The organism is Streptomyces sp. NPDC020422 (assembly GCF_044386705.1).
Lineage (GTDB): Bacteria > Actinomycetota > Actinomycetes > Streptomycetales > Streptomycetaceae > Streptomyces.
This window is the reverse complement of record NZ_JBIRVJ010000003.1, coordinates 57,672-102,580: the sequence shown is the minus strand read 5'-3', so window position 1 is coordinate 102,580 and position 44,909 is coordinate 57,672. Positions and strand designations below refer to the sequence as shown.

Annotated in this window: 48 protein-coding genes (1 of these 48 only partly in view); 19 read left to right on the top strand and 29 right to left on the bottom strand. The window is 73.0% G+C overall.

Annotated features, from left to right (window positions below):
- Together ACH414_RS08000 and ACH414_RS07995 are read left to right on the top strand one after the other, a co-directional pair.
- Positions 1–209, top strand: a 209-nt coding sequence (locus tag ACH414_RS08000) for a hypothetical protein (RefSeq protein ID WP_398941205.1), incomplete at its 5' end; no start/stop codon positions are given.
- A gap of 79 nt (positions 210–288) precedes the next feature.
- The gene (locus tag ACH414_RS07995; RefSeq protein WP_382547613.1) at positions 289–1,233 is read left to right on the top strand and encodes an alpha/beta hydrolase; all 945 of its coding nucleotides are present in this window, start codon (positions 289–291) and stop codon (positions 1,231–1,233) included.
- Here ACH414_RS07995 and ACH414_RS07990 read toward each other — a convergent pair.
- Positions 1,151–2,068 (bottom strand): NYN domain-containing protein, encoded by a 918-nt coding sequence (locus tag ACH414_RS07990; protein WP_382547615.1) that lies wholly within the window; start codon positions 2,066–2,068, stop codon positions 1,151–1,153. The genes ACH414_RS07995 and ACH414_RS07990 overlap by 83 nt on opposite strands.
- Positions 2,069–2,176: 108 nt before the next feature.
- Between ACH414_RS07990 and ACH414_RS07985 the strand changes: the two genes are divergently transcribed.
- The gene (locus tag ACH414_RS07985; protein ID WP_382547617.1) at positions 2,177–2,329 is read left to right on the top strand and encodes a hypothetical protein; all 153 of its coding nucleotides are present in this window, start codon (positions 2,177–2,179) and stop codon (positions 2,327–2,329) included.
- 80 nt (positions 2,330–2,409) lie between these two features.
- Here ACH414_RS07985 and ACH414_RS07980 read toward each other — a convergent pair whose 3' ends face one another.
- The 4 genes from ACH414_RS07980 to ACH414_RS07965 form a co-directional block, all read right to left on the bottom strand.
- Positions 2,410–3,015 carry a MarC family protein gene (locus tag ACH414_RS07980; protein WP_382547619.1) on the bottom strand — a complete coding sequence of 202 codons (606 nt, stop codon included), beginning with the start codon at positions 3,013–3,015 and terminating at the stop codon, positions 2,410–2,412.
- 169 nt (positions 3,016–3,184) lie between these two features.
- Positions 3,185–4,045, bottom strand: coding sequence for a PHP domain-containing protein (locus tag ACH414_RS07975; protein WP_398941203.1), 861 nt, complete (start codon positions 4,043–4,045; stop codon positions 3,185–3,187).
- Positions 4,046–4,144: 99 nt separating this feature from the next.
- Positions 4,145–4,783 (bottom strand): DUF6758 family protein, encoded by a 639-nt coding sequence (locus ACH414_RS07970; RefSeq protein ID WP_382547623.1) that lies wholly within the window; start codon positions 4,781–4,783, stop codon positions 4,145–4,147.
- Positions 4,784–4,891: 108 nt separating this feature from the next.
- Positions 4,892–5,482, bottom strand: a complete 591-nt coding sequence (locus ACH414_RS07965; protein WP_382547625.1) for a suppressor of fused domain protein — start codon at positions 5,480–5,482, stop codon at positions 4,892–4,894.
- 415 nt (positions 5,483–5,897) lie between these two features.
- Here ACH414_RS07965 and ACH414_RS07960 point away from each other — a divergent pair, with 415 nt between their 5' ends.
- Positions 5,898–7,043, top strand: coding sequence for a magnesium and cobalt transport protein CorA (locus ACH414_RS07960; RefSeq protein ID WP_382547627.1), 1,146 nt, complete (start codon positions 5,898–5,900; stop codon positions 7,041–7,043).
- A gap of 47 nt (positions 7,044–7,090) precedes the next feature.
- Positions 7,091–7,606, top strand: a complete 516-nt coding sequence (locus tag ACH414_RS07955) for a hypothetical protein (protein ID WP_382547629.1) — start codon at positions 7,091–7,093, stop codon at positions 7,604–7,606.
- 39 nt (positions 7,607–7,645) lie between these two features.
- Here the strand turns inward: ACH414_RS07955 and ACH414_RS07950 are convergent, their stop codons facing one another.
- Positions 7,646–8,404 carry a hypothetical protein gene (locus tag ACH414_RS07950; RefSeq protein WP_382547631.1) on the bottom strand — a complete coding sequence of 253 codons (759 nt, stop codon included), beginning with the start codon at positions 8,402–8,404 and terminating at the stop codon, positions 7,646–7,648.
- A gap of 209 nt (positions 8,405–8,613) precedes the next feature.
- Between ACH414_RS07950 and ACH414_RS07945 the strand changes: the two genes are divergently transcribed.
- From ACH414_RS07945 to ACH414_RS07935, 3 genes are read left to right on the top strand one after another with little or no spacing between them, the layout of a single operon-like run.
- Positions 8,614–9,894 carry a magnesium transporter MgtE N-terminal domain-containing protein gene (locus ACH414_RS07945; protein ID WP_382547633.1) on the top strand — a complete coding sequence of 427 codons (1,281 nt, stop codon included), beginning with the start codon at positions 8,614–8,616 and terminating at the stop codon, positions 9,892–9,894.
- Entirely contained in the window at positions 9,887–10,447 is a 561-nt protein-coding gene (locus ACH414_RS07940; RefSeq protein WP_382547635.1) for a DUF1003 domain-containing protein, read from the top strand. Before ACH414_RS07945 ends, ACH414_RS07940 begins: the two co-directional genes overlap by 8 nt.
- A 43-nt stretch (positions 10,448–10,490) precedes the next feature.
- Positions 10,491–11,624 carry an Mrp/NBP35 family ATP-binding protein gene (locus tag ACH414_RS07935; RefSeq protein ID WP_382547637.1) on the top strand — a complete coding sequence of 378 codons (1,134 nt, stop codon included), beginning with the start codon at positions 10,491–10,493 and terminating at the stop codon, positions 11,622–11,624.
- 69 nt (positions 11,625–11,693) lie between these two features.
- Here ACH414_RS07935 and ACH414_RS07930 read toward each other — a convergent pair whose 3' ends face one another.
- The 5 genes from ACH414_RS07930 to sigE form a co-directional block, all read right to left on the bottom strand.
- Entirely contained in the window at positions 11,694–12,296 is a 603-nt protein-coding gene (locus ACH414_RS07930; RefSeq protein WP_382547639.1) for a hypothetical protein, read from the bottom strand.
- A gap of 74 nt (positions 12,297–12,370) precedes the next feature.
- A complete protein-coding gene (locus ACH414_RS07925) occupies positions 12,371–12,814 on the bottom strand; it encodes a sec-independent translocase (RefSeq protein WP_382547641.1) in 444 nt (147 codons plus the stop codon).
- Between the two features lie 91 nt (positions 12,815–12,905).
- Complete coding sequence (locus ACH414_RS07920) at positions 12,906–14,771, bottom strand: S1C family serine protease (RefSeq protein ID WP_398941199.1); 1,866 nt, start codon at positions 14,769–14,771, stop codon at positions 12,906–12,908.
- 79 nt (positions 14,772–14,850) lie between these two features.
- A complete protein-coding gene (locus ACH414_RS07915) occupies positions 14,851–15,555 on the bottom strand; it encodes an anti-sigma factor family protein (protein WP_382547645.1) in 705 nt (234 codons plus the stop codon).
- On the bottom strand, positions 15,552–16,310 hold the full coding sequence (sigE, locus tag ACH414_RS07910) for an RNA polymerase sigma factor SigE (protein WP_382547647.1): 759 nt from the start codon (positions 16,308–16,310) through the stop codon (positions 15,552–15,554). Before sigE ends, ACH414_RS07915 begins: the two co-directional genes overlap by 4 nt.
- A gap of 165 nt (positions 16,311–16,475) precedes the next feature.
- On the opposite strand from sigE, the gene ACH414_RS07905 reads away from it, so the two are divergent.
- Positions 16,476–17,144 (top strand): O-methyltransferase, encoded by a 669-nt coding sequence (locus ACH414_RS07905; protein WP_382547800.1) that lies wholly within the window; start codon positions 16,476–16,478, stop codon positions 17,142–17,144.
- Between the two features lie 97 nt (positions 17,145–17,241).
- On the opposite strand, the gene ACH414_RS07900 is transcribed toward ACH414_RS07905, so the two are convergent.
- Complete coding sequence (locus tag ACH414_RS07900) at positions 17,242–17,409, bottom strand: DUF3117 domain-containing protein (RefSeq protein ID WP_205628308.1); 168 nt, start codon at positions 17,407–17,409, stop codon at positions 17,242–17,244.
- A 279-nt stretch (positions 17,410–17,688) separates the two neighbouring features.
- Here ACH414_RS07900 and ACH414_RS07895 point away from each other — a divergent pair, with 279 nt between their 5' ends.
- Positions 17,689–18,492, top strand: a complete 804-nt coding sequence (locus ACH414_RS07895; protein ID WP_382547649.1) for an enoyl-CoA hydratase/isomerase family protein — start codon at positions 17,689–17,691, stop codon at positions 18,490–18,492.
- Positions 18,493–18,519: 27 nt separating this feature from the next.
- Here ACH414_RS07895 and ACH414_RS07890 read toward each other — a convergent pair whose 3' ends face one another.
- Both ACH414_RS07890 and ACH414_RS07885 read right to left on the bottom strand, forming a co-directional pair.
- Positions 18,520–19,110: a DNA-3-methyladenine glycosylase I gene (locus ACH414_RS07890; RefSeq protein ID WP_382547651.1), complete on the bottom strand. Its 591-nt coding sequence runs from the start codon at positions 19,108–19,110 to the stop codon at positions 18,520–18,522.
- Positions 19,107–19,457, bottom strand: a complete 351-nt coding sequence (locus ACH414_RS07885) for a DivIVA domain-containing protein (RefSeq protein ID WP_382547653.1) — start codon at positions 19,455–19,457, stop codon at positions 19,107–19,109. The genes ACH414_RS07890 and ACH414_RS07885 overlap by 4 nt, the downstream gene beginning before the upstream one ends.
- 114 nt (positions 19,458–19,571) lie before the next feature.
- Between ACH414_RS07885 and folP the strand changes: the two genes are divergently transcribed.
- Positions 19,572–20,432 carry a dihydropteroate synthase gene (gene folP / locus ACH414_RS07880; RefSeq protein WP_382547655.1) on the top strand — a complete coding sequence of 287 codons (861 nt, stop codon included), beginning with the start codon at positions 19,572–19,574 and terminating at the stop codon, positions 20,430–20,432.
- Between the two features lie 99 nt (positions 20,433–20,531).
- Here folP and ACH414_RS07875 read toward each other — a convergent pair whose 3' ends face one another.
- Positions 20,532–21,281: a TIGR00730 family Rossman fold protein gene (locus ACH414_RS07875; RefSeq protein WP_382547657.1), complete on the bottom strand. Its 750-nt coding sequence runs from the start codon at positions 21,279–21,281 to the stop codon at positions 20,532–20,534.
- An 84-nt stretch (positions 21,282–21,365) separates the two neighbouring features.
- Positions 21,366–22,460 (bottom strand): succinyl-diaminopimelate desuccinylase, encoded by a 1,095-nt coding sequence (dapE, locus tag ACH414_RS07870; protein ID WP_382547658.1) that lies wholly within the window; start codon positions 22,458–22,460, stop codon positions 21,366–21,368.
- 29 nt (positions 22,461–22,489) lie between these two features.
- On the opposite strand from dapE, the gene ACH414_RS07865 reads away from it, so the two are divergent.
- Both ACH414_RS07865 and ACH414_RS07860 read left to right on the top strand, forming a co-directional pair.
- Complete coding sequence (locus tag ACH414_RS07865; protein WP_386565982.1) at positions 22,490–23,452, top strand: hypothetical protein; 963 nt, start codon at positions 22,490–22,492, stop codon at positions 23,450–23,452.
- Between the two features lie 599 nt (positions 23,453–24,051).
- A complete protein-coding gene (locus tag ACH414_RS07860) occupies positions 24,052–24,522 on the top strand; it encodes an ATP-binding protein (RefSeq protein ID WP_382547662.1) in 471 nt (156 codons plus the stop codon).
- Positions 24,523–24,594: 72 nt separating this feature from the next.
- On the opposite strand, the gene ACH414_RS07855 is transcribed toward ACH414_RS07860, so the two are convergent.
- Positions 24,595–25,689: a bifunctional succinyldiaminopimelate transaminase/glutamate-prephenate aminotransferase gene (locus ACH414_RS07855; protein ID WP_382547664.1), complete on the bottom strand. Its 1,095-nt coding sequence runs from the start codon at positions 25,687–25,689 to the stop codon at positions 24,595–24,597.
- Positions 25,690–25,767: 78 nt separating this feature from the next.
- Positions 25,768–26,088 carry a ferredoxin gene (fdxA, locus tag ACH414_RS07850; protein WP_010474859.1) on the bottom strand — a complete coding sequence of 107 codons (321 nt, stop codon included), beginning with the start codon at positions 26,086–26,088 and terminating at the stop codon, positions 25,768–25,770.
- Between the two features lie 112 nt (positions 26,089–26,200).
- Between fdxA and ACH414_RS07845 the strand changes: the two genes are divergently transcribed.
- The 5 genes from ACH414_RS07845 to ACH414_RS07825 all read left to right on the top strand — a co-directional run bounded on the left by ACH414_RS07845 (position 26,201) and on the right by ACH414_RS07825 (position 31,604).
- Positions 26,201–27,202, top strand: a complete 1,002-nt coding sequence (locus tag ACH414_RS07845; protein WP_398941194.1) for a GNAT family N-acetyltransferase — start codon at positions 26,201–26,203, stop codon at positions 27,200–27,202.
- Positions 27,199–28,032, top strand: a complete 834-nt coding sequence (locus ACH414_RS07840; RefSeq protein ID WP_391769523.1) for a transglutaminase-like domain-containing protein — start codon at positions 27,199–27,201, stop codon at positions 28,030–28,032. Before ACH414_RS07845 ends, ACH414_RS07840 begins: the two co-directional genes overlap by 4 nt.
- A gap of 81 nt (positions 28,033–28,113) precedes the next feature.
- Positions 28,114–29,724 (top strand): serine/threonine-protein kinase, encoded by a 1,611-nt coding sequence (locus ACH414_RS07835; protein WP_382547670.1) that lies wholly within the window; start codon positions 28,114–28,116, stop codon positions 29,722–29,724.
- The gene (locus tag ACH414_RS07830) at positions 29,721–31,292 is read left to right on the top strand and encodes a serine/threonine-protein kinase (protein WP_386565988.1); all 1,572 of its coding nucleotides are present in this window, start codon (positions 29,721–29,723) and stop codon (positions 31,290–31,292) included. The genes ACH414_RS07835 and ACH414_RS07830 overlap by 4 nt, the downstream gene beginning before the upstream one ends.
- An 87-nt stretch (positions 31,293–31,379) precedes the next feature.
- On the top strand, positions 31,380–31,604 hold the full coding sequence (locus ACH414_RS07825; RefSeq protein ID WP_382547674.1) for a hypothetical protein: 225 nt from the start codon (positions 31,380–31,382) through the stop codon (positions 31,602–31,604).
- A 36-nt stretch (positions 31,605–31,640) separates the two neighbouring features.
- Here ACH414_RS07825 and ACH414_RS07820 read toward each other — a convergent pair whose 3' ends face one another.
- The 4 genes from ACH414_RS07820 to ACH414_RS07805 all read right to left on the bottom strand — a co-directional run bounded on the left by ACH414_RS07820 (position 31,641) and on the right by ACH414_RS07805 (position 35,340).
- The gene (locus ACH414_RS07820; RefSeq protein ID WP_398941190.1) at positions 31,641–33,572 is read right to left on the bottom strand and encodes a hypothetical protein; all 1,932 of its coding nucleotides are present in this window, start codon (positions 33,570–33,572) and stop codon (positions 31,641–31,643) included.
- Positions 33,573–33,896: 324 nt separating this feature from the next.
- Complete coding sequence (locus ACH414_RS07815) at positions 33,897–34,241, bottom strand: DUF6113 family protein (protein ID WP_382547678.1); 345 nt, start codon at positions 34,239–34,241, stop codon at positions 33,897–33,899.
- On the bottom strand, positions 34,238–35,128 hold the full coding sequence (mshB, locus tag ACH414_RS07810) for an N-acetyl-1-D-myo-inositol-2-amino-2-deoxy-alpha-D-glucopyranoside deacetylase (protein ID WP_382547680.1): 891 nt from the start codon (positions 35,126–35,128) through the stop codon (positions 34,238–34,240). The genes ACH414_RS07815 and mshB overlap by 4 nt, the downstream gene beginning before the upstream one ends.
- Positions 35,129–35,145: 17 nt before the next feature.
- Complete coding sequence (locus ACH414_RS07805; RefSeq protein WP_046911704.1) at positions 35,146–35,340, bottom strand: hypothetical protein; 195 nt, start codon at positions 35,338–35,340, stop codon at positions 35,146–35,148.
- Between the two features lie 155 nt (positions 35,341–35,495).
- On the opposite strand from ACH414_RS07805, the gene ACH414_RS07800 reads away from it, so the two are divergent.
- On the top strand, positions 35,496–37,652 hold the full coding sequence (locus ACH414_RS07800; RefSeq protein ID WP_398941189.1) for a prolyl oligopeptidase family serine peptidase: 2,157 nt from the start codon (positions 35,496–35,498) through the stop codon (positions 37,650–37,652).
- 107 nt (positions 37,653–37,759) lie between these two features.
- On the opposite strand, the gene ACH414_RS07795 is transcribed toward ACH414_RS07800, so the two are convergent.
- The 7 genes from ACH414_RS07795 to ACH414_RS07765 form a co-directional block, all read right to left on the bottom strand.
- Positions 37,760–38,692, bottom strand: a complete 933-nt coding sequence (locus tag ACH414_RS07795; RefSeq protein WP_391769528.1) for a hypothetical protein — start codon at positions 38,690–38,692, stop codon at positions 37,760–37,762.
- A gap of 201 nt (positions 38,693–38,893) precedes the next feature.
- The gene (locus tag ACH414_RS07790; protein WP_382547686.1) at positions 38,894–40,039 is read right to left on the bottom strand and encodes an ABC transporter ATP-binding protein; all 1,146 of its coding nucleotides are present in this window, start codon (positions 40,037–40,039) and stop codon (positions 38,894–38,896) included.
- Complete coding sequence (locus ACH414_RS07785; RefSeq protein WP_398941188.1) at positions 40,032–41,015, bottom strand: ABC transporter ATP-binding protein; 984 nt, start codon at positions 41,013–41,015, stop codon at positions 40,032–40,034. Before ACH414_RS07785 ends, ACH414_RS07790 begins: the two co-directional genes overlap by 8 nt.
- Positions 41,016–41,021: 6 nt before the next feature.
- The gene (locus tag ACH414_RS07780; protein WP_382547690.1) at positions 41,022–42,029 is read right to left on the bottom strand and encodes an ABC transporter permease; all 1,008 of its coding nucleotides are present in this window, start codon (positions 42,027–42,029) and stop codon (positions 41,022–41,024) included.
- Positions 42,022–42,945 (bottom strand): ABC transporter permease, encoded by a 924-nt coding sequence (locus tag ACH414_RS07775; RefSeq protein ID WP_382547692.1) that lies wholly within the window; start codon positions 42,943–42,945, stop codon positions 42,022–42,024. Before ACH414_RS07775 ends, ACH414_RS07780 begins: the two co-directional genes overlap by 8 nt.
- A 149-nt stretch (positions 42,946–43,094) precedes the next feature.
- On the bottom strand, positions 43,095–44,720 hold the full coding sequence (locus ACH414_RS07770; protein ID WP_382547694.1) for an ABC transporter substrate-binding protein: 1,626 nt from the start codon (positions 44,718–44,720) through the stop codon (positions 43,095–43,097).
- A gap of 165 nt (positions 44,721–44,885) precedes the next feature.
- A protein-coding gene (locus ACH414_RS07765) for an ABC transporter ATP-binding protein (protein ID WP_382547696.1) crosses the window boundary here: on the bottom strand, positions 44,886–44,909 show its 3' portion. 1,062 nt of this gene lie beyond the right edge of the window; only the last 24 of its 1,086 coding nucleotides appear in the window; its start codon lies off the right edge, out of view; the stop codon is at positions 44,886–44,888.

Below are 44,909 nucleotides of genomic sequence, written 5' to 3'. Positions count from 1 at the left end.
AGGCCCCGAAGGCCCCGCGCAAGCGCGTGACCAAGAAGGCCGTGGCCGCCGTGGCGCCGGACGCCTCGGAGCCGCAGGCCCCGAAGGCGCCGCGCAAGCGGGTCGCCAAGAAGGCCGTCGCCGCCGAGGCCCCCGAGGCCGAGGCCGCCGCCCCCAGGGCCCCGCGCAAGCGGGCCGCCAAGAAGGCGGTCGCCGAGCCGGAGGCGTAAGCGCACAGGCGTCACCGCGGCCCGGTCCCTCGTCGAGGGGCCGGGCCGCGGTGCGTGGGGCGGCGGTTACAGTCCCTGTATGAGCAAGCCCCGGTCCCTGGCGCTGCCGCCGCGCACCCGTGCCTATCGGCTCACGACCGCGCGCGGTTCCTTCGCCGTCCTCGACACCGCCCCGGCGGGCGCGCCGCGCGGCACCGCGCTGCTGCTGCCGGGCTACACGGGCAGCAAGGAGGACTTCCTCGCCCTGCTGGGCCCGCTGAGCGAGGCCGGCTACCGGGCGGTGGCGGTCGACGGGCGGGGGCAGCACGAGTCGCCGGGGCCGCGCGGCCGGGCCGCCTACCGGCGCAAGGCGCTGGCGCTGGACGCCGTGGCGCAGGCGGCGGCGCTGGGCGACGGGCCCGTGCATCTGCTGGGTCACTCGTTCGGCGGTCTGGTGGCCCGCGCGGCCGCCGCGCTCGCGCCGGACGCGTTCCGTTCGCTGACGCTGCTGTCCTCGGGGCCCGGCCGGGTCGCCCGCTCCCAGCGGGTGCGGGTCAGGGCCTTGCGCGGCGCGCTCGCGGTGCTGCCGAAGGAGCGGGTGTGGCGGGCCACGCGCTGGCTGGACAGCCGGGGCGAGGAGCCGGGCGCCCAGGATCCGCAGGAGATCGTGGCCTTTCTACGGACGCGCTGGATGCGGACCCGGATCGCCCAGCTCGCCGGGGCGGGCCGGCTGCTGCTCGGTGATCCGGACGGCACGGCCGCCCTGGCGGCGCTGCCGTTGCCGCTGCACCTCGCGTACGGCGACGAGGAGACGGTGTGGCCGGTGCCGGAGCTGGCCGCGGCGGCGGCCCGTACCGGGGCGCACCACACGGTGGTGGTGGGCGCGGGTCACTCGCCGAACGTGTCGCACCCCCAGGAGCTCGCCGACCGGCTGACCGCCTTCTGGGACCTGGCCGCGCAGGTCAGTACTGGGTCTGCAGGTGCTGCCAGAAGCCGTCGCGCAGTGCACGGCGCAGGGCGGCGTGGCCCCGCAGGGAGCGGCTGAGCAGCCGTTCCGCCTCGACCAGGAGCTCCTGGTCGACGGGGCCGGGCAGATAGGGGTGGCCCGGCAGGAGTTCGGCGAGCTGGTCGCGGCCGCGGCCGGCGAGCCAGGAGGCGGCGATCTGGGCGCCGATGAAGCGCACCTCGTCGCGTGAGGGCGGCGGCTCGCCCTCGTTCTCGTACATGGTGACGGGCTTGCGGGTGACGTAGGGGCGGCAGAAGTCGAGCTCGAAGGTGCGCTGGCTGTCGACCTCCCACAGCAGGGGCTCGGCCTGGTTGCGGCCCTCGGCGGCCTCGATGCCCCACAGGTGGACGCGGGCGCCGTAGCCCTGGGCGGCCTCGACGGCGGAGACCAGGTCCTCGTCGCCGCCGACGAGGGCGGCGTCGCTGATGGCGCGGTGGCGGGCGAGGGACTCCAGGTCGGAGCGGATGAGGGAGTCGACGCCCTTCTGCTGGTTGTTGGCGTTGAGGTTGCCGAGGCGGACCTTGACGTCGGGGAGTTCGGCGATGGACTGCTGCTCGGGGGTGTGGATGCGGCGCCGGGCGCCGTCGTACCAGTAGACGCGGAGCAGTCTGCTGTCCGCGAAGATCGTGCGGGCGGTGTCGATGAAGGCGTCGATCAGGCCCTCGGCGTCGAGGTCGAAGGAGCGCCGGTCCTCGGTGCCCGCTACCAGCAATCCGGCCGCAGCATAGACGTAACCTGCGTCGACGAAGATGGCATGGGTCGAGGGGGTCTTCGCCACCTCGGCCAGCATCCGCTGCAGGAGCTCGTTCGTGCGCTCCAGGCGGGCCTCGATCGTGTCCGTCCCGTCCCTCCCTACCGGCACGTAGTTAGTCATCCGAAAAATTTCCTTAGCGTAGGGAATGTTTGCAGGATGCACATCGTTGGACCCGTACGTAAGACAGTTCTCCACCAGGAGGAACACCTCAGACGAAGGGAGAAGCCCGTGCGCTTCGAAATCCTGCGACTCGACGACATCGACGGTACGCCCGTCGACCGGACCGTCGTGGACGCCGCCTCCGTCAACCGGATCGTGCAGCAGGCCGCCGCGGTCGGTCAGCGCATCTGGATCCGCCCGGCCGACAGCACGGCCTCGTAACGCGTAAGAGACGCACCGCGCCCCCGCATGGACTCCGCAGAGCGGAATCCGTACGGGGGCGCAGTGGTGTCCGGGGCCGGTCAGGCGCCCTGGATGACCTGGGTGACGCCGTTGATGATCTGCTGCACGGCGATGGCCGAGAGCATCATGCCGGCGAGCCGGGTCACCAGCACCACGCCGCCGTCCTTGATGACCCGGATGATCAGCAGCGAGTAGCGCATGGTCAGCCAGAGCACCAGGTGCATGGCGGCGATGGCGGTCCAGACGGAGATCTGGGAGGCCACGCTGTCGGCGTTCTGCACCGCGAGGATGACCGAGACGATGGCGCCGGGACCGGCGAGCAGCGGCATGCCCAGCGGTACGAGGGCGACGTTGACGTCCTTGGTCTGCTTGGGCTCGTCGGTCTTGCCGGTGAGCAGGTCGAGCGCGATCAGCAGCAGGAGCAGACCGCCCGCGATCATCAGGGCGGGGACGGAGACGTGCAGATAGGCGAGGATCTGCTGGCCGAGGATGCCGAAGACGGTGATGACACCGAAGGCGACGGCCACGGCCTGCCAGGCCATGCGCCGCTGGACCTTGGCGGCGCGGCCCGAGGTGAGGGCGAGGAAGATCGGGGTGATCCCGGGGGGATCCATGATCACGAAGAGAGTAAGGAACAGCGAGCCGAAGACGGCGACGTCGAACACGGTGTGGCCTTGCGGGAAAGGGGTGTACAAGAACATCCGGAACTGGGGGTTCCGGAGAGCGGGCAGGTCGGTGCCCCGCGGGGGCCGGGGCCCCGAGGAAGGAAGAGCGGACCCGCCGGGCGGGCCCTGACGGGGCCCGGGCCCGCATGGAGGTCCGGTGAGCGGCGGGCTAGCGGCGTCCGCCGGCGCCCGGGACCGGGAAGGCCCCGGTGGCCCGGCGGGTGATCTCGCCGTAGATCTCGGGGTCGGTCGTACAGCCCCCGAGACCGCAGGTCTTGCGGCTGCCGTGGTAGTCGCTGGAGCCCGTGGCCAGCAGACCGAGCTCGTCCGCCAGGCCGCGCAGCCGCGCGCGGGTCGGCAGGTCGTGGTCCATGTGGTCGACCTCGATGCCATCGAGACCGGCCTCGGCCAGCAGGGCTATGGCGGACTCAGGAACGCACTCGCCGCGCTTGACGGCCAGCGGGTGGGCGAAGACGGTGACACCGCCGGCCGCCTTGACCAGACGGATCGCCTCGACCGGGTCCAGCTCGTGCTTCTCGACGTGCGCCCGGCCGCCGTCGGCCAGCCACTCGGGCGTGAAGGCGCCGGAGACGTCCGGCACGACTCCGAGCTCGACCAGCGCCTCCGCGACGTGCGGGCGGCCCACCGAGCCGTCGCCGGCGATCCGGGCGACCTGCTCCCAGGTGACGGGGACGCCGAGCTCCCGGAGCTTGCCGACCATGGCCTGCGCGCGCGGCACCCGGTCGTCGCGCACCAGCTCGCGCTCGGCGGCGAGGGCGGGCTCCTCGGGGTCGAAGAGGTAGGCCAGCATGTGCAGGCTCACCCCGTCGAGGCGGCAGGACAGCTCGGCGCCGGTGACCAGGGTGAGCCCCTCGGGCAGCGCGGCGATCGCCTCCGCGTAGCCGCGCGTGGTGTCGTGGTCGGTCAGCGCGACCACGTCGAGCCCGGCCGCGGCCGCGTTCCGGACCAGCTCGGCCGGGGTGTCCGTACCGTCCGACGCCGTGGAGTGGGTGTGCAGATCGATGCGCACGACGCGTGACTCCGGGAGGCTCGGGGCGGACTGAGGGGACGCTCCAGCATAACGGGCGATTCGAACACTTCCGTACGGACCCGGGAGAGCCGCCGCCCCTTACGTGAGCAGCCTCGGCGTCAGCGCCCCGCAGGGCAGCAGCTCGACCTCGGAGCCGGCGTCGCGCAGATCGGTCAGGACCAGCTCGTCGTACATGAGGAGGCCGGACTGCTCGGGCCACACGATGGCCCACAGCCACAGCCCGCGCGCCTCGCCGGCGAAGACCGCCCGGTCCTGCGGGGCGCCGTTGACGTGCCAGAGCGGGGTCGGACGGCCGGCGGCGAGGACCTTGACCTGGGGCGGTCCGTCGATCGCCATGCCGGGTCCTGGATCGGGCCCGTCGATGCCCGCGTACCGCGCGCCGAGTCCGACGCCGAGCTCCTCCGCGACGAGGAGCAGCTCCCCGATGCCGCCGAGCGGACCGGGTCCGGAGCAGGCGACGGCGGTCGCGCGCCCGCCGCTGCGGTCGTCACCGGCGTACGCGACGCCCGTGAAGAGCCAGCCGACGGGCAGGGGCCACGGCATCCAGACCGGCACGTGCGCTCGGTGCACCACGACACCGAGGGCCTCGACGCTGGGCGGGATCACGGGCTGCAGCGGGTGCACCGAGCCATGCACGTCGCACTGCCAGAAGTCGGCAAAGAGACCGGGCGCCCTGACCCGGCCACCGCACTTCGGGCAACTGGGTTCGCCCCTCATAGGGCTCAACGGTCCTACCACCCGGGCCCCGCGTCAAGGACGATCACCGATGATCACCCGTCCGGCCCGTGCCGTTCACCCCGGGCGGTCCGCCCGGCCAGGCCGGGCTCAGTCCAGCGTCACCGAGCGGCGCCGCGGATCGCGCAGGTCCGTGCCGTTCGCCAGCCAGCGCTCCTCCAGGGCCTGCGCCCCGTGCACCCGCTTCCACGCGGCCTCGTTGGAGGTCATCGGCAGCAGCGGCAGGAAGCGCACCGGGTCCAGCGGCTCGTCCAGCTCCAGGTCCGCCACGAGACCGCCCGACTCGGCGACCAGGACCGAGCTGAAGGGGGCGCCCGGCCACAGCGGCTCGCCCACGTCGAGCGAGGCGCCCGGGGCCACGACGACACCCTCGACCTGCGGGGTGGCGGCGAGCACGGCGAGCGGGCGGAGCACCTTGTCGGTGTCGGCGAGCCCGGCCCGCACCGAGAGGACCAGCTCGGCGCGCGGGCCCTTCACCGGGTCGGCGAGGACGGCCGTCGGGTCGGCCATCGGCTGGGCGGACATGCCGAGGGTCGCGTAGCGCACCAGACCGGCGTCGGCGTCCACGAAGCGCAGCACCTCGATGCGATCGGTGCCGAGGAAGGTCACCGCGGCCCGTGCGTCCGGCTCGCCGAGGGCGGTACGGAGCCGGGCCTCGACCAGAGCGAGAATTTCTGCCATGCGGCGAGCATAAAGCGCGTATCGAACGGGCAAAGTAAGGGATTGACCCTCAGTCGGCTGATAGTCTTTGCCACTGGTCGGGATTCCCGACTGCTCGTCACACGTCATCCCTCACGAGGGACCGGCCGGAGGAGGTGGGACTGCGGTGGATCGAAGTCGATCGGGCAGTACCAAGCGCTCTTCCGCCCCGCACCCCAGCCCGGTGCGTTCCTCCCTCCGGTGACGCAGGCCCCGTTCGGGCCCATCCTCTCCGGCATCTCGCACGACGGAAGAGCACCTCTCTCTTTGCCTGTCTGTAGCGAACGCCGTCACCGCGATCCCGCGGTGCCGCCCGCTTTGTGGACGACGTAGCACCACGTCCCCATTCCGGGCTGCGCCATGCTCGCCGGCGGCCTCTCCGTGAAGGAGCATGCCCATGTCGATGATCCGTGACCTGCGCGCCGCCGTCCGCCCGTCCCTGCGGCACTCCCTTCGGCACCCCCTGCGCAAGCCGAACACCGCCTCCCCGTACGCCAACTACGACGCCACCCGCGACCCCACGGCCGCCACCGCCGTCGTCGACTGCGCCGTCTACCGCGACGGGCGCCGGGTCGACGACCGCGACTGCCTCACGCCGCGCGGCGCGATGCGCCAGGTACGGGAGAGCGGCGGCTTCGCCTGGATCGGGCTGCACGAGCCGACCGAAGCCGAATTCGCCGGTATCGCCGCCGAGTTCGGGCTGCACCCGCTCGCCGTCGAGGACGCCGTCCACGCCCACCAGCGGCCCAAGCTGGAGCGGTACGACGACACCCTCTTCACCGTCTTCAAGACGATCCACTACGTCGAGCACGCCGAACTCACCGCCACCAGCGAGGTCGTCGAGACCGGCGAGGTCATGTGCTTCACCGGCCCCGACTTCGTCATCACCGTCCGGCACGGCGGCCAGGGCTCGCTGCGCAACCTCCGCCACCGCCTCCAGGGCGAGCCCGAGCTGCTCGCCAAGGGCCCCTCGGCCGTGCTGCACGCCATCGCCGACCACGTCGTCGACGGCTACATCGCGGTCGCCGACGCCGTCGAGCTCGACATCGACCAGATCGAGATCGACGTCTTCTCGCCGCCCGCCAAGGGCTCCACGCGCGGCGCCGACACCGGCCGGATCTACCAGCTCAAGCGCGAGGTCCTGGAGTTCAAGCGGGCCGTCACCCCGCTGCTGCGCCCCATGCAGCTGCTGAGCGAGCGGCCGATGCGGCTCGTCGACCCCGACATCCAGAAGTACTTCCGTGACGTCGCCGACCACCTCGCCCGCGTCCAGGAGCAGGTCGTCGGCTTCGACGAGCTGCTGAACTCGATCCTCCAGGCCAACCTGGCGCAGGCGACCGTCGCGCAGAACGAGGACATGCGCAAGATCACCTCGTGGGCGGCCATCGTCGCCGTCCCCACGGCGGTCTGCGGCGTGTACGGCATGAACTTCGACCACATGCCGGAGCTGCACTGGCGCTTCGGCTACCCGATGGTGCTCGGCGGCATCGCCGTCATCTGCTTCGCCATCCACCGCACCCTCAAGCGCAACGGCTGGCTGTAGGACCGGCGGCGGGTGCCCCGTCGGTGCCTGTCGATAGGCTGCGGGGCATGACAGACGCGCTGCTCGGGTCCGCCCTCGTCGAGGAGGCCACCAAGAAGTCCGGCCTCATCTGGGTACGGGGCCAGGCCCCGGCCGCCCGTGCGCTCTGGCACGTCTGGCTCGACGGCGCCGCCCTCGTCGTCGGCGACGGCCCCGGCGAGCAGCCCCTGCCCGGTCTGGTGGACGGCGGCACGGCCGAGGTCACCGTCCGCAGCAAGGACAAGGGCGGCCGGATCGTCGCCTGGACCGCCGCGGTGAGCGAGCTCGCCCCGCGCGGCGAGGCCTGGGAGGCGGCGGTCGCCGAGCTCAAGGGCAAGCGGCTCAACGCGCACGACGGCGAGGCGATGCCGGAGCGCTGGGCGCGCGAGTGCCGGGTGGTGCGCCTGGAACCCCGCTCCTCGACCACGGACCTCCCGGACGGCTCGCTGGCGGCCGTACCGCTGCCCTCGCCGGTGATCACCCGCCGGCCGATCCCGGCGGGCCTGCCGAAGCTGCTCCTGAAGAAGCGCGGCCGCAGGCGCTGAGCGCCGGGCCGTGTCCCGACACGGCCCGGGCCGCGTCCGCTACGCGCGCGGCAGCTGCTTGCCGTAGTCCAGGGTCTGCTCCTTCGACGGCTCGGCGAGCGGGAAGTCCTTGTCCCACTCGGAGAGGATCACCACGCCCGCGCCGCCGCCGCGCGCGAAGCGCAGCGGGAACGGGGTGCCGTCCAGGGCCACGTCGAGCGAGCCGCCCTCGGCGTCCTCGCCGCCCTTGACGTTGACGGTGCGGATGCCGCCGATCTTGTCGCGGTCGCCCTTGACGACCTCGCCGTGCAGCCCGATCAGCCCGTCGAGCAGCAGGTCCATGTCGGTGAAGCCGCGCAGCTGCTTGTACGAGGGGTCGTCCTGCGGGACCTTCACGTACATGTCGTCGAGCTTGTCGGCGGCCTCGGCGCCGGCGTCGGAGGGCTCCTCCGTGGTGGGGTCCTCGTGCGCCCAGAAGCCCGCGTCGGCCTTCATGTAGAGCGCGTCGCCGACCCGCAGCAGTTCAAAGGTGCTGTTCTTCGTGGTCACCGAGCCGCTCGCGCCGTCCTGCTTGAGCCGCATGTTCAGCTTGTACGTGCCGCCCTTGCTGACCAGCGTGCCCGCGAGGCGCACCGCCTTGGCGGCGTCCGCCGCCGACTGGGCCTTCTGCTCGATGGCGTTCGCCGGGAGCCTGCCGACCCCGTTGGTCCCCTCGTCCGGATCGGCGGCGCAGCCGCCCAGCGAGGCCGCCAGGCCCGCGCAGAGCGCCAGGGGCAGGGCGGCCCTGCGGATGCGCGAGGACGGAAGGAGAACGGTCACCAGGGCTGCCTCTCGTGTCGGTGGGGGACGGGCCTGTGGGAGCCGGGTGCCGGTGGGGACGGCAGACCGCAGCGTACCCGGGCCGGGCGAGGGGGCCGCAGGCAGCCGGACGGGCGCTCCCCCGAAGCGCCGTGCAACGGCACGGGCTAGCCTGAACCAGGCAAAGCTGGAAAAGACGCGAATCGTGCGGCACCGAGGAGGCGCGTGGCATGGCGGCAGGCGCCCCCCGGATCTTCGTCTCGCACCTCGCGGGTGTCCCCGTCTTCGATCCCGTCGGCGACCAGGTCGGCCGGGTCAGCGATCTGGTGGCCATGCTGCGGGTGGGCCGGCGCCCGCCCCGGCTGCTCGGCATGGTGGTCGAGGTGCTCTCCCGCCGCCGGGTCTTCGTGCCGATGACCCGCATCACCGGCGTCGAGTCCGGCCAGGTCATCACCACCGGCGTGGTCAACATGCGGCGCTTCGAGCAGCGCCCGACCGAGCGCCTCGTCCTCGGCGAGCTGCTCGACCGGCGGGTCAGGCTCGTCGGACCGCGCGGCGAGGAGGGCGAGGAGGTCACCGTCCTCGACGTCGCCATCCAGCAGCTGCCGGCCCGCCGCGAGTGGGAGATCGACAAGGTCTTCGTACGGCGCGGCAAGGGCGGGGCGCTGCGCCGCAAGGGCGAGACGCTGACCGTGGAGTGGTCCGCCGTCACCGGCTTCTCCCTGGAGGAGCACGGCCAGGGCGCCGAGAACCTGGTCGCCACGTTCGAGAAGCTGCGCCCCGCCGACCTCGCCAACGTGCTGCACCACCTCTCCCCCAAGCGCCGCTCGGAGGTCGCCGCCGCCCTCGACGACGACCGGCTCGCCGACGTCCTGGAGGAGCTGCCGGAGGACGACCAGATCGAGATCCTCGGCAAGCTGAAGGAGGAGCGGGCCGCCGACGTCCTGGAGGCGATGGACCCGGACGACGCGGCCGACCTGCTCTCCGAGCTGCCGGAGGAGGACAAGGAGCGGCTGCTGACGCTGATGCGGCCGGACGAGGCGGCGGACGTGCGGCGGCTGATGGCGTACGAGGAGCGGACCGCGGGCGGTCTGATGACCACCGAGCCGATCGTGCTGCGCCCGGACGCCACGGTCGCCGACGCGCTGGCCCGGGTGCGCCAGCAGGACCTGTCCCCGGCGCTCGCGGCCCAGGTGTACGTGTGCCGGCCGCCGGACGAGACGCCGACCGGCAAGTACCTGGGCACGGTGCACTTCCAGCGGCTGCTGCGGGACCCGCCGTTCACCCTGGTCGGCTCGCTCGTCGACAGCGACCTGCCGCCGCTCGGCCCGGACACCCCGCTGCCGGCCGTCACCAGTTACTTCGCCGCGTACAACCTGGTCGCGGCGCCGGTGGTGGACGAGAGCGGTTCGCTGCTCGGCGCGGTGACCGTCGACGACGTGCTCGACCACCTGCTGCCGGAGGACTGGCGCGAGACGGAGTTCCACGAGGAGGGGGTGCACGGTGGCTGAGCGCACACAGGAGCGCGAGCGGGAGCGGGAGCGGCAGCTGCCCAGGATCCGGCTGGACCAGCCGCGCGTCCGGCGGCCGCGGTTCCTGCCCGAGTACGACCCGGAGGCCTTCGGGCGGCTGTCGGAGCGGATCGCGCGGTTCCTGGGGACGGGGCGGTTCATCGTCTGGATGACGGTGATCATCATCGCCTGGGTGGTCTGGAACGTCTCCGCCCCCGACGCGCTCCGCTTCGACAACTACCCCTTCATCTTCCTGACCCTGATGCTCTCGCTCCAGGCCTCCTACGCGGCCCCGCTGATCCTGCTCGCGCAGAACCGGCAGGACGACCGGGACCGGGTCAACCTGGAACAGGACCGCAAGCAGAACGAGCGCTCGATCGCGGACACCGAGTACCTGACCCGGGAGATCGCGGCGCTGCGGATGGGCCTGGGCGAGGTGGCGACCCGCGACTGGATGCGCTCGGAGCTCCAGGACCTGCTGAAGGAGCTGGAGGAGCGGCGCGATCTATTCCCGGACGGGGGGCCGCAGGGGAGTGACGTACCCGACCGTTGACAGGGCTTTCACCAGCCGGTGGTCGTCGCCGTACCATCTCCCTATGGCTACGGTAGACGCGGTGCGCGAGGCACTGTCGACGGTGAACGACCCCGAGATCAACAAACCGATCACCGAACTCGGCATGGTCAAGTCGGTGGAGATCGGTGACGACGGCAAGGTCGCCGTGACGGTCTACCTCACCGTCTCCGGCTGCCCGATGCGCGACACCATCACCCAGCGCGTGACGGACGCCGTCTCCCGCGTCGAGGGCGTCACGGGCGTGGACGTCACGCTGGACGTGATGAGCGACGAGCAGCGCAAGGAGCTCGCCTCGGCGCTGCGCGGCACCACCGCCGAGCGCGAGGTGCCGTTCGCCAAGCCCGGTTCGCTGACCCGGGTGTACGCGGTGGCCTCCGGCAAGGGCGGCGTCGGCAAGTCCTCGGTGACGGTCAACCTGGCGGCGGCGATGGCGGCCGACGGGCTGAAGGTCGGTGTCGTGGACGCCGACATCTACGGTCACAGCGTGCCGCGGATGCTGGGCGCGGACGGGCGTCCGACCCAGGTCGAGAACATGATCATGCCGCCGTCGGCGAACGGCGTGAAGGTCATCTCCATCGGCATGTTCACCCCGGGCAACGCCCCGGTGGTGTGGCGCGGCCCGATGCTGCACCGGGCGCTCCAGCAGTTCCTCGCCGACGTGTACTGGGGCGACCTGGACGTCCTCCTCCTCGACCTGCCCCCGGGCACCGGCGACATCGCGATCTCGGTGGCGCAGCTCGTCCCGAACGCGGAGATCCTGGTCGTCACCACCCCGCAGCAGGCGGCGGCCGAGGTCGCCGAGCGGGCCGGCTCGATCGCCGTGCAGACCCACCAGAAGATCGTCGGCGTCGTCGAGAACATGTCGGGCCTGCCGTGTCCGCACTGCGACGAGATGGTCGACGTGTTCGGCACGGGCGGCGGCCAGAAGGTCGCCGACGGCCTGACCAAGACCACCGGCGCGACCGTTCCGGTCCTCGGCTCCATCCCGATCGACGTGCGGCTGCGCGAGGGCGGCGACGAGGGCAAGCCGGTCGTCCTGTCCGACCCGGACTCCCCGGCGGGCGCGGCCCTGCGCGCCATCGCCGGCAAGCTGGGCGGCCGCCAGCGCGGTCTGTCGGGCATGAGCCTGGGCATCACGCCGCGGAACAAGTTCTAGCGACCGGCCCGCGCGGGCCGAGCAGCGTGAAGGGCGCCCCCGGGAACGGGGGCGCCCTTCGTCGTACCGTCAGGCGTAGAGCGCCAGGTCCTTCACCGCGGCGAAGCCCAGGCCGTACGCGCTCATCCCCCGCCCGTACGCCCCGATGTGCACCCCGTCCGCCGACCCGGCCAGCACCCACCCGAACTCGGTCTCGCGGTAGTGGAACGGCACCGGGACCCCGTCCACCGGCAGCGAGAGCGTCGACCAGGCCGGCCCTTCGAGGTCGTCGGCGAGTTCGAAGGCCGTCTCGGTCTGCTGGTCCAGCCAGTTGTCGCGCAGCGCGTGGTCGAGGTTGGCGGGCCAGGTGTGGGCGAGCAGGCCCGAGCCGGCCAGCCAGGCCGCGGAGGAGACCGTGGTGGCCTCCAGGACGCCCGTGCCGTCGCCGGTGCGGCGCACCGGGTTGGCGGCGACGGTCACGACGACCGCGAAGCGCTCCTTCTCGGCGCCGCCGGCCTCGGACTTTATCGACGGCTCGTCGCCGTGGCCCATCGAGCCGTACTGGACGGTGCCGTCCGCGGCCGTCCCGATCTGCATCAGCCGGCGCGGGCCGCTGAACGCCTCGTCGAGCCCGTACCAGGCGAAGGGTGCCCGCAGGAACCCCTCGGTCTCCACCCGACTCGTGGTCGTCATCTCGGCCGCCTCCTCTTCAGGTCAACAGAGGGAGGATAGCCACCACGGCGCAGCGGTTCGGTGACAGGACGTCGTCAGGTGGCGTCGGAGTCGTACGGCGGACGCTCGGAGGTGTCCGGCTTGTCCTGCTTCTTCAGGAGGTCCGGGGTGCCGGAGCCGTTGACCGCGGCCGTCGGCGCGGGCGCGGTCTCGCGGCCGTGGACGGCGTCGGCGACCTCGTTCATCTCCTTCTTCAGGTCGAAGCTGGAGCGGAGCTCGTTGAGCTCCTTGAAGTCCTCGTTCTCCGCGAGCTGCTTGCGGATGAAGTTCTTCGGGTTGAGGTCCTCGAACTCGAAGTCCTTGAACTCCGGGCCGAGCTCGCTGCGGATGTCCGCCTTGGCGCTGTCCGAGAACTCCCGGATCTTGCGGATGAAGCGGGAGACGTCCTGGATGACCTTCGGCAGCTTGTCCGGTCCGAAGATGAGCACGGCGAGCACTACGAGCGTCACCAGTTCGAGTGCGCCTATGTCGCTGAACACCCTGTAGCTCCTTCACGCCGGTCCCGGGCCCGGTCCACGGTACCCGCCGAAACTGTCAGGCGGGTACCGCGTGATGTCCTCCACATGGCGGCTAGGCGCCCGTGGAGGAACCGAGCGTCAACGTCTTTGTCTGCTCTTTGCCGTCGCGGGTCAGCGTGAGCTTCAGCCGGTCGCCGGGACGGTGGGCTCGGATCTTCACGATCAGCTCCTCGCCGCTGTGCACGCGCTGGCCGTCGACCTTGGTGATGACGTCGCCCGGCCTGATCCCGGCGCGGGCGGCGGGGCCGTCGGGCGTCACCGAGGAGCTGCCGTCCTTGCCCTTCGCCCCGACGCGGGCGCCGTCGCCGGCGTACTGCATGTCGAGGCTCACGCCGATGACCGGGTGGGCGGCCTTGCCGGTGTTGATCAGCTCCTCGGCGACCCGCTTGCCCTGGTTGACCGGGATGGCGAAGCCGAGGCCGATGGAGCCCGCCTGGCCGCCGCCCTCGCCGGAGCCGTTGCCCGCGGCGCGGATGGCGCTGTTGATGCCGATGACCCGGCCCTTGGAGTCGAGCAGCGGACCGCCGGAGTTGCCGGGGTTTATCGGCGCGTCGGTCTGCAGCGCGTCGACGTAGCTGATGTCGGTGCCGTCGCCCTTCTCGCCGCCGGCGGTGATCGGGCGCTCCTTGGCGCTGATGATGCCGGAGGTGACCGTGTTGGAGAGGTCGAAGGGGGCTCCGATGGCGACGACGGGGTCGCCGACGCGGACGGCGTCGGAGTTGCCGAGCGGCAGCGGCCTGAGGCCGGAGACGCCGGACACCTGGATCACGGCGAGGTCGTAGCCGGTGTCGCGGCCGATGAGCTTGGCGCGGGCGGACTCGCCGTTGCTGAAGGTGACGGAGATCTCGCCGGAGGAGGCGGCCGCGTCCACGACGTGGTTGTTGGTGAGGATGTTGCCGCGGGTGTCGAGCACGAAGCCGGTGCCGGTGCCGGAGGAGCCGCTGCCGCTGACGTGGATGGTGACGACGCCGGGCAGGGCGCCGGCGGCGATGCCGGCGACGCTGTCGGGGGCGCGGCCGGTGTTCTCCGGCCCCGCCTGGGGCAGTTCGACGGTGGTGAGTCCGCCGTTGCGCTCGATGTACGCGCCGACGCCTCCGCCGACGACGCCGGTGACCAGGGCGAAGGCGAGGGCCCCGACGAGCGCGAGGCCGCGCCGCGACTTCTTCGGCTTGGCCACGACGGGCGTGATCACCGGCCCGGCCGCGAGCGGCGCGCTCGCCGCCCACGGGTCGTATGCCGGCGCCACGACCATCGGGCGCTGCACGGGCGGCGCGGGCGCCCAGGGCCCGGGCTCGCCGTAGGGCGGCGTCCGGTACGGGTCGGGTGCGTGCCGGGGCTCCATGGGTGCGGGGGTCGCGTGCGCGGCGTCGACCGGCGCGGGCGCGGCGGCGGGCGCCGGATGCGCGGGCGCAGGTGCGGCGTCGGCCACGGCGGGTGCCGGGAGCGCCGCGGCGGGAGCGACCTCGGCCAGGGCGGTTCCCGCGGGTCCCGCGAGCGGCCGGTCAGGTGCGGCCTCGGCTGCCGGGGCGCCGGCGAGGGCCAGGTGGTCCTGGCTCGGTGCGGGGTCGAAGGACGCGGGGGCCGGGGGCGCGGCCTCGGCCGGCACCGTCCCCGCCGGCTCCGCCTGGCGCGGATCGGCGGACGCCGGCGCCTCCACGGCCGCGGACGTCTCGGGGACGGCCGTTCCCGGGGCGGGGGCCTCCCCCGGCGCGGCGGCCGGTGCCGGGGCCGGGGCCGGGGCCGGGGCCGGTGCCGGGGCCGAGGCCGGGGCCGGGGCCGGGGCCGGTGCCGGGGCCGCGAGGGTGAAGTCCGCGTCCCCGGCCGGGGGTACGGGCGTCTCCGGGGCCGGGGGGTGCTCAGGCGGCGGGATAGGTGTGGTCGACGGACGGCTCCACCATGTCGGCTTCCCGTTCTTCATGCTCTCCCCGCAACAGATGACCTGTCCGCGCCCACCGGTTCGGGCGCGCCCCTGCCCCTGGATTCAACCAGGTCGCCGGTCAGCGATGGGAGGGGCTGGGTGCGGGAGTGACCGTCGGGGCGGTTCCGGGCGCGTAGGAGAGCCGGAGCGCGGGAGCCGCCGGGCGTATGAACGGGGACAGTTCGAGGCGGGCCGGCACCACGGTGGGCGCCACCCCCTCCGGTGCCGCTTCGCGGCGCGAGCCCGAGGCGAAGGTCGCGGGGGCCCGCAGCGGGGTCACATTGCTTCCCGTGCCCTGGCCGCGCGCCCCGTCGAGGGGCAGCGTGCCGCCGAGCGCGATCGCGGCGAAGGAGACCGCGCTCGCCGCCACGAAGGCGAAGCGCCTGCCGCGCCCCGAGGAGCGGTCGCCGACCTCGTGGATGCGGAAGCCCGAGTGCGGGGTGACCGGCGCGGCCGTGGCGAAGCCGTCGGACCTCAGTCCTCCGCCGCGCAGGAGGTCGTCGAAGGGACCCCCCTGGTCATTCGGTCCCCCCGGCAGCCCCTGGAGGCGCGCCAACAGCCCCTCCGAGGGCGGAGGGGGCGCGCTGGTCGCGAAGACGCTCTTCAGGGTGCGCTGGGCGTCCGCCTCGGCCTTGCACTTGGGGCAGGTGGCGAGGTGGGCCAGGACCCGCTCGCGGGCGTCATGGCCGAGCTCGCCGTCGACGAGCGCGGCGAGCCGGTCCCCGAGGTGCTGCTCCGCGAGGTGCTGCCCGGTGGGGATGGGTGACGGACTCGTGCCGCTCACGCTGTTCCGCCCTCCCAGCCGACCGAGGCGAGCGCCCGCCCCGCGCGCGCCTCGGGCGAGCGGTGCTTGAGCGCCTTGCGCAGGTGGGAGCGGCCGCGGTGGATGCGGCTGCGCACGGTGCCGAGCTTCACGCCGAGGGTCGCGGCGATCTCCTCGTACGAGAGGCCCTCGATGTCGCAGAGGACGACGGCCGCGCGGAACTCGGGCGCGAGGGTGTCCAGGGCCTGCTGGACGTCCGCGTCGAAGTGGGTGTCGTTGAACGCCTGCTGCGGGGACGGCTCACGGCTGGGCAGCCGCTCGGCGGCGTCGTCGGCGAGCGCGTCGAACCGGATGCGCTGCTTGCGGCGGACCATGTCCAGGAACAGGTTGGTCGTGATGCGGTGCAGCCAGCCCTCGAAGGTGCCCGGCGTGTAGGACGACAGCGAGCGGAAGACCCGGACGAAGACCTCTTGGGTCAGGTCCTCGGCGTCGTGCTGGTTGCCGGTGAGGCGGTAGGCGAGGCGGTAGACCCGGCCGCTGTGGGTGCTGACGATCTCCTCCCAGCTGGGCGGAGTCCACGCCTGCGATTCCGCATCCGATGCGAAGGTCGCGGTGGTGGGTGCGGAGTCGGCGGTGCGCGAACGGTCAGCGGTGTCAGTCACGGATTTCGGCTCACCCGCTGATCCGAGAAGGCGCCGCAGCACTCCTCTCCGATCCACAGGCGCAGCCGCACCTCCCCTGTCGGCTCTGGTGGTGTCCAGTGGAGCCCCTACCATAGCCACCTCGCCCGTTAGCTCCGGATAAGAATCTTTACGCGAATTTGGGGCCGGCTCATTCCCCCGGACTCCGTCCGGAGGGACCCGTGCCCCGCCTCGCCTTCCGTCTCCAGTAACGCGCGGTCCCATCTGCGGGTTCCCGTGCGCAGCGGATACAGTCGACGCCTGCGTCAACTACGGGGACAGGAGAGGGCCATTACCGCCAACCGGCAGACGAGCTGGGCGTTCGCAGACGCCTTTGTCGCCGAGGACGAAGCGCTGCGCTGGGCTCGGGAGCGGGCCCGGGAGGCAGGGCTGCCCTCGGTGTCGCCCGGCACCGGTGCGGCCCTGCGCCTGCTGGCGGCCACGGCGGACGCCAAGGCGGTGGCGGAGATCGGCACGGGCACGGGCGTGTCGGGGATCTATCTGCTGCTCGGGATGCGCCCGGACGGGGTGCTGACGACCGTGGACATGGACCCGGAGCGGCAGGCGCACGCGAAGGCGGCGTTCCGCGCGGCGGGCTTCGCGGGCAACCGGGCCCGGTTCATCCCGGGCCGCGCCCTGGACGTGCTGCCCCGGCTCGCGGACGGCGGCTACGACCTCGTGTTCTGCGACGGCGACCGCACGGAGTCGCTGGACTATCTCGCTGAATCGTTGCGCCTGCTGCGACCGGGCGGTCTGGTCTGCTTCGAGGGCGTCTTCGCGGACGGCCGCACGGTGGACTCGGCGGCCCAGCCGGCCGAGGTGCTGCGGATACGCGAGCTGCTGCGCACGGTGCGGGAGAGCCCGGCGCTGCTGCCCACGCTGCTGCCGGTGGGCGACGGCCTGCTGTGCGCGGTGCGCAGGGGCGCCTGAGCCCGGTCCGGTGCGCCGGATCCGGCCCCGGTACACCGCTGCCCCGGTGCGGTGGGTACCGTACCGGGGCAGAAGCGGAAATCCTGGCAGGGGCGCGTCAGCCGACGACGTCCTTCAGTGCGTCACCGAGCGCCTTCGCCTCGTCCGGGGTCAGCTCGACGACGAGCCGGCCGCCGCCTTCGAGCGGAACGCGCATGACGATGCCCCGCCCCTCCTTGGTCACCTCGAGCGGGCCGTCACCCGTCCGCGGCTTCATGGCCGCCATGCTCGTTCCCCTTCCTGAAACCAGCTCATCGTCAGCATCGAACACGATTGCTTCCCGGTCATTATCCCGCATCACAGGACCCGATGACCAACATCAGGTGGCATCGCTTCCGCAACGCGCTTTCACAAAACCGCATATTTCGCCGATCCACCTGCGATACTTCGCCGCCACCACTCCGCGCGGGGGCGCCGATTCTTTGACGCAGGTCACATGTGCGGGGCGGGTGATCTCCGCCATGCTGATCAGGTCAATCGACGCAATGAGGCGAAGGGATCCGCGATGGCCGACACGGTGCTGTACGAGGTGAGCGACGGGCTTGCCACCATCACCATCAACCGCCCCGAGGCCATGAACGCGATGAACGTCGCGGCGAAGCTCGCCCTGCGCGACGCGGTGGAGGCGGCCGCCGCCGACCCGGCCGTGCGGGCGGTGCTGCTGACCGCGGCCGGCGACCGGGCGTTCTGCGTGGGCCAGGACCTGAAGGAGCACGTCGGGCTGCTGCTCCAGGACAAGGAGTCGGGCACGCAGGCCACGATGAACACGGTCCGCGACCACTACAACCCGATCGTGCGGGCGCTCACCGGCATGGCGAAGCCGGTGGTCGCGGCCGTCAACGGGGTCGCGGCCGGGGCCGGATTCGGCTTCGCGCTCGCGGCGGACTACCGGGTGGTGGCGGACACGGCCGCCTTCAACACCTCCTTCGCCGGGGTCGCCCTCACCGCCGACTCGGGCATGTCCTGGACGCTGCCGCGCCTCATCGGCCACAGCCGGGCGGCCGACCTGCTGCTCTTCCCGCGCTCGATCAGCGCCCAGGAGGCGTACGAGCTGGGCATCGTCAACCGGCTCGTACCGGCGGACTCGCTGGCCGAGGAGGCCGCGAAGGTGGCCCGCAAGCTGGCCGAGGGCCCGACCGTCGCCTACGCGGCGCTGAAGGAGTCCCTGGCCTACGGGGCGGACCACTCGCTCGCCGAGGCGCTGGAGAAGGAGGACGAGCTCCAGACGAAGGCGGGCGCGTCCGAGGACCACACGATCGCCGTGCAGGCCTTCATCGCCAAGGAGAAGCCCCGGTACCTGGGCCGCTGAGCCCCGGGAGCGGGCGCGGGCGCCGTCTCAGCGGGCGGCGCCGCGTGCCACGCAGTCGGCGACGTGGTCGTCGACCAGGCCGCAGGCCTGCATCAGCGCGTACGCCGTGGTGGGGCCGATGAACCGCAGGCCGCGCTTCTTCAGGGCCTTGGAGAGCGCCGTCGACTCGTCCGTCACGGCCGGCACCTCGCCGACGGTGGCCGGGGCCGGGCGGGTCGCCGGGTCCGGTGCGAACGACCAGATCAGCGTGTCCAGCTCGCCCGGGGCCCAGTCGGCGAGCAGCCGGGCGTTGGCCAGGGTGGCGTCGATCTTGGCGCGGTTGCGGATGATCCCCTCGTCGCCGAGGAGCCGCTCCCGGTCGGCTTCGGTGAACCGGGCCACCTCGGCGATCCGGAAGCCGGAGAAGGCCTTGCGGAAGCCCTCACGGCGGCGCAGGATCGTGATCCACGACAGGCCGGACTGGAAGGCCTCCAGGCACAGGCGCTCGAAGAGCGCGTCGTCGCCGTGGACCGGGCGGCCCCACTCCTCGTCGTGGTACGCCACGTAGTCCTCGGTCGACAGGCCCCACGGGCAGCGCAGCCGGCCGTCGGGACCCGCGATCGCCCCGCCGTCGCTCACGCGCCCCCCTCCTCGTCCCCGGGACGGGCGTCGCGCGGGGCGGGACCCGCGAGCGCGGTCTCCAGCTCCGCGATCCGGGCGTCGCGCTCGGCGAGCTCGGCGCCGAGCCGGCCGAGGACGTCGTCGACGTCCGCCATCCGGTATCCCCGGACGACGACCGGCAGCCGCAGCGCCTCGACGTCGGCCTGGGCGACCGGGCGGGTCGCGGGGAGCGGGTCGATGAGCCCCTCGGGCGCCACGTCGGGCAGCACCGCCTCGGGCCGGGCCTCGCCGTCGCCGTTGCCGACCACCGCCAGGGTGACCGCCGCGACGACCACGACCATCGTGATCAGCAGAAACCAGAACACCAGCGCGCGCCTCTCCCCGTCCGTGGAAAACGTCCGGTGTCGATCGTGCCATGCGGCACCGACAGTTAGGGTCGCAGACGATGCGGCGACCGGTCGCGAGGGAGGACATAAGGGATGCTGCGCTTGGGACCGCGGGAATTCGGGCCGCACGAGCCGGTGATCATGGCGATCGTGAACCGGACCCCGGACTCCTTCTACGACCAGGGGGCGACCTTCCGGGACGAGCCGGCGCTCGCCCGGGTCGAGCAGGCCGTCGCCGAGGGCGCCGCGATCATCGACATCGGCGGGGTCAAGGCCGGCCCCGGCGAGGAGGTCACGGCCGAGGAGGAGGCACGGCGCACGGTGGGCTTCGTGGCCGAGGTGCGGCGGCGCCACCCGGATGTGGTGATCAGCGTGGACACCTGGCGGGCGGACGTCGGCGAGGCGGTGTGCGAGGCCGGGGCGGACGTCCTCAACGACGCCTGGGGCGGGGTCGACCCGCGGCTCGCGGAGGTCGCCGCGAAGTACGGCGCGGGGCTCGTCTGCACCCACGCGGGCGGCGTGGAGCCGCGGACCCGGCCGCACCGGGTGGCGTACGAGGACGTGATGGCCGACATCCTGCGGGTGACGGTCGGACTCGCGGAGCGGGCGGTGGCCCTGGGCGTCCGGCGCGACGGGATCATGATCGATCCGGGTCACGACTTCGGGAAGAACACGCGGCACAGCCTGGAGGCGACGCGGCGGCTCCCGGAGATGGCGGCGACGGGGTGGCCCGTGCTCGTCTCGCTGTCCAACAAGGACTTCGTCGGCGAGACGCTGGACCGGCCGGTCAAGGAACGGGTCCTGGGGACCCTGGCCACGACGGCGGTGTCGGCGTGGCTGGGGGCGCAGGTGTACCGCGTGCACGAGGTGGCCGAGACGCGGCAGGTCCTGGACATGGTGGCGTCCATCGCCGGGCACCGGGCGCCCGCGGTCGCTCGGCGCGGGCTGGCGTAGCGGGGCGGCCGGGGGCCGGGGGCCGGTTGTGCACCCGTTCCGCCCCGAGCGGAACGGATGCCCACAACCGACCGGCGCGCCCGAAGGCCTCGGCGGCCGCTAGCGGCCGACCTCCTTCGTCACCAGGGCCACCGCCTCGTCCACGTCGTCCGTGACGTGGAAGAGGAGGAGGTCGTGCTCGGAGGCCTTGCCGCCGGCGACGACCGAGTCGCGGAGCCAGTCCACGAGGCCCTTCCAGTACTCCGTGCCGAAGAGCACGATCGGGAAGCGGGTGACCTTGCGGGTCTGGACCAGGGTCAGCGCCTCGAAGAGCTCGTCGAGGGTGCCGAGGCCGCCGGGCAGGACGACGAAGCCCTGCGCGTACTTCACGAACATCGTCTTGCGGACGAAGAAGTAGCGGAAGTTGACGCCGATGTCGACGTGCGGGTTGAGGCCCTGCTCGAAGGGGAGCTCGATGCCGAGGCCCACCGAGACGCCCTTGGCCTCCCGGGCGCCCTTGTTGGCCGCCTCCATGGCGCCCGGGCCGCCGCCGGTGATGACCGCGAAGCCCGCCTCGACGAGCGCGCGGCCGATCCGTACGCCGGCCTCGTACTCGGGCGAGTCGGGCTTGGTGCGGGCCGAGCCGAAGACGCTGATCGCGCTCGGCAGTTCGGCCAGCGCGCCGAAGCCCTCCACGAACTCGGACTGGATGCGCATGACCCGCCAGGGGTCGGTGTGCACCCACTCCGAATCGCCCTCGGTGTCGAGCAGGCGCTGGTCCGTGGTGCCGGGCTGGACCTGATCACGGCGCCTGAGCACCGGTCCCAGCCTCTGCTCCTCCGGCTTCCTCGGGTCCGCGGGTACACCCATGGCCTGCTCCTTTCACCGTTCCACTGATCTTCCGGTCCGGTCAGGGTAGGTCCACAGAGGTGACGAATAGCGAAATTCCGGGAATCAGTCCGTGAGCCAGTCGCGGAGCCTCGCCTCGCAGTGGTGGATCCGCTCGACGTGCACGTGCTCGTCGCGCTTGTGCGCGTAGAGCGGGTCGCCGGGCCCGTAGTTGACGGCGGGGACGCCCAGGGCGCTGAAGCGCGCGACGTCGGTCCAGCCGAACTTGGGGTGGGCGCTGCCGCCGACCGCCTTCATGAAGGCCGCGGCGGCGGGGTGGGACAGGCCCGGCAGGGCACCGCCGGCCTCGTCGTCGACCACGAACTCGGCGACGCCGCAGTCCGCGAAGACCTCGCGGACGTGCGCGACGGCCTGCTCCGGGGAGAGGTCGGGGGCGTAGCGGTAGTTGACGGTGACCACACAGGCGTCGGGGATGACGTTGGTGGCGACGCCGCCCTCGATGCCGACGGCGTTGAGGCCCTCGTGGAACTCCAGGCCGTCGATGACCGGCTTGCGCGGCTCGTAGGCGGCGAGGCGGGCGAGGATGGGGGCGGCGGCGTGGATGGCGTTGGAGCCCATCCAGGAGCGCGCGGAGTGGGCCCGCTCGCCCGCCGTGTGCAGCTTGACCCGCAGGGTGCCCTGGCAGCCGCCCTCGACCTGCCCGAAGGAGGGCTCCAGGAGCACGGCGAAGTCGCCCGCGAGCCAGTCGGGGTGGGCCGCGGCGACGTGGCCGAGGCCGTTGAGGTGGGAGGCGACCTCCTCGTTGTCGTAGAAGACGAACGTGAGGTCGCGGTTGGGCGCGGGGACGGTGGCCGCGATCCGCAGCTGGACGGCGACGCCCGACTTCATGTCGGAGGTGCCGCAGCCCCACAGGATGCCGTCCTCGTCGAGACGGGAGGGCACGTTGTCGGCGATGGGCACGGTGTCGATGTGTCCGGCGAGGACGACCCGCTCGTCGCGGCCGAGGTCCGTGCGGGCGACGACGTTGTTGCCGTAGCGGTCCACGGTGAGGTGGGGCAGGGCGCGCAGGGCGTGCTCGATCGCGTCGGCGAGCGGCTTCTCGGTGCCGCTGACGGACGGGAAGTCGACCAGGGCGGCGGTCAGCGCGGCGCCGTCGAGCGTGAGGTCCAGCGGGGTCTCTCCAGGAGCGGTGTCAGCCATGTGCCGACCCTAACGCGGCCTCCAGTACGGTGGGGCGCGTGTCCGAGCCCACCCGCCCCTCCCGCCCCGCCCGTCGCGGTCGCCTCGCCCGGTTCACGGCCGCGTTCGCCGTCCTCCTCGGCCTGGTCGCCTATGTGGCCGTGCATTACGTCACGGGGAGCAAGGGCGCGCCGCGGTGCAGCATCGGAACCGGGGCGAACCAGTACGAGTTCACCCCGGAGCAGGCGTCGAACGCGGCGACGATCGCGGCGGTGGGCTCCACCCGGGGGATGCCGGAGCGGGCGGTGACGATCGCGCTGGCGACGGCACTGCAGGAGTCGGGGCTGCGCAACATCGAGCACGGCGACCGGGACTCGCTCGGACTGTTCCAGCAGCGGCCCTCGCAGGGCTGGGGGACGCCGGCGCAGATCCTCGATCCCGTGTACTCCTCGGGGAAGTTCTACGAAGGCCTGGAGAAGGTCCCGGGGTACTCGCGGCTGCCGCTGACGGTGGCGGCGCAGAAGGTGCAGCGCAGCGGCTACCCGCAGGCGTACGCGAAGCACGAGCCGGACGCCACTCTCCTCTCGGCGGCGCTGACCGGCCGGGCGCCGGGCTCGCTGGCGTGCACGGCGGACGTGACGGAGGGCCGGCCGGGCGACCCGGCGCGGGTCCGGGACGAGCTGGTGCGGGCCTTCGGCGAGCACGCGGCTCCGAAGCGGGCGCCGGGCCGGGCTCCGGCGGGCGGCACCAGCACGCCGCCCGCGGCCGGGGCGAACGGTGCGGCGGCGGCCGTCGAGCTCTCGGTGCCGGTGCGGCCGGTCACGGGGACGCGGGAGCAGCGCGGCTGGGAGCTGGCGCAGTGGGCGGTGGCGCGGGCGGACGAGCTGCGCGTCGCGGAGGTGGCGTACGGGGACCGGGTATGGCGGGCGGACGACTCGTCGGGCGAGTGGGAGCCGGCGCGGGCCGCGAGCGGCACCGACGGCACCTGGGTCCGCCTCCGCCTGTCCCGCTGAGCCCCACGGGCCGCCCACGGACCGCCCACGGACTGCCCGTAGGCGGCCCCCGCAGACCGCCCTTGGACCGCCCGCGCACCGCCCGCGGACTGCCCGCGCACCGCCCACGGACTACCCACGGACCGCCCGCGCACCGCCCGCAGACTGCCCGCGCACCGCCCGCAGACCGCCCTCGGGCCAGCCGCACGCCACCCTTGGACCGGCCCGCACACCACCCGCACCTCGCCGGCAGACCGCCGCACATCGCCCGCAGACCGCCCGCAGACCGCCGTACCCCGCCCGCAGGACGCCCCTACGCCCACGCGGGCAGCCGTACGGACTGTCACTCGGACGTGTCATCCGGCGCGCGCGCCGCAGAGCTCTCCGGGAAGCTTTCCCGCACCGTGTCATGTCTCCGCAATCCCCTTGCGGCACAAGGGAAGTGACGGTTCGGCAAGCGGCGGCGCATTGACGCGTTCGTCCGCTTTCCTCCCCACCCGACAATACGACGCATTGCCCAGTCTTTACCTTCGGCGTCCGCAACCTCCCCCTCCCCGGGGCCGGTTGTCACAGCGTCCGAACGCCGGACAGCACCACGTCCCCTCCGTCGAAGGAGCACCATGTCCCTCCCCCTGACCCGTCGGATCGCCCGCGCCGCCCTGCTCGTCGCGGCCGGCGCAGCGCCCGTGGTCGGTGCGGCCGGGTCCGCGAGCGCCGTGGACCAGTCCCTCGCGCCGACCGGCGCCCTTTCGGGTCTGACCCAGCTCGACGGCGCCGCCACCGGCGCCACCCTCGACACCGCCGCGCAGACCGCGACCGGCGTCGTGGGCGAGACCGGCAGCTCGGCCGTCGGCACGGGCGTCCCCGCGGCCGGCAAGACCCTCGGCACGGCGGGCAAGACCGCCACCCCGGCCGCCCAGCAGGTCGCCGGCGACGCCGCGGGCAGCGCGGGCGAGGTCCTCGGCAAGACCGCGGGCGCGGCCGCCGAGAGCGCCGAGGGCCCCACCGGCGGCTCGCTGGGCGGCCTGCCCACGCAGGGCGTGCCCGCCCCGTCCCTGCCGCTCGGCGGCGGGCTGCCGCTCGGCGGCTGACCTCCGCCGCACACACGTGAGGGCCCGGGGAGCACCGTCCCCCGGGCCCTCACTCATGCGGCGGGGCCTGGCTCAGCCCAGGCGCTTGACGGCGGCCTCGACCCGCTCGTCGGTCGCCGTGAAGGCCACCCGCACGAAGCGCTCGCCCGCCTCGCCGTAGAAGTCGCCGGGCGCCACGAGGACGCCCTTCTCCGCCAGGTAGGCCACCGTGTCCCAGCACGGCTCGTCGCGGGTCGCCCACAGGTAGAGGCTGGCCTCGCTGTGCTCGATGCGGAAGCCGTGCGCCTCCAGGGCCGCGCGCAGGGCGGCGCGCCGGGCCGCGTACCGCTCGCGCTGCTCCGCCACGTGGGCGTCGTCGCCGAGCGCGGCGACCGTGGCCGCCTGGACCGGGGCGGCCGTCATCATGCCGCCGTGCTTGCGGATCGCGAGCAGCTCGCCGAGGACTGCCGGGTCGCCCGCGATGAACGCGGCGCGGTAGCCGGCCAGGTTCGAGCGCTTGGAGAGCGAGTGGACGGCGACGATCCCCTCGTACGAGCCGCCGGACACGTCCGGGTGCAGCACGGAGACCGGGTCGGCCTCCCAGCCCAGCTCCAGGTAGCACTCGTCGGAGAAGACCAGGACGCCGTGCTCGCGCGCCCAGGCCACGATCCGGGCCAGCTCGTCCTTGCCCAGGACCTTGCCGGTCGGGTTGGACGGGGAGTTGAGCCAGAGCAGCTTCAGACCGGCCGGGTCGAGCGCGGTCGGGTCGTCGTAGACGACGGGCTCCGCGCCGCACAGCCGGGCGCCCACCTCGTACGTCGGGTAGGCGAGCCGCGGGTAGGCGACCTTGTCGCCGGCGCCGAGGCCGAGCTGGGTCGGCAGCCAGGCGACCAGCTCCTTGGAGCCGACCACGGGCAGCACGTTCTCGTGGGCGAAGCCGGTGGCGCCCAGGCGCCGCTCGCACCAGCCGGTGAGCGCGTCGCGCAGTTCCTTCGTACCCCACACCGTGGGATAGCCCGGCGAGTCCGCCGCCGCGACCAGGGCGTCCTGGATCAGCGCGGGGACGGGGTCGACGGGGGTGCCCACGGACAGGTCGACGATCCCGTCGGGATGGGCGGAAGCGGTCGCCTTGTAGGGCTCCAGCTTGTCCCAGGGGAAGACGGGAAGACGCGAAGAGACGGCGCTCACGGGTTGGCTCCTGGTTGGTACGCGATACGCGTCGGTCCCGTACAGCGGGCGATGCCGTACGGGACCGAGGGCGGATGATCAGCCGTTCTGCGGCGGCAGGGCGGCGATGAAGGGGTGGTCGCGCTCGATCAGGCCGAGCTTGGAGGCACCACCGGGCGAACCCAGCTCGTCGAAGAACTCGACGTTCGCCTTGTAGTAGTCCTTCCACTCCTCCGGGGTGTCGTCCTCGTAGAAGATCGCCTCCACCGGACAGACCGGCTCACAGGCCCCGCAGTCGACGCACTCGTCCGGGTGGATGTACAAGGACCGCTGGCCCTCGTAGATGCAGTCGACGGGGCACTCCTCGATGCACGCCTTGTCCTTGACGTCGACACAAGGCTGCGCGATGACGTAGGTCACGCTGTCGTTCCTCCTCGATAGGGCTGGTCTGCGCGGGAGCGCGGTGTCGTCGATGCCCGCCCCTAGTATCTCCGTTCTTGGGGACGATCCGAACAGGAGGGGCTAAGAAGCTGTGGAATTCGCCGGTGGAGGACGTCTCGAAGTGCGCATTACCGCCGCTGACGTGGGAAAACGCGTCTCTGTTCGGTACGTGACGGACTCGGGTGTGGCGGGTGGGAGGTTCACCGACGCGGTCGGCGTTCTCACATCGTGGGAATCCGGTGTGCTGCTGATCACACGCAGGAACGGTGAGGGCGTCCGTATCGCGGAATCCGCCCTCGTCGCGGGCAAGGTCGTCCCCGCCGCCCCGGCCCGCCGCCGCGGCCCCTCCGCGACGTTCCCCGAGCTCGCCCGCGCCACCGCCCGCGCCTGGCAGCCGGTGGAGAGCGAGCGGCTCGGCGAGTGGACCCTGCGGGCCTCCGCCGGATTCACCCGGCGGGCCAACTCGGTGCTGCCGCTGGGCGATCCCGGGCTTCCCCTGGACGCCGCCCTCGACCGCGTACGGGAGTGGTACGCGGCCCGGGAACTGCCCGCCTACGTCCAGACCGCCACCGGCGCCGAGGGCGCCCAGGAACTGCTCGGCGCCGAGCTGGAGCGGCGCGCGTGGCGGCGCGAGGTCTCCGCCGAGGTGCGGATCGCGGCGCTCGCCCCGATCGGCGACATCGACGCCGACGTGTCCGCCGTCCGGCTCGCCCGCTCCTTCGACGAGGACTGGCTGCGCCGCTACCAGCGCTTCGGCACGCCGGGCCCGGAGGTCCTGAAGGTGCTCGGCAGCGGCCCCAGTGTGTGGTTCGCCTCCGTACCGGGCACGGAAGACATACCGGCGGCGATCGGCCGCTGCGTGGTGGACGGACGCTGGGCCGGGTTCATGGCCGTGGAGGTCGCCCCCGCGGAGCGGCGCCGCGGCCTCGCCACGACCGTCATGACGGCGCTCGCCCGCCGGGCGCTCGACGAGGGCGCGTCGGCCGCCTGGCTCCAGGTGGAGACGGACAACGACGGCGCGCGGGCGCTCTACGAGGGGATGGGCTTCGCCGTCCATCACCACTACCACCACTACCGATGGACGGGCGCATGACGGACTGGCGGCGGGAGTTCGCGGAGGAGGCCAGGGCCGAGCAGCCCGACCTCGCCCGCCTCTGCCTGCTGGTCGGCGCGGTGGCCGACCCGTCGGTGACCCAGGCCGACCTGGACGCGGCCGAGATCGAGCTCGACCGGCTCGCCGGGCTCGTGCCGTACGGGACGCGCGCAGCCGACGCCTGGGTCGCCGCGCTCTCCGAGCTCCTCGGGCGCCGCGAGGGCTTCCAGGGCGTGCCCGCCGACTACCAGCGGCTGGAGTCCTCCCTCCTGCACGAGGTGCTGCGGCGCCGACGCGGTCTGCCGATCCTGCTCTCGGTGGTGTGGATGGAGGTCGCCCGCCGGGCCGGGGCGCACGTCTACGGCCTGGGCCTGCCCGGCCACTTCGTCGTCGGCTTCGGCGACCCGGGCGACGTCGACCTCGACCGCCTGTGCCTCGCCGACCCCTTCGCCGGCGGGCGGGCGATGACCGGCGCCGACGCGGAACTCCTCGTCGCGGGCGCCACCGGCGAGGCGCTCGACCCCTCGATGCTGCGCCCCGCCTCGCCGACCGCGATCGTGCTGCGGGTCCTCAACAACATCCGCGCCTGGGCGACCGCGCGCCCCGAGCGCTCCGACGTCGCCCTGTGGGCGGTCGACCTCTCCCTGATGCTGCCCTCCCACCCGGCCCGGCTGCGCTACGAGCGGGCCGAGCTGCTCGTCCAGCGCGGCGACTTCCTCACCGGGGCGGCCGAGATGGAGGCGTACGCGACGGTCATGGACGCGGTGGAGCCGAGCGCCGCCGAGACCATCCGGCAGCGGGCCAGGGCCGCCCGGGCACTGCTGAACTGAGCAGGCCGCCCCGCCGCCGAACGGCCCCTGCCGGTAGGCTCCTTCGCGTCTTCGGGGGAGGACGTCTTCGGGGGAGGATGCATGCAGTCAGTCGGGGCCGACGATCCCGCCCAGGTGGGGCCGTTCCGGATCGTCGCCGTGCTCGGCCAGGGCGGGATGGGCCGGGTGCTGCTCGGCGCCGCGGCGGACGGGCGCCTCGTCGCCGTCAAGCGGGTGCACGCGGACCTGGCCGAGGACGGCGGGTTCAGGGCGCGCTTCCGGCGCGAGGTGGACGCCTCGCGCAGGGTGTCCGGGGCCTACACCGCGCCCGTCGTCGACGCCGACCCGGACGCCCCGACGCCCTGGCTCGCCTCGCTCTACCTGCCGGGGCCCACGCTCGGCGAGGCCGTGGAGACGCTGGGCCCGCTCGGCGAGGGGTCGGTCAGGACGCTGGCCGCGGGGCTCGCGCGGGCCCTGGCGGACATCCACCGGGCCGGACTCGTGCACCGGGACCTGAAGCCGTCGAACGTGCTGCTCGCCGAGGACGGGGTGCGGGTGCTGGACTTCGGCATCGCCCGGGCCGCCGACCACGAGACGAGGCTGACCCACACCGGCGCGCTGATCGGCTCCCCCGCCTTCATGTCGCCGGAGCAGGTGCGCGGCGAGCGGCCGGGGCCGGCGAGCGACGTGTTCTCGCTGGGCGTCACGCTGGCCGTCGCCGCGACCGGCCGCACCCCCTACGCCGGGGCCTCGCCGCTGGCCGTGATGCACGCCGTCGCCCACGAGGCCCCCGACCTCGGCGCCGTACCGCCCTCGCTGCGCGGGCTCGTCGGCGCGTGCCTCGCCCCGGAGCCCGGGCTTCGGCCCACGCCGGAGGAGCTGCTCGCCCTGGTCGGCCGGGTGGAGCCCGCGGCACGGCCCTGGCCGGAGGGCGTGCACCGGCGGATCGGGGAGCAGACCGCGGAGGTCGGACGTCGCGTCCGCGCCCTGCCGGCGCCGGCGGTCTTCGAGCACGGGGCCTTCGCCTCCGCCGGTGCGCCGGCCGACCCCGCCGTCGCGACGACGCCCGCCACCGCCCGCGCGACCCGGCGTCGGCGCCGATGGCTCGCCGCCGCCGTCACGGCCGGGGTGCTCGCCGTCACCGGTGGGGTGCTCGCGGCGACGGGCGTGGCCGCCGACCTCTACTACACGGTGGTGCCGGAGCCCGTGCCGACGCCGGGGAACGTGCCGCTGAGCCAGGTCGCCGACAAGTACGCCGCGCCCCTCCCCGCCTGCAAGGAGCTCTACGCCAAGGTGAAGGCGCCGACCGGCTTCACCCCCTTCCCGGTCGGCAAGGACGGCGGGGCGGCGGGGACCCAGTACGACGGCTCCTGGACCGACCAGTGCACCTGGAACAGCCGCTCCGGCGACGAGATCTCCGTCGGCCTCACCCTCTACCAGGGCAAGAGCGGCGCCCCCACCGGTGCCGAACTGGCCAAGCGCCGGCACGAGGGCTACTACCTGCGCGGCGACACCGCGCGCGTCTACGACCTGCCCTTCCTGGAGGAGGCCCTCTGGTACAAGCCCGACGGCAACCGCTGCGTGCTGTACGGCCGGGACGTGAACATGGACCTGTTCGTGCTGGTGCAGGGCCCCCACTACCCCGTGGGCCGCTGTGAGGCGCTCACCGAGGAGACCGGTCGGCAGGTCATGGCGGCGGTGAGCCCCCGATGACCCGGCCGCTGCGCCCCGGTGAGCCGCGCGAGGCGGGACCGTACCGGCTGCTCGCCGAGCTCGGCCGCGGCGGGATGGGGCGGGTGCTGCTCGGCGCCGGGCCCGACGGGCGGCTGGCCGCCGTGAAGCAGGTGCACGCCCGGCTCGCCGCCGACGAGAACTTCCGGGCCCGGTTCCGGCGCGAGGTCGACGCCTCCCGCCGGGTCTCCGGCGCGTGCACGGCGCCCGTCATGGACGCCGACACCGAAGCGGACCCGCCCTGGTACGCCTCGGTGTTCGTCGCCGGGCCCTCGCTCGGGGCAGCCGTGGAGCGCACCGGCACCCTGCCCGTGGAGAGCGCCCGGCGGCTGGCCGTCGGGCTGGCGACGGCGCTCGACGAGATCCACCGGGCCGGGCTCGTCCACCGCGACCTCAAACCGGAGAACGTGCTGCTCGCCGAGGACGGCGTCCGGGTCATCGACTTCGGCATCGCCCGGGCGGCCGAGGCCGGGCACGCCACCGAGCTCACCGGCACCGGGCACGTCGTGGGCTCGCCCCCGTTCATGTCGCCGGAGCAGGCGGAGGGGAAGGAACTCGGCCCGGCGAGCGACGTGTTCTCGCTGGGCTCCGTGCTGGCGCTCGCCTCGACCGGCACCAGCCCCTTCGCCGGGCCCTCGGCCCTCCAGGCGCTCTACAACGTCGTCCACACCGAGCCGGAGCTCGGCGCCGTACCGTCCGAGCTGCGCGGGCTCGTGGCCGCGTGCCTGGCCAAGGACCCGGCGGCCCGGCCGACCCCGGCGCAGCTGCTCGCCGCCCTGGGCCCCGCCTCGCCGGTCGTCCGGCCCTGGCCGCCCGCGGTGCACGCGATGATCGCCGACCAGCAGGCGGCCGTGGCGGCCCTCCTCGACCGGGGCGGGGACCCGGAGCGCACGGTGGTGCTGCCGCCGGGCGGGAGCGCGGCCCCGACCGCCGTCGCCACCGTGGTGGCCGGTCCCTCCCCCGCGCCCGCCCGGTCGCGCCGCCGCGGCGCGCTCGCCGCCGCGGCCCTCGCCCTGTGCGTGCTGGGCGCCGGGGCCTGGTGGTACGCGCGGGACGGCGGAGCGGGCGGACCTGCGGACCGGTACGTGACGATGCCGGTCTGCGCGGAGGTCGCCGGGAGGCTGCCGCTGCCCGTACAGGAGCACGTGCCGGACCGGGACGGGTACACCGAGTACTCCGACCGGGCCGACAGCAGCTGTTCGTGGGCGGTCCGGGACGCGACGCAGGCGGACGGCTGGGCGTACTACGCCCATGCGGTGGTCCGCTGGGAGCTGCGCCGCACCGTGGGCACGGACGAGAACGCCACCGAGGCGCAGGAGGAGGAGTTCGCCCGCAGCGCCGAGGGCGAGCGGCCCGCGAGCGGCGTCCCCTTCGCCGACGAGGCCTTCTGGAGCGCTCCGCGCAACGCGCAGACCACGTGCACGCTGTACGTCCGCAAGGGGAACCTGCTGGTGTACGTGTCCCTGGGCGGCGAGCGGCACCCGGCCGAGGGCTGCGAGGCGGAGGCCGTGAGGATCTCCGCCGCGGCGGTGGCGGCGATGCCGGGATGAGCCCGTAGGGCGTGTACCGCTTCGGGGGCGGCGCGATCCACGCCACTGTGGGAGCGGAACCCCACAGCAACGAGCGGAAGGCGCGCGATGGAAACCCCCCACGGTCCCGGCAGCTTCGTCGCCCACACGGGCACCGACGTCTACGGTCCCGGCAAGGTCATCGGTGTGGACGGGCGGCACCGGCGGGTGCGGTTCGTGCACTACGTGGCGACGGTGCGGGCCGAGGACCTGCGGGCGGCGACCTCCGCCGAGACCAGGCAGATCAAGGCGTGGCTGCGGGAGCGCAAGGCGCGGTACGGGGGCGACTGGTAGTCCGTCCCCGTACCGCGGTGTCCGGTGTGCCGGGCGTCAGCCCTCGCCGTCGAGGTCGATCGTCTTGGTGCGCTCGGCGAGGCCCTTGCCGCGCAGCGCGTCACGCATCACGAAGGCGACGTCGTCGGCGGAGACCTCGTGCTTGCTGCCGTCGCCCTTGGTGATCATGATGCCGTCGAAGACGCCGTCGAGCAGCTCGGTGATCGCCTTCTTGTTGTAGACCTCGACCAGCCTGCCGTCGACGGCCCGCATGGAGAGGATCTTCGGCAGCGAGCGGGCCGGTCCGAAGTCGATCTGCTTCGTGCCCGCCTTGATCCGGATGACGCCGGACATCGCGGGCTCGGCGAACTCCTTCATCGCCCGGTCGAGCTCGGCCTTGGTGATGGTGGGCTGCCGGGTGACGACCGGGAGGGCGACGGCCTTCGCCGTGCCCGTCTCGACCTGGGTCCGGTAGGCGTCCTTCACGGCGATCATCGAGCGCTGCACGTCCAGGCCCTTGCCCGGCTTGCCCTCGACCGCGGTGACCTTGCCCGGGCTGAAGAGGATCGTGCCCTCGGTCGCCGAGCCGGAGCTGCCGGCCAGGTCCGTGAGGGCGACGCCCAGCTTCTCCTCGTCGACCGGGAAGACCGGCTCGGCGACCCGCTCGCCGCCGAAGAGGGAGCCGATGACCGAGACGGGGTTGTAGTCGCTGCCGGCCGCGCCGCGCACGGTGGCCTGCGTGTCGAGGCCGAGGCCGGCCTTGTCGGGGGCGAGCTCGGCCTGCTTGCCGCCGACGTCGAGCCGGAGCGGGGCGTGGGCGCGCTTGCCGAGGGCCGCCTCCAGCTTGTTGACGGCCTCCTCCTTCGTACCGCCGCCGATGTCCACGCCGAGCACGGTGGTGCCCTTGGGGACGTCCGAGTGGTTGAGGAGGAGTCCGGCGCCGTAGGCGACACCGGCGAGGCCGATCACGCCGACACCGGCCAGGACCAGCTTGGAGCGGCCCTTCTTGGCGGGGGCCGGGGCGGGCTTGCGGGCCGGGGCGGGGGCGGGCGCCGGGGCGGGCTCGTCGTATCCGCCGGGGCCGGCCGGTCCGTCGAAGGAGTCGTAGCCGCCGCCGTCGAACGGCGCCTCGTGCCGCTCGGGGATGCGCGGGGTGAGGTCCGGGCGGGGGGCCGCGGCCGGCGGGACGACCGGGATGCCGCTGGTGAGCGTGTCGCCCGAGATGTGGGGGGCGCCGTCGGCCGGGCCCGGGAAGGGCGCCGGGGTCTGCGGCGTCAGGATCGCGGTGTCGTCCGACAGGTGCGGCATGCCCGGCGCCTGGGGCGCGGGGGCACCGCCCTGCCGGGGGCCGGGACCGACGACCGGGCTGCTGCCGGTGACGCCGGTGGTCGGGCCGGAGGGCGGGGTGACGGCCGGCGTGCCGCCCGCGGGCGTGTGGCCGGGGCCGACGTCGTAGAGCGGGTTGCCCGCGCCGGGGTCGAAGACCGGCGTGCCGCCGGCGGGCGTGTGGCCAGCGCCGCCGCCCGTGAGGGGCGTGACGATCGGCATGCTCTGGGTGGTGCTCGCGGCCGACGGGACGCCGTCGGAGGCCGAGCCGCCGGCGAAGCCGGGAGCGGCGGCGCCCGGGGTGGGCGCCGGGGCCGCGACCGGGCCGGACGCCGGGGCGGTAGGGGCCGGGGCGGCGGCGGGCTTCGGGGCGGGGGCCGGCTTGCGCGGGGCGAACCAGTCGCTGGTGGGCTTCTCCTCGGCCCGGGGCGGCTCGGCCGCGGCGGCCGGCTCCGGCTCGGGCACCGGTTCGGGGCGGGGCGGCTCGGGCTCCGCGGGCGCCGGGGACGGGGCCTCGGCACCGCCGGCCTCGGCGACCGGCTTGCGGACGACCACGGGCGGGATCGGCCGCGAACCCGGGATGTTGATCCGGATACGGGTCGTCAGCGTGGTCTCGGTCTTGGGCTCCTCCGGCGGTGCGGAGGCCGCGGGGGCCTCCTCCATCGCCTCCTGGCCCGGGCGGAGCCCGTACGGAGGGGTGCCCGAGGGGTACGCGGCCCCGCCGCGCGCCTGGGCGCCGGAGGACGAACTGTCAGTCTCTCGACCAGTTTCACGACTCAAAGCAGGATCTCCCGGTTGGCTCCGCCGCCCGCTCTTGCTGATGCTCGTGCTGATCGGGGCGGTCGACGGCGCGCACCACCATACTGGCCGCCGCCGATCCGTACCCGATCCGGCGTGGATCGGCCATGGGCATTCCGGCCGAAGTCAGGACGGGCCGGGGGATGTCCGGCCCGTCCGGCCGGACCGGGGCGGGTCAAGTCGGCCTGTTCACGGGGCCGGTCGGGAGAACCGGGTCATCGTGGCGCACATCACAGCGAGGGCCATGCCGCCGAGCAGGAAGACCATCTCCCCGAGTCCGCCGCCGAAGAGCCCGTCGCCCTCGGGGCGTCCGAAGCTGAGCACCACGATGGCGAGCAGCCAGCCGCCGCCGGAGGCGGCGACGCCCAGCTGGGTGCCGGTGGCGATCCGCCCGCCGTAGAAGACGGCGGCGGAGGCGAGCAGGGCCAGGAGCAATCCGGCCGGGAACCAGGCCGCTTGGACCAGGGAGCCGGCGGCCCCGACGAGGGCGCCGAGGACGACGAGCACCGCGTACCAGACGTAACGCCCCTTCACGAGACGACTCCGGCGAACAGGTCGGTCTCGCGTTCGCCCGTGGGCGCGCCGGACGTGCCGTGGACCAACTCGTAGTACTCGGTGGTGAAGATCGGCTGGCCCAGGTCGTTCGAGAGGGCGAAGAAGGTCCCGTCCACGGCGATTTGGGTGGCGTGCGCGGCCATGGCGGCGGTCTTGCGGGCCGCGTGGGCGCTGCCGCCGTCGATCTCCGCGGTGATCCGGGACTCCTCGACGACGCCGGGGAGGTCGTCGATCCGGGCCGCGGCGGGGAAGGCGGAGCCCTCGGCGCGCAGCCGCTCGAAGCCGGCCTCGGCGACCGGGCGCGGGATCCGGTTCCAGTAGATCTTGGCGATCTCGTGGGCGGGTCCGAGCTCGGGCCGGTAGCCGGGGTCGGCGGCCAGTTCGGCGGCACGGGTGGCGACCCGGTGGGCCTGGATGTGGTCGGGGTGGCCGTAGCCGCCGTCGGGGTCGTAGGTGACGAGGACCTGCGGCCGGGTCTCGCGGATGATCTCGACCAGGTACGGCGCGGCGGTGTCGACGTCCGTGTTCCAGAAGGCGTTCGGGCGCAGGTTCTGCTCGGCGCCCATCATCCCGGAGTCGCGGAAGCGCCCCCGGCCGCCGAGGAAGCGGTGGTCGGTGACGCCCAGCTCCTTCATCGCGGCGGCGAGTTCGCCGACGCGGTGCTCGCCGAGCCGGTCCTCCCGGTCGGGCGCCAGGTGGGCGAGTGCGGGCGGGATGACCTCGCCCTCCTCGCCCAGGGTGCAGGTGACCAGGGTGACCTGGGCGCCCTCGGCCGCGTACCTGGCCATGGTGGCGCCGTTGTTGATCGACTCGTCGTCCGGGTGGGCGTGCACCAGGAGCAGACGACGGGCAGGGAGAACCGTCATGGCCCCACCCTACGAGGTCAGAACTTCAGGCCGCCGATCATGCTCGCCACGTTGGTGGTGAGGGTGCTGATGGACGGGGCGATGGACGAGCTCGCGAGGTAGAAGCCGAGGAGGGCGCAGATCGCCGCGTGCCCGGCCTTGAGCCCGGATTTCCGGATGAGCAGGAAGACGACGATCGCCAGCAGCACAACCACCGAAATCGAGAGTGCCACGGCGGTTCACCTCCATACTTCTTCGGTCGGACCTTCGGTTGGCATGTGCCAGGGGATGCATACCCACCTAGCGCTACGGATCATAACTATCCGTGCCATCGCATCGATCGGTGTACGGGGGCATGAGGGGGCGCACGGACGCTAGTTTCGGTCACATGACTTCGTCACGAGACTCCCTGTCGTTCCCCCGTCAGTACGCGCGGACGCAGCGTTTCACGCTCGGCGCGCCGCGTGCGTTCAGCGTCTCGCCGGACGGCGAGCGGGTGGTGTTCGTCCGGTCCGCTTCGGGGACGGACCGCTCGCACGGCCTGTGGGTGCTCGACCTGGGCGGTCCCGGCGGTCCCGCCGAGCGGCTCGCGGCCGATCCGGAGGTGCTGCTCGCGGGCGCGGCGGAGGAGCTGTCGGCCGAGGAGCGGGCGCGCCGGGAGCGCAGCCGGGAGGGCTCGGGCGGCATCGTTGCCTATGCGGTGGACGGGGCCGTGGAGTTGGCGGCCTTCGCGCTGTCGGGGCGCCTGTTCACGGCGGAGCTGCGGGCGGGCACGGCGCGCGAACTGCCGGTGCCGGGGCCCGTGGTCGACCCGCGGCCCTCGCCGGACGGACGGTTCGTGGCGTACGCGGCGGGCGGCGCGCTGCGGGTGGCGGGCGCCGACGGGGGCGCCGGGGACCGGGCGCTCGCCGAACCGGAGGCGGAGGGCGTCACGTACGGCCTCGCGGAGTTCGCGGCCTCGGAGGAGATGGGCCGCAGCCGGGGGTACTGGTGGGCGCCGTCCTCGGACCGGCTGCTGGTCGCGCGGGTGGACGAGCGCCCGGTGCGGCGCTGGTGGATCGCCGATCCGGCGCACCCGGAGCGGGCGCCGCACCCGGTGGCGTACCCGGCGGCGGGCACCCCCAACGCGGAGGTCGGCCTCTTCGTGGTGGACCTGGCCGGGGCCCGCACCGAGGTGGTGTGGGACCGGGCGGCGTACCCGTACCTCGCCCGGGCCTCCTGGTCGGGCGACGGGGATCCGCTGCTCCTGGTGCAGGCCAGGGACCAGCGGTCGCAGGCGTATCTGGCGGTCGACCCGGAGTCGGGGGCGACCCGGGTGGTGCGCCGGGAGGAGGACCCGGTGTGGCTGGAGCTGTTCCGGGGGGTCCCGGCCCGGACGCCGGCGGGGGAGCTCGTGCGGATCACCGACGAGGGCGGGGCGCGGGTCCTCGCGGTCGGGGACCGGGCGCTCACCGACGCGGGTCTGCATGTGCGGGCGGTCCTGGACGTGGGTGCGGAAGATGTCCTGATCTCGGCGTCCGCCGGCGAGGCCGCGGGGGCCGCCGGGACGCCTGCGGCTCCCGAGATCGGCGAGATCCATGTGTACCGGGTCGGCGAGCGGGGCGTGGAGCGGGTCTCGGAGGGGGCCGGGGTGCACGGGGCGGTGCGGTGCGGGGCGGTGACGGTGCTGTCCTCGGCGCGGCCGGACGTGCCGGGGACCGTGACGCGGGTGCTGCGGGACGGGAAGGCGGTCGCCGAGGTCGCCTCGTACGCGCAGGTGCCCGGGCTCGCCGCCGGGGTGCGGCTGGTCGAGGGGGGCGCACGGCGGATTCCGTGCGCCGTGCTGCTTCCGTCGGGCTGGTCGGAGGGGGACGGCCCGCTTCCGGTGCTGATGGACCCGTACGGGGGTCCGCACGGGCAGCGGGTGGTCGCCGCGCACAACCCGTATCTGACCTCCCGTTGGTTCGCCGAGCAGGGCTTCGCGGTGATCGTGGCCGACGGGCGCGGCATGCCGGGCCGCTCCCCCGCCTGGGAGAAGTCGGTGAGCCGTGACCTCGTGGGCGCCCTGGACGACCAGGTGGAGGCGCTGCACGCGCTCGCCGGGCGCTTCCCGCTGGACCTCGGGCGGGTGGCCATCCGCGGCTGGTCGTTCGGCGGCTATCTCGCCGGACTGGCCGCGCTGCGCCGCCCGGACGTCTTCCACGCGGCCGTGGTGGGGGCCCCGGTCACCGACTGGCGGCTCTACGACACCCACTACACCGAACGCTATCTGGGGCACCCGGACGAGGAGCCGGCCGTCTACGCGAGGAACTCGCTGCTGACGGACGAGGGACTCACCGAACCGGCGGAGCCCGCCCGGCCGATGATGATCGTGCACGGTCTGGCCGACGACAACGTGGTGATGGCGCACACCCTGCGGCTCTCCTCCGCGCTCCTCGCGGCCGGCCGTCCGCACGAGGTGCTGCCGCTCTCCGGCGTCACGCACATGACGCCGCAGGAACAGGTGGCGGAGAACCTGCTGCTGCTCCAGGTCGACTTCCTGAAGCGCTCGCTGGGCGTGGCCTGACGGGAGCGCTCGCTGGGCGTGGCCTGACGGAAGCGCTCGCTGGGCGTGGCCTGACGGAAGCGCTCGCTGGGCGTGGCCTAACGGGAGCGCTCGCTCGGCGTGCCTGGTCACCAGCCGGGCGGCGGCGTCCCGGGCGGGGCAGGGGGAAGGGCGGCGGCGGGCCGGTAAGGGAGCCGCCGTGGCTCCCCCGGCCGCGCCAGCAGCACCAGGACGGCCGCTCCGGCGAGCACGCCGAACACGGAGGTGAGGACGGAGAGCAGGGCGTCCGGCTCCAGGCCGGGGAAGTGCGCGAACCATCCGGCGCGCAGCGCGGTGGCGACGCCCCCGGTCCCCCAGCCGGCGAGCAGCAGTCCGGCGAGCAGGCCGACCGGGCGGGCGTGCCCGGCGCGGGTGAAGGCGCTGACGGCGGCGGCGAGCAGCAGCAGGATGAGCACGAGGTCCAGCCAGCCGGGCGGGACGGCGAGGGAGGCGAGCAGCAGGGAGCGGCCTCCGGTGAACCGGTCGACGGTGAACTCGAACGGCAGCGCGCTCGCCCAGTGCGCCTCCCAGGCGGCCCAGACCAGGGCGGCCAGCGCGCACAGCGTCCCGGCGGCGACGGCGGGGCCGGTGCGCGGGCGGGCCGGTCCGCCGGTCTCGTCCTCGGCGTCGTCGCGGCGGCCCGCGGCGGCGGTGACGACGAGGCCCGCGGCGAGGGCGAGCGAGAGCAGGGTGGTGACGAGGGCGTCGACGCCGGAGGCCCACAGGCCGGGCAGCCGCAGCGCGAGCGTGGTGAGTCCGGTGACGGCGAGCGCGGGCCCGGCGAGCGAGGAGCGCAGGGCGGCGAACGCGGTGGCGACGTAGGCGACGAGCAGCACGGGTTCGACGAGCGAGGTGGCGGCCCTGCGGCGGAGCAGGAAGGCGCGGTCCCCCGCCCAGTACCAGAGCAGTTCGGAGGGCGACCGGAAGGCGGCGAGGTCGCTCAGCAGCCAGACGACGATGACGAGGGCGAGTGCGGCGCACAGGGCGGCGCCGGTGAGACGTGCCGTTCGTGTCACAGTCACGGGGCCGATACTCACGGTCGCCATCGGCCGAAACAAGCGGTTCCGCATATGCGGGGGGATTGTGCGTCAAGTCGCTTCGGCGGGCGACCGGCCGGGGCGACATGGCGCGCCCCGGCCGGTCGAACGGCACCCGCACGGCCGTACGCTGTTCAGCGTGCTGCGTCCGTATATCGGATCCAATTCCACCAAGTTGCCCCGGCGTTAAGCCTCCGGCGGCGTCTCGGGGGCCTGCGGATCCCCGGGCGCCTCGGGCGCCTCGGGCTCCAGGAGCTCCCCGGGCGCCTTGGGCTCCAGGGGCCCCTCGGGCGCCGCCGCGCCGTTCTCCGGCGGCACGACCTGCTTCTCCTCCGCGAAGTGGCAGGCCGAGTCGTGCCTGGCCGGGGAGTCGGTCAGCCGGAATACCGCCGGGACGGCGAGCAGCGGGACCTCCAGGGCGCAGCGCTCCTGGGCCTTCCAGCAGCGGGTGCGGAAGCGGCAGCCGGAGGGGATGTTGGCCGGGGAGGGCACGTCGCCGGCGAGGATGATCCGCTCGCGCTGGGTGCGGGCCTCGGGGTCCGGCACCGGCACGGCGGAGAGCAGCGCCTGGGTGTAGGGGTGGGTGGGGTGGTCGTAGATCTCGGCATCGGAACCGATCTCCACGATCCGGCCGAGGTACATCACGCCGACCCGGTCGGAGATGTGCCGGACGATCGACAGGTCGTGCGCGATGAAGACGTACGAGAGGCTGAACTCGTTCTGCAGCCGTTCCAGCAGGTTCACCACCTGCGCCTGGACGGAGACGTCCAGGGCCGAGACGGGCTCGTCGGCGACGATGATCTCGGGCCGCAGGGCGAGGCCGCGGGCGATGCCGATGCGCTGGCGCTGGCCGCCGGAGAACTGGTGCGGATAGCGGTTGATGTACTCGGGGTTGAGGCCGACGACGTCGAGCAGGTCCTGCACCTTGCGGCGCCGGTCGCCCTTGGGCGCGACCTCGGGGTGGATCTCGTACGGCTCGCCGATGATGTCGCCGACGGTCATGCGCGGGTTGAGCGAGGTGTACGGGTCCTGGAACACCATCTGGATGTTGCGGCGCACGGCCTTGAGGGCCCGCGGCGACATCCTGGTGAGGTCCTCGCCCTTGTACGAGATGGAGCCGGCGGTCGGCTTCTCCAGGTTGACCAGCATCTTGGCCACGGTCGACTTGCCGCAGCCGGACTCGCCGACGATGCCGAGGGTCTCGCCCGCGGCGAGGTCGAAGTCGACGCCGTCGACCGCCCTGACCGCGCCGACCTGCTTCTTGAAGACGATGCCCTGGGTCAGCGGATAGTGCTTGACCAGGTCGCGGACCTGCAGAATCGCCTCAGCCATGGAGGCACTCCTTCCAGAAGTGGCAGGCGCTCGTGCGCGGTACGGGCGATTCGATGACGTCGTACAGCGGCGGCACGTCGGTGCGGCACACGTCCTGGGCGAGCGGGCAGCGCGGGTTGAAGGCGCAGCCGGGCGGGATGGCGAGCAGGTTGGGCGGCAGGCCCTTGATCGCGTAGAGCTCCTGGCCCTTCTGGTCCAGGCGCGGGATGGAGTCCAGCAGTCCGCGCGTGTACGGGTGGGCGGGCGCCTTGTAGATCTCGTGGACGGGGGCCTGTTCGACGATGCGGCCCGCGTACATCACGGCGATCTTGTCGGCGACGTCGGCGACGACGCCGAGGTCGTGGGTGATGAGGATGAGCCCCATGTTGAGCTCGCGCTGGAGCTCCGCGAGCAGGTCCATGACCTGGGCCTGAACGGTGACGTCGAGGGCGGTGGTGGGCTCGTCGGCGATGATCAGCTCGGGTTCGAGGGCGAGCGCCATCGCGATCATGATGCGCTGGCGCATGCCGCCGGAGAACTGGTGCGGGTACTGGCCCACCCGTTCCTTGGCGGCGGGGATGCGGACCCGGTCCATCAGTTCGACGGCCTTGGCCCGGGAGTCCTTCTTCGACATCCCCTTGTGGACCTGGAACATCTCGCCCAGTTGCTCGCCCACGCTGATCACCGGGTTGAGGGAGGAGAGCGCGTCCTGGAAGATCATCGCCATCTTGGCGCCGCGGATCTTCCTGCGCTCCTCCTCCTTGAGCTTGAGCAGGTCCTGTCCCTGGAAGCGGATCTCCCCGCCGGTGATCTTCCCGGGGGGCATGTCGAGGATGCCCATGACGGCCTGGGCGGTGACGGACTTGCCGGAGCCGGACTCGCCGAGCACGGCCAGCGTCTCCCCCGCGTCGACCGAGTAGTCGACGCCGTTGACCGCCTTGGCCACCCCGTCCCGGGTGTGGAACTCCACGTGCAGGTCGCGCACTTCGAGCAGCATGGTCCCCTACCTCAGCTTGGGGTCGAGGGCGTCGCGCACCGCGTCGCCGAGCATGATGAAGGCGAGCACCGTGACGGCGAGCGCGCCGGCCGGCCAGAGCAGCATGTGCGGGGCGTTGCGGATGTACTGCGAGGCCGAGGAGATGTCGATGCCCCAGGACACCGTCGGCGGCTTCAGACCGACGCCGAGGTACGACAGGGTCGCCTCCAGCGCGATGTAGGTGCCGAGCGCGATGGTCGCGACGACGATCACGGGGGCGATCGCGTTGGGCGCGATGTGGCGCAGCAGCATCCGGGAGTTGGAGGCGCCCAGCGCCCGGGCGGCCTGGACGTAGTCGTTCTGTTTGGCGGTGATGACGGAGCCGCGGGCGATGCGGGAGATCTGCGGCCAGCCGAGGAGCACCATGAAGCCGATGACGGGCCAGACGGTGGCGCTGGTCACCACGGAGAGCAGCACCAGGCCGCCGAGGACGACGGGGATGGCGAAGAAGACGTCGGTGATCCGGGACAGGATGCCGTCCCAGGCGCCGCCGAAGAATCCGGCGAGCCCGCCGAGGACACCGCCGAGTACGGCGACGCCGAGGGTGGCGAGGACGCCGACGGTGACGGAGGTCCGGGCGCCGTAGACGACCCGGGTGTAGACGTCGCAGCCCTGGCCGTTGAAGCCGAAGGGGTGGCCGGGCTGGGAGCCCTCCTGGGCCTTGGACAGATCGCAGTCCAGGGGATCGCCGGAGGCGATCAGCGAGGGCCAGATCGAGATGATCACCAGGAAGAGGATGATCAGCCCGGAGACGATGAAGACGGGGTTGCGGCGCAGGTCGTGCCAGGCGTCGGACCACAGGGACCGGGCCTTCTTGTCGGGGCCCGTGCCCTCCGGGCCGCCTGGCGTCTTCTCCAGGGTCTCGGCCTCGGCCGTGGCGAGATCGGACGCGCCCCCCGCTCCGGTGGAAGCCACGGCACGCCCCTCGCTGCCGTACGACTCAAGCGGCTCATACGGTTCAAGCGGCTCAGGCATAGCGAATCCTCGGGTCAAGGACGGCGTACAGGAGGTCGACCAGCAGGTTGGCCAGGAGGAAGACCAGGACGAGGACGGTCACGAAGCCGACGACGGTCTGGGTGTTCTGGCGGACGATGCCCTGGTAGAGCTGGTAGCCCACGCCGTGGATGTTGAAGATCCGTTCGGTGACGATGGCGCCGCCCATCAGCGCGCCGACGTCGGCGCCGATGAAGGTCACCACGGGGATCAGGCTGTTGCGCAGCAGATGGCGGGTGATGACCCGGCGGCGCGGGAGGCCCTTGGCGACGGCCGTGCGGACGTAGTCGGCCCGCTTGTTCTCGGCGATCGAGGTACGGGTGAGCCGGGTGACGTAGGCGAGCGAGACAGAGGCGAGGACCAGGCCGGGGACGATGAGCTCGTTGAAGGGCGCCTCCGGCGACACGGCCGGTTTGATCCAGCCCCACTTCACGCCGAGCAGCAGCTGGATCAGCAGACCGGTGACGAAGGTGGGCACGGAGAGCACGACCAGGGTCAGCAGCAGCACGGTGGTGTCGACGGGACGGCCGCGCTTGAGGCCGGTGAGGACGCCCAGGGTGATGCCGATGACGATCTCGAAGAAGATCGCGACGATGGTGAGCCGGATGGTGACCGGGAAGGCGCTGGACATCAGCTCGGTGACGGGCTGTCCGTTGAAGGCGGTGCCGAAGTCGCCGGTGAACACGTTGCCCATGTAGATCAGGTATTGCTGCCAGACGGGCTTGTCGAGGCCGAACTCCTTCTCCAGCTGGGCGGCGGTCGCCGGGTCGCACTGGCGGTCGCCGCACAGTCCGGCGATGGGGTCGCCCATCACGTTCACCATCAGGAAGATCAACAGCGTGGCGCCGAAGAAGACCGGGATCATCTGCAGCAGCCGCCGGATCACGTACCGGCCCACGGAAACCTCCAGGAAGAGGAGAGGAGTGCGGGAGGGCGGGAGGGGGGAACACGGAGGGCCCGGCGCGGAGTTCCGCTGGCCGGGCCTTCCCCAGGCTCTCGGCGACGCTCGAGCTGGGGAGGCCCCGATGCCGCCGACCTGCTACGACGTCACTTGACCTTGATCTGGTCGTAGACCGGGACGCTGAACGGGTTGAGCAGCACGTTCTCCACCCGGTCCGAGTAGCCGGCGCTGCCGTTCTGGTACCAGAGCGGGATGGCGCCCATGTCGTTCTTCAGGACGCCCTCGGCCTGCTGGAAGATCCCGACGGCCTTGCCGATGTCGGTCTCGGCGTTGGCCTGGTCGACCAGCTTGTCGAACTCCGGGTTGGAGTACTTGCCGTCGTTGGAGGGGGCGTTGGTGTAGTACAGCGGCTGGAGGAAGTTCTGGATGAGCGGGTAGTCCATCTGCCAGCCCGCCCGGAACAGGCCCTTCATCTTCTGCGTGCTGACCTGGCTGCGGTAGTCGGCGAAGGTGCCGATGGGGTTGCCGACGCAGGCCTTGTTGTTGCCGAGGGCGCGGTTGATGGAGTTGCAGACGGCGTCCACCCACTCCTTGTGGGAGCCGGTGTCGGCGTTGTACGAGATCGTCATCGTGCCGCCGGGGATGCCACCGCCCTCGGCCACCAGCTTCTTCGCCTCGGTGGGGTTGTACACGCAGGCCGAGCCGCAGACGTCCTTGTAGCCGCCGTCGGCACCGAGCACCGGCGAGGTCCAGTCCTTGGCGGGGGTGCGGGTCTTCTGGAAGATCGTCTGGGTGATCTGCTGGCGGTCGATCGCCATCGACAGGCCGGTGCGCAGCTTCTCCTGGCCCGGCTTGTTCCAGGCCGGGTCGTAGAAGGGGAAGCCGAGCGTCTGGATGATGCCGGCGGGGGTGTTGATGTACCGGTCGCCGAGGTCCGCGGAGACGTTCTTGAGCTGCGAGGCCGGCACGTCGTCGACGAGGTCGAGGTTCCCGGCCGTCAGGTCCGTGTAGGCGGTGTTGTTGTCGGTGTAGACCTTGAGGGTGATGCCGCCGTTCTGGGCCTTGTCGGTGCCGGGGTAGCCGTCCCACTTCTTGAGCACCATCTGGGAGCCCTTGGCGTAGGAGTCCACGGTGTACGGGCCGTTGCCGACGGGCTTGGAGAGCCAGCCGGCGTGGTCGTCGTAGAAGGCCTTCGGCAGCGGGGCGAAGGCCGGGTAGCCGAGGGTGTCGGGGAAGGTCGAGAACTTCTGCGTCAGCTTGACCGTGAAGGTCGTGTCGTCGACGACCTTGAGGCCGGACATGGTGGTGGCGGACGGCTCGCCCTTGTCGGGGTGGACCTTGTCGTAGCCCTCGATGTAACCGAAGAAGTAGGCGTTCTTCTGGTTGTTCTTCAGGTTGGCGCCGTAGTTCCAGGCGTCCACGAAGGACTTGGCGGTCACCTTCTCGCCGTTGGAGAAGGTCCAGCCGCTCTTGAGGGTGATGGTGAAGTTGATCGAGTCGGTGGTGTCGATCTTCTCGGCCAGCATGTTCTTGGCCTCGCCGGTCTTCGGGTCGTACTCCTTGAGACCGCGGAAGATCATCGAGAGGACCTTGCCGCCCTGCACCTCGTTGGTGTTCGCGGGTTCCAGCGGGTTCTGCGGATCACCCCAGGAAGAGGTCACGACGCCGCCGGCCCCTCCGCCGCCGCTGTCGCCGCCCCCGCCGCAGGCGGTCGCCGCGAGGGCGACGGCGGTGGCCAGAGCGGCCCACTTGGCGTGCGTGGCTCCGCGCATGGAGTGCCTCCCGAATGTCCTCAGTCTGACTTAGGCCCCAATATCACCCGATATTGACGGGAGTGCACTTTTACGGCGTCCGGATGAACGGGCCCGCGGGGGGGCGGGCAACGCGAAGGCCCCCGGCACCCTTGCGGGTGACGGGGGCCTGGAACGCGCGGGGGATCAGACGGGGAGGACCGTCTTCTC

Excerpts from the sequence above, each read along its gene's own strand:
- ACH414_RS07995 (WP_382547613.1), top strand. The coding sequence starts at position 289 with ATGAGCAAGCCCCGGTCCCTGGCGCTGCCGCCGCGCACCCGTGCCTAT.
- ACH414_RS07990 (WP_382547615.1), bottom strand. The coding sequence starts at position 2,068 with ATGACTAACTACGTGCCGGTAGGGAGGGACGGGACGGACACGATCGAG.
- ACH414_RS07970 (WP_382547623.1), bottom strand. The coding sequence starts at position 4,783 with ATGAGGGGCGAACCCAGTTGCCCGAAGTGCGGTGGCCGGGTCAGGGCG.
- ACH414_RS07965 (WP_382547625.1), bottom strand. The coding sequence starts at position 5,482 with ATGGCAGAAATTCTCGCTCTGGTCGAGGCCCGGCTCCGTACCGCCCTC.
- ACH414_RS07960 (WP_382547627.1), top strand. The coding sequence starts at position 5,898 with ATGTCGATGATCCGTGACCTGCGCGCCGCCGTCCGCCCGTCCCTGCGG.
- ACH414_RS07955 (WP_382547629.1), top strand. The coding sequence starts at position 7,091 with ATGACAGACGCGCTGCTCGGGTCCGCCCTCGTCGAGGAGGCCACCAAG.
- ACH414_RS07945 (WP_382547633.1), top strand. The coding sequence starts at position 8,614 with ATGGCGGCAGGCGCCCCCCGGATCTTCGTCTCGCACCTCGCGGGTGTC.
- ACH414_RS07935 (WP_382547637.1), top strand. The coding sequence starts at position 10,491 with ATGGCTACGGTAGACGCGGTGCGCGAGGCACTGTCGACGGTGAACGAC.
- ACH414_RS07930 (WP_382547639.1), bottom strand. The coding sequence starts at position 12,296 with ATGACGACCACGAGTCGGGTGGAGACCGAGGGGTTCCTGCGGGCACCC.
- ACH414_RS07920 (WP_398941199.1), bottom strand. The coding sequence starts at position 14,771 with ATGAAGAACGGGAAGCCGACATGGTGGAGCCGTCCGTCGACCACACCT.
- sigE (WP_382547647.1), bottom strand. The coding sequence starts at position 16,310 with ATGGTAGGGGCTCCACTGGACACCACCAGAGCCGACAGGGGAGGTGCG.
- ACH414_RS07900 (WP_205628308.1), bottom strand. The coding sequence starts at position 17,409 with ATGGCGGCCATGAAGCCGCGGACGGGTGACGGCCCGCTCGAGGTGACC.
- ACH414_RS07895 (WP_382547649.1), top strand. The coding sequence starts at position 17,689 with ATGGCCGACACGGTGCTGTACGAGGTGAGCGACGGGCTTGCCACCATC.
- folP (WP_382547655.1), top strand. The coding sequence starts at position 19,572 with ATGCTGCGCTTGGGACCGCGGGAATTCGGGCCGCACGAGCCGGTGATC.
- ACH414_RS07875 (WP_382547657.1), bottom strand. The coding sequence starts at position 21,281 with ATGGGTGTACCCGCGGACCCGAGGAAGCCGGAGGAGCAGAGGCTGGGA.
- dapE (WP_382547658.1), bottom strand. The coding sequence starts at position 22,460 with ATGGCTGACACCGCTCCTGGAGAGACCCCGCTGGACCTCACGCTCGAC.
- ACH414_RS07860 (WP_382547662.1), top strand. The coding sequence starts at position 24,052 with ATGTCCCTCCCCCTGACCCGTCGGATCGCCCGCGCCGCCCTGCTCGTC.
- ACH414_RS07840 (WP_391769523.1), top strand. The coding sequence starts at position 27,199 with ATGACGGACTGGCGGCGGGAGTTCGCGGAGGAGGCCAGGGCCGAGCAG.
- ACH414_RS07835 (WP_382547670.1), top strand. The coding sequence starts at position 28,114 with ATGCAGTCAGTCGGGGCCGACGATCCCGCCCAGGTGGGGCCGTTCCGG.
- ACH414_RS07830 (WP_386565988.1), top strand. The coding sequence starts at position 29,721 with ATGACCCGGCCGCTGCGCCCCGGTGAGCCGCGCGAGGCGGGACCGTAC.
- ACH414_RS07825 (WP_382547674.1), top strand. The coding sequence starts at position 31,380 with ATGGAAACCCCCCACGGTCCCGGCAGCTTCGTCGCCCACACGGGCACC.
- ACH414_RS07820 (WP_398941190.1), bottom strand. The coding sequence starts at position 33,572 with ATGGAGGAGGCCCCCGCGGCCTCCGCACCGCCGGAGGAGCCCAAGACC.
- mshB (WP_382547680.1), bottom strand. The coding sequence starts at position 35,128 with ATGACGGTTCTCCCTGCCCGTCGTCTGCTCCTGGTGCACGCCCACCCG.
- ACH414_RS07800 (WP_398941189.1), top strand. The coding sequence starts at position 35,496 with ATGACTTCGTCACGAGACTCCCTGTCGTTCCCCCGTCAGTACGCGCGG.
- ACH414_RS07790 (WP_382547686.1), bottom strand. The coding sequence starts at position 40,039 with ATGGCTGAGGCGATTCTGCAGGTCCGCGACCTGGTCAAGCACTATCCG.
- ACH414_RS07785 (WP_398941188.1), bottom strand. The coding sequence starts at position 41,015 with ATGCTGCTCGAAGTGCGCGACCTGCACGTGGAGTTCCACACCCGGGAC.
- ACH414_RS07780 (WP_382547690.1), bottom strand. The coding sequence starts at position 42,029 with ATGCCTGAGCCGCTTGAACCGTATGAGCCGCTTGAGTCGTACGGCAGC.
- ACH414_RS07770 (WP_382547694.1), bottom strand. The coding sequence starts at position 44,720 with ATGCGCGGAGCCACGCACGCCAAGTGGGCCGCTCTGGCCACCGCCGTC.